Origin of the sequence: Brevundimonas sp. (assembly GCF_035627055.1) — a bacterium.
Lineage (GTDB): Bacteria > Pseudomonadota > Alphaproteobacteria > Caulobacterales > Caulobacteraceae > Brevundimonas.
Genome location: NZ_DASPMM010000004.1, coordinates 1 through 57,144 on the forward strand (window position 1 = coordinate 1; position 57,144 = coordinate 57,144).

49 protein-coding genes (1 of these 49 only partly in view) are annotated in these 57,144 nt (G+C 69.7%); 19 read left to right on the forward strand and 30 right to left on the reverse strand.

Annotation, left to right across the window (positions count from 1 at the left end; genetic code table 11):
- Positions 1 to 1,828: RNA polymerase sigma factor RpoD (gene rpoD / locus VEA98_RS01180; protein WP_324810301.1), on the reverse strand; the 1,828-nt coding region annotated here is incomplete at its 3' end.
- 68 nt (positions 1,829 to 1,896) lie between these two features.
- A complete protein-coding gene (dnaG, locus tag VEA98_RS01185) occupies positions 1,897 to 3,762 on the reverse strand; it encodes a DNA primase (RefSeq protein WP_324810303.1) in 1,866 nt (621 codons plus the stop codon).
- 212 nt (positions 3,763 to 3,974) lie between these two features.
- On the opposite strand from dnaG, the gene VEA98_RS01190 reads away from it, so the two are divergent.
- Positions 3,975 to 4,253: a hypothetical protein gene (locus VEA98_RS01190; RefSeq protein WP_324810305.1), complete on the forward strand. Its 279-nt coding sequence runs from the start codon at positions 3,975 to 3,977 to the stop codon at positions 4,251 to 4,253.
- Positions 4,254 to 4,316: 63 nt separating this feature from the next.
- On the opposite strand, the gene VEA98_RS01195 is transcribed toward VEA98_RS01190, so the two are convergent.
- Complete coding sequence (locus tag VEA98_RS01195) at positions 4,317 to 5,546, reverse strand: DUF1624 domain-containing protein (protein ID WP_324810306.1); 1,230 nt, start codon at positions 5,544 to 5,546, stop codon at positions 4,317 to 4,319.
- A gap of 130 nt (positions 5,547 to 5,676) precedes the next feature.
- Here VEA98_RS01195 and VEA98_RS01200 point away from each other — a divergent pair, with 130 nt between their 5' ends.
- Positions 5,677 to 6,522 (forward strand): SIMPL domain-containing protein, encoded by an 846-nt coding sequence (locus VEA98_RS01200; RefSeq protein WP_324810308.1) that lies wholly within the window; start codon positions 5,677 to 5,679, stop codon positions 6,520 to 6,522.
- 364 nt (positions 6,523 to 6,886) lie between these two features.
- On the opposite strand, the gene carA is transcribed toward VEA98_RS01200, so the two are convergent.
- The 4 genes from carA to VEA98_RS01220 are packed head-to-tail and all read right to left on the reverse strand — an operon-like array spanning position 6,887 to position 11,294.
- Positions 6,887 to 8,047, reverse strand: coding sequence for a glutamine-hydrolyzing carbamoyl-phosphate synthase small subunit (carA, locus tag VEA98_RS01205; RefSeq protein WP_324810310.1), 1,161 nt, complete (start codon positions 8,045 to 8,047; stop codon positions 6,887 to 6,889).
- A gap of 46 nt (positions 8,048 to 8,093) precedes the next feature.
- Positions 8,094 to 9,434, reverse strand: a complete 1,341-nt coding sequence (locus tag VEA98_RS01210) for an amino acid permease (RefSeq protein ID WP_324810313.1) — start codon at positions 9,432 to 9,434, stop codon at positions 8,094 to 8,096.
- A 58-nt stretch (positions 9,435 to 9,492) separates the two neighbouring features.
- Positions 9,493 to 10,428 carry an aromatic ring-hydroxylating dioxygenase subunit alpha gene (locus tag VEA98_RS01215; protein ID WP_324810315.1) on the reverse strand — a complete coding sequence of 312 codons (936 nt, stop codon included), beginning with the start codon at positions 10,426 to 10,428 and terminating at the stop codon, positions 9,493 to 9,495.
- A 41-nt stretch (positions 10,429 to 10,469) separates the two neighbouring features.
- Positions 10,470 to 11,294, reverse strand: coding sequence for a hypothetical protein (locus VEA98_RS01220; protein WP_324810318.1), 825 nt, complete (start codon positions 11,292 to 11,294; stop codon positions 10,470 to 10,472).
- 172 nt (positions 11,295 to 11,466) lie between these two features.
- On the opposite strand from VEA98_RS01220, the gene VEA98_RS01225 reads away from it, so the two are divergent.
- From VEA98_RS01225 to VEA98_RS01250, 6 genes are all read left to right on the forward strand, one after another.
- A complete protein-coding gene (locus VEA98_RS01225; protein ID WP_324810320.1) occupies positions 11,467 to 12,180 on the forward strand; it encodes an HAD family hydrolase in 714 nt (237 codons plus the stop codon).
- Positions 12,181 to 12,337: 157 nt separating this feature from the next.
- Positions 12,338 to 15,712 carry a TonB-dependent receptor domain-containing protein gene (locus VEA98_RS01230; RefSeq protein ID WP_324810322.1) on the forward strand — a complete coding sequence of 1,125 codons (3,375 nt, stop codon included), beginning with the start codon at positions 12,338 to 12,340 and terminating at the stop codon, positions 15,710 to 15,712.
- Between the two features lie 163 nt (positions 15,713 to 15,875).
- Complete coding sequence (locus VEA98_RS01235; RefSeq protein ID WP_324810325.1) at positions 15,876 to 16,190, forward strand: hypothetical protein; 315 nt, start codon at positions 15,876 to 15,878, stop codon at positions 16,188 to 16,190.
- Positions 16,191 to 16,206: 16 nt separating this feature from the next.
- A complete protein-coding gene (carB, locus tag VEA98_RS01240) occupies positions 16,207 to 19,512 on the forward strand; it encodes a carbamoyl-phosphate synthase large subunit (RefSeq protein WP_324810327.1) in 3,306 nt (1,101 codons plus the stop codon).
- 166 nt (positions 19,513 to 19,678) lie between these two features.
- Complete coding sequence (locus VEA98_RS01245; RefSeq protein WP_324810329.1) at positions 19,679 to 20,083, forward strand: hypothetical protein; 405 nt, start codon at positions 19,679 to 19,681, stop codon at positions 20,081 to 20,083.
- A 76-nt stretch (positions 20,084 to 20,159) separates the two neighbouring features.
- Positions 20,160 to 22,067 (forward strand): hypothetical protein, encoded by a 1,908-nt coding sequence (locus VEA98_RS01250; RefSeq protein WP_324810331.1) that lies wholly within the window; start codon positions 20,160 to 20,162, stop codon positions 22,065 to 22,067.
- On the opposite strand, the gene VEA98_RS01255 is transcribed toward VEA98_RS01250, so the two are convergent.
- Genes VEA98_RS01255 through selD form a run of 3 tightly spaced genes read right to left on the reverse strand, consistent with a single transcriptional unit; the run spans position 22,064 to position 25,485 of the window.
- Positions 22,064 to 23,359: a dicarboxylate/amino acid:cation symporter gene (locus VEA98_RS01255; protein WP_324810334.1), complete on the reverse strand. Its 1,296-nt coding sequence runs from the start codon at positions 23,357 to 23,359 to the stop codon at positions 22,064 to 22,066. The two genes, VEA98_RS01250 and VEA98_RS01255, sit on opposite strands and share 4 nt — an antisense overlap.
- Before the next feature lie 9 nt (positions 23,360 to 23,368).
- Entirely contained in the window at positions 23,369 to 24,433 is a 1,065-nt protein-coding gene (gene mnmH, locus VEA98_RS01260; protein WP_324810338.1) for a tRNA 2-selenouridine(34) synthase MnmH, read from the reverse strand.
- Positions 24,430 to 25,485 carry a selenide, water dikinase SelD gene (gene selD / locus VEA98_RS01265; protein WP_324810341.1) on the reverse strand — a complete coding sequence of 352 codons (1,056 nt, stop codon included), beginning with the start codon at positions 25,483 to 25,485 and terminating at the stop codon, positions 24,430 to 24,432. Before selD ends, mnmH begins: the two co-directional genes overlap by 4 nt.
- A gap of 65 nt (positions 25,486 to 25,550) precedes the next feature.
- On the opposite strand from selD, the gene VEA98_RS01270 reads away from it, so the two are divergent.
- The 5 genes from VEA98_RS01270 to VEA98_RS01290 all read left to right on the forward strand — a co-directional run bounded on the left by VEA98_RS01270 (position 25,551) and on the right by VEA98_RS01290 (position 30,039).
- The gene (locus VEA98_RS01270; RefSeq protein WP_324810343.1) at positions 25,551 to 27,398 is read left to right on the forward strand and encodes a family 43 glycosylhydrolase; all 1,848 of its coding nucleotides are present in this window, start codon (positions 25,551 to 25,553) and stop codon (positions 27,396 to 27,398) included.
- Between the two features lie 61 nt (positions 27,399 to 27,459).
- A complete protein-coding gene (locus VEA98_RS01275; protein WP_324810345.1) occupies positions 27,460 to 28,125 on the forward strand; it encodes a glutathione S-transferase in 666 nt (221 codons plus the stop codon).
- A 99-nt stretch (positions 28,126 to 28,224) separates the two neighbouring features.
- Positions 28,225 to 28,440, forward strand: a complete 216-nt coding sequence (locus VEA98_RS01280) for a hypothetical protein (protein WP_324810347.1) — start codon at positions 28,225 to 28,227, stop codon at positions 28,438 to 28,440.
- 136 nt (positions 28,441 to 28,576) lie between these two features.
- Positions 28,577 to 29,050, forward strand: coding sequence for a transcription elongation factor GreA (gene greA / locus VEA98_RS01285; protein ID WP_324777435.1), 474 nt, complete (start codon positions 28,577 to 28,579; stop codon positions 29,048 to 29,050).
- Positions 29,041 to 30,039 (forward strand): mitochondrial fission ELM1 family protein, encoded by a 999-nt coding sequence (locus VEA98_RS01290; RefSeq protein ID WP_324810350.1) that lies wholly within the window; start codon positions 29,041 to 29,043, stop codon positions 30,037 to 30,039. Before greA ends, VEA98_RS01290 begins: the two co-directional genes overlap by 10 nt.
- A 67-nt stretch (positions 30,040 to 30,106) precedes the next feature.
- Here VEA98_RS01290 and VEA98_RS01295 read toward each other — a convergent pair whose 3' ends face one another.
- Positions 30,107 to 30,496: an endonuclease domain-containing protein gene (locus tag VEA98_RS01295; protein WP_324810352.1), complete on the reverse strand. Its 390-nt coding sequence runs from the start codon at positions 30,494 to 30,496 to the stop codon at positions 30,107 to 30,109.
- Positions 30,497 to 30,612: 116 nt separating this feature from the next.
- Positions 30,613 to 30,837, reverse strand: coding sequence for a hypothetical protein (locus tag VEA98_RS01300; RefSeq protein ID WP_324810354.1), 225 nt, complete (start codon positions 30,835 to 30,837; stop codon positions 30,613 to 30,615).
- 68 nt (positions 30,838 to 30,905) lie between these two features.
- Between VEA98_RS01300 and trxB the strand changes: the two genes are divergently transcribed.
- Positions 30,906 to 31,913, forward strand: a complete 1,008-nt coding sequence (gene trxB / locus VEA98_RS01305) for a thioredoxin-disulfide reductase (RefSeq protein WP_324810357.1) — start codon at positions 30,906 to 30,908, stop codon at positions 31,911 to 31,913.
- Between the two features lie 40 nt (positions 31,914 to 31,953).
- Here the strand turns inward: trxB and VEA98_RS01310 are convergent, their stop codons facing one another.
- The 4 genes from VEA98_RS01310 to VEA98_RS01325 all read right to left on the reverse strand — a co-directional run bounded on the left by VEA98_RS01310 (position 31,954) and on the right by VEA98_RS01325 (position 35,347).
- Positions 31,954 to 32,361 carry a response regulator gene (locus tag VEA98_RS01310; protein ID WP_324810360.1) on the reverse strand — a complete coding sequence of 136 codons (408 nt, stop codon included), beginning with the start codon at positions 32,359 to 32,361 and terminating at the stop codon, positions 31,954 to 31,956.
- A 78-nt stretch (positions 32,362 to 32,439) separates the two neighbouring features.
- Positions 32,440 to 33,516, reverse strand: coding sequence for a sensor histidine kinase (locus VEA98_RS01315; protein WP_324810363.1), 1,077 nt, complete (start codon positions 33,514 to 33,516; stop codon positions 32,440 to 32,442).
- Between the two features lie 80 nt (positions 33,517 to 33,596).
- Complete coding sequence (locus VEA98_RS01320; RefSeq protein WP_324810366.1) at positions 33,597 to 34,751, reverse strand: cell wall hydrolase; 1,155 nt, start codon at positions 34,749 to 34,751, stop codon at positions 33,597 to 33,599.
- A 116-nt stretch (positions 34,752 to 34,867) separates the two neighbouring features.
- Positions 34,868 to 35,347, reverse strand: a complete 480-nt coding sequence (locus VEA98_RS01325) for a Dps family protein (RefSeq protein ID WP_324810369.1) — start codon at positions 35,345 to 35,347, stop codon at positions 34,868 to 34,870.
- Positions 35,348 to 35,550: 203 nt separating this feature from the next.
- On the opposite strand from VEA98_RS01325, the gene VEA98_RS01330 reads away from it, so the two are divergent.
- Positions 35,551 to 39,549 carry a PAS domain S-box protein gene (locus VEA98_RS01330; protein WP_324810372.1) on the forward strand — a complete coding sequence of 1,333 codons (3,999 nt, stop codon included), beginning with the start codon at positions 35,551 to 35,553 and terminating at the stop codon, positions 39,547 to 39,549.
- Positions 39,550 to 39,602: 53 nt separating this feature from the next.
- On the opposite strand, the gene VEA98_RS01335 is transcribed toward VEA98_RS01330, so the two are convergent.
- Together VEA98_RS01335 and VEA98_RS01340 are read right to left on the reverse strand one after the other, a co-directional pair.
- On the reverse strand, positions 39,603 to 39,965 hold the full coding sequence (locus tag VEA98_RS01335; protein ID WP_324810374.1) for a DUF6481 family protein: 363 nt from the start codon (positions 39,963 to 39,965) through the stop codon (positions 39,603 to 39,605).
- A gap of 162 nt (positions 39,966 to 40,127) precedes the next feature.
- Positions 40,128 to 40,313 carry a hypothetical protein gene (locus VEA98_RS01340; protein WP_324810377.1) on the reverse strand — a complete coding sequence of 62 codons (186 nt, stop codon included), beginning with the start codon at positions 40,311 to 40,313 and terminating at the stop codon, positions 40,128 to 40,130.
- A gap of 532 nt (positions 40,314 to 40,845) precedes the next feature.
- On the opposite strand from VEA98_RS01340, the gene VEA98_RS01345 reads away from it, so the two are divergent.
- Positions 40,846 to 41,886: a cell wall hydrolase gene (locus VEA98_RS01345; protein WP_324810380.1), complete on the forward strand. Its 1,041-nt coding sequence runs from the start codon at positions 40,846 to 40,848 to the stop codon at positions 41,884 to 41,886.
- A 2-nt stretch (positions 41,887 to 41,888) separates the two neighbouring features.
- Here VEA98_RS01345 and VEA98_RS01350 read toward each other — a convergent pair whose 3' ends face one another.
- From VEA98_RS01350 to VEA98_RS01400, 11 genes are all read right to left on the reverse strand, one after another.
- Complete coding sequence (locus tag VEA98_RS01350) at positions 41,889 to 42,116, reverse strand: hypothetical protein (RefSeq protein ID WP_324810383.1); 228 nt, start codon at positions 42,114 to 42,116, stop codon at positions 41,889 to 41,891.
- A gap of 147 nt (positions 42,117 to 42,263) precedes the next feature.
- Positions 42,264 to 42,473, reverse strand: coding sequence for a hypothetical protein (locus tag VEA98_RS01355; RefSeq protein WP_324810384.1), 210 nt, complete (start codon positions 42,471 to 42,473; stop codon positions 42,264 to 42,266).
- Between the two features lie 68 nt (positions 42,474 to 42,541).
- Positions 42,542 to 43,399 (reverse strand): carboxylating nicotinate-nucleotide diphosphorylase, encoded by an 858-nt coding sequence (gene nadC / locus VEA98_RS01360; protein WP_324810386.1) that lies wholly within the window; start codon positions 43,397 to 43,399, stop codon positions 42,542 to 42,544.
- 11 nt (positions 43,400 to 43,410) lie between these two features.
- A complete protein-coding gene (locus VEA98_RS01365) occupies positions 43,411 to 44,913 on the reverse strand; it encodes an L-aspartate oxidase (RefSeq protein WP_324810387.1) in 1,503 nt (500 codons plus the stop codon).
- Positions 44,910 to 45,761, reverse strand: coding sequence for a metalloprotease (locus VEA98_RS01370; RefSeq protein WP_324810389.1), 852 nt, complete (start codon positions 45,759 to 45,761; stop codon positions 44,910 to 44,912). Before VEA98_RS01370 ends, VEA98_RS01365 begins: the two co-directional genes overlap by 4 nt.
- 115 nt (positions 45,762 to 45,876) lie before the next feature.
- Positions 45,877 to 46,077, reverse strand: a complete 201-nt coding sequence (locus VEA98_RS01375; RefSeq protein WP_324810392.1) for a hypothetical protein — start codon at positions 46,075 to 46,077, stop codon at positions 45,877 to 45,879.
- The gene (gene nadA, locus VEA98_RS01380; protein ID WP_414642125.1) at positions 46,078 to 47,157 is read right to left on the reverse strand and encodes a quinolinate synthase NadA; all 1,080 of its coding nucleotides are present in this window, start codon (positions 47,155 to 47,157) and stop codon (positions 46,078 to 46,080) included. It lies immediately after the preceding gene.
- Positions 47,158 to 47,328: 171 nt separating this feature from the next.
- Positions 47,329 to 47,853 (reverse strand): methylated-DNA--[protein]-cysteine S-methyltransferase, encoded by a 525-nt coding sequence (locus VEA98_RS01385; RefSeq protein WP_324810395.1) that lies wholly within the window; start codon positions 47,851 to 47,853, stop codon positions 47,329 to 47,331.
- Complete coding sequence (locus tag VEA98_RS01390) at positions 47,834 to 48,937, reverse strand: bifunctional transcriptional activator/DNA repair enzyme AdaA (RefSeq protein ID WP_324810396.1); 1,104 nt, start codon at positions 48,935 to 48,937, stop codon at positions 47,834 to 47,836. Before VEA98_RS01390 ends, VEA98_RS01385 begins: the two co-directional genes overlap by 20 nt.
- A 58-nt stretch (positions 48,938 to 48,995) precedes the next feature.
- On the reverse strand, positions 48,996 to 50,111 hold the full coding sequence (locus VEA98_RS01395; protein ID WP_324810399.1) for an HAAS signaling domain-containing protein: 1,116 nt from the start codon (positions 50,109 to 50,111) through the stop codon (positions 48,996 to 48,998).
- A gap of 23 nt (positions 50,112 to 50,134) precedes the next feature.
- Positions 50,135 to 50,464, reverse strand: a complete 330-nt coding sequence (locus VEA98_RS01400; RefSeq protein ID WP_324810443.1) for a PadR family transcriptional regulator — start codon at positions 50,462 to 50,464, stop codon at positions 50,135 to 50,137.
- A 216-nt stretch (positions 50,465 to 50,680) separates the two neighbouring features.
- On the opposite strand from VEA98_RS01400, the gene VEA98_RS01405 reads away from it, so the two are divergent.
- Positions 50,681 to 52,483 (forward strand): type I secretion system permease/ATPase, encoded by a 1,803-nt coding sequence (locus VEA98_RS01405; RefSeq protein ID WP_324810401.1) that lies wholly within the window; start codon positions 50,681 to 50,683, stop codon positions 52,481 to 52,483.
- Positions 52,480 to 53,850: an HlyD family type I secretion periplasmic adaptor subunit gene (locus VEA98_RS01410; protein ID WP_324810405.1), complete on the forward strand. Its 1,371-nt coding sequence runs from the start codon at positions 52,480 to 52,482 to the stop codon at positions 53,848 to 53,850. The genes VEA98_RS01405 and VEA98_RS01410 overlap by 4 nt, the downstream gene beginning before the upstream one ends.
- Before the next feature lie 80 nt (positions 53,851 to 53,930).
- Here the strand turns inward: VEA98_RS01410 and VEA98_RS01415 are convergent, their stop codons facing one another.
- On the reverse strand, positions 53,931 to 56,090 hold the full coding sequence (locus tag VEA98_RS01415) for a malate synthase G (RefSeq protein WP_324810445.1): 2,160 nt from the start codon (positions 56,088 to 56,090) through the stop codon (positions 53,931 to 53,933).
- Positions 56,091 to 56,819: 729 nt separating this feature from the next.
- On the opposite strand from VEA98_RS01415, the gene VEA98_RS01420 reads away from it, so the two are divergent.
- On the forward strand, positions 56,820 to 57,144 hold the 5' portion of the coding sequence (locus VEA98_RS01420) for a DEAD/DEAH box helicase (protein WP_414642124.1). 1,178 nt of this gene lie beyond the right edge of the window; only the first 325 of its 1,503 coding nucleotides appear in the window; the start codon lies at positions 56,820 to 56,822; its stop codon lies beyond the right edge, outside the window.

The following is a 57,144-nucleotide window of genomic DNA, read 5'->3' on the forward strand; positions in this document are numbered from 1 at the left end:
TGTTCATGCCAATGCCGAAGCGCATGCGCAGCACCCGCTCCTCGCGCGGCGTCAGGGACGCCAGCACCCGGGTGGTGGTTTCGCGCAGATTCGACTGGATGGCCGCGTCGATGGGCAGGACGGCGTTCTTGTCCTCGATGAAGTCGCCTAGGTGCGAATCCTCCTCGTCGCCAATGGGCGTTTCGAGGGAGATCGGCTCCTTGGCGATCTTCAGCACCTTGCGCACCTTTTCCAGCGGCATGGCCAGCTTTTCGGCCAGTTCCTCCGGCGTCGGCTCGCGGCCGATCTCGTGCAGCATCTGGCGGGAGGTGCGGACGATCTTGTTGATCGTTTCGATCATGTGCACCGGGATGCGGATGGTCCGCGCCTGGTCGGCGATCGAGCGGGTGATGGCCTGGCGGATCCACCAGGTGGCGTAGGTCGAGAACTTGTAGCCGCGGCGATACTCGAACTTGTCGACCGCCTTCATCAAGCCGATGTTGCCTTCCTGGATCAGGTCCAGGAACTGCAGGCCGCGGTTGGTGTATTTCTTGGCGATCGAGATCACGAGGCGCAGGTTGGCCTCGACCATCTCCTTCTTGGCCTGACGCGCCTCGCGCTCGCCCTTCTGCACCGTCTGGACGATGCGGCGGTAGTCGTCGATCGGCAGGCCGGCCTCGGTGGCCACGGCCGCCACGTCGCCGCGGATCTGGGCGATCTGGGCCGCCTCGTTCTCGCTGAACTTGGTCCAGCGCACGCCCATGGCCTTGATCCGGTCGGCCCAGGTCGGGTCCAGCTCGGCGCCGAAATAGGCCTTGAGGAATTCGGGGCGCGAGATGCCGTAGCTGTCGGCGAGGCGCAGCAGCCGGCCTTCCAGCCCCATCAGCCGCTTGTTGATCGCATAGAGCTGCTCGACCAGCGCCTCGATGCGGTTGTTGTTCAACTTCATCGTCTTCAGGCGGCCGGAGATGTCCGCCGTCAGCGTGTCATAGGCCTTCTGGTCCTTGGCGTTGAGGGTCTCGCCCTTCAGCCGCGCCTCGACCAGCTTGTCCTGCAGCTTGCGGAACGCCCCGAAGTCGCCGGCGATGGCGTCCAGCACCTCCATGACGCCGTCGCGCAGCTCGGCTTCCAGCGCCGAGATCGACATGCCGCCGCCGTCGTCGAAGTCTTCGTCCTCCTCGTCGTCCTCGGACTTCTCGCCCGCGCCTTCCTCGGAGACCGCGGCCTCCTTGGCCTCGGGCGAGCCCGGGATCGGCTGCGGCGGCTGGTTGTGCGGCAGGGACGACGGGTTCAGCACGCCGTAGGTGGCGTCCAGGTCGATGACCTCGCGCAGCAGGATGCGATTGTTGGCCAGCTCGTCGCGCCACACCATGATGGCCTCGAAGGTCAGCGCGCTCTCGCACAGGCCCGAGATCATCGCGTCCCGGCCGGCCTCGATGCGCTTGGCGATGGCGATTTCGCCCTCGCGGCTGAGCAGCTCGACCGACCCCATCTCGCGCAGATACATCCGCACCGGGTCGTCGGTGCGGTCATAGGCGGCCTTGGCCGGCGTCTCGGCGACCGAGGTCTCGGCGGCGGCGGCGACTTCCCCGCCCTCGCCTTCCTTCGGCTCGGCGTCCTCTTCGGCCTCGACGACGTTGACGCCCATCTCGGACAGCATCGCCAGCGTGTCCTCGATGGCGTCCGGCGTCACCTCTTCGGACGGCAGGACCTTGTTCAGGTCCTCCATCGTCACATAGCCGCGCGCCTTCGCCTGCTTGATGAATTTCTTGACGCCGGCGTCGGTGAGGTCGAGCAGCGGGCCGTCGCTCTGGGCTTCGGCTTCCTGCGTCTCGGTCTGCGCACTCATTCAGTTCTCTCTCCGGGCGGAAGGCTGATCAGGCCGTCCGCCAATACAACGTGTGGCGAAGTCGTTTGTTACGAGCCCGCGCTGTCTTCCCATATTTCGCCGGTTTTGATCGCGCGACGCAGGACGTCACGCTCGGCCTTGAGCCGGCGAAACGCCTCGTCCTGCCCCGGCACGCCACGCGCCGAAGTCAGGGCATCCTCCAGCGCCGCCACGCGGGTGAGCGCGTCGAACGCCTGCGACCATCGGATCCGCGCTTCGCCGAGGGGCTTGTCTGCGGCCAGGAAAGGCGCGCCGGACTTTGCCGCCGCCTTCTCGACCTCGTGCATCAAGACGCCATGACCCGATTGCGCCAGATGGCGACGCAGGGCGGCTGAGTCAAGGTCTTGGCCCGAGAACCTGAGCCTCACCATCTCCTGCGCCAGGCCGTCGAGGGCCGGATCGCCGAAGCCGTGCCGGGCGATCGCCTCGAGGTGATCGTCCATTCTTTCCGGATCGTCGACGGCGCCATGGGCCAGCGCCGCCGCCACCGGCTCGATGGAGCGCGACAGCGACTGCATCGCCTGCGCCCCCTCGGCGGTCTGCCCCAGCTTCGGCGGCGGGCCTGGCCGCCAGCGGCCGCCAGGACCCGTCGCAGGCGCCCCGGGCGGGGCCCGCCGCGCCGGGAACATCGCGTCAAAGCGGTCGAACAGCTCGCGCCGGTACTGCTCCGCCAGATCCTTGTCCTGCACCGCCGACGCCGCCTGCCTCAGCCGTCCCTTCAGCCCCGCCCGCCGCTCCGGCGTATCCAGCGGTTCGGCCTCGGCCTCCTTCTGGAACAGCACCTCGGCGAAGGTCCGCGTCGCCGACAGGGCCTGGCGCAGCGCCGGCGCCCCGCGGTCGCGCAGGATGTCGTCCGGGTCCTGCCCCGCCTCCAGCAGGGCGAAGCGGAACGACCGACCGGACTTCAACTGCGGCAACGCCCGGTCAATCGCCCGGTACGCCGCCCGCCGCCCCGCGGCGTCGCCGTCGAAACACAGCACCGGCTCGGACGACACCCGCCACAGCCGCTCCATCTGCTCCTCGGTCAGAGCCGTGCCCATCGGCGCCACCGCCGGGATCCCCGCCCGTTGGCAGGCGATCACATCCATATAGCCCTCGACCACCACGATGGCCTGGCTGTCCCGGCTCTCGGCCCCGAGGATGCGCCGCGCCTCGGGCAGGCCGTACAGGGTCGCGCCCTTGTGGAAGAGCGGGCTCTCCGGCCCGTTCAGGTATTTGGCCCGGTCGTCGGGGTTCATCGCCCGCCCGCCGAAGCTGACGATCCGGCCCCGCGCGTCGAGGATCGGGAACATCAGGCGGTCGCGGAACCGGTCGTACGGAGTCCCGCCGCCTTCCGGCGCGATCAGCATGCCCGCCTCGACCAGGTCGCCCGGCTTGGCGCCGCGCTGCACCAGCGCCGCCTTCAGCCCCTCGCGGTCGTTCGGCGCATAGCCCAGCCCGAACCGCTCCCACTGGTCCTCCGGCAGGCCCCGCTTCTCCAGATATTCCCGCGCCGCCTTGCCCGGCGAACGCCGAAGATTGGCCGCGAACCATTTCTGGGCCAGGTCCATCCAGTCCGTCAGGCCCTGCTTCTTCGCCTCGCGCTCGGCCGCCTGCGGGTCCTCGGCCGGCAGGGCCATGCCCGCCTCCCCCGCCAGCCGCTGCACCGCCTCGACGAAGCTCAGCCGCTCCGTCTCCTGCAGAAAGGAGATGACGTCGCCGTGCTTGCCGGACGAGAAGTCGTGGAAGAAGCCCTTGTCGTCATTGACGAAGAACGACGGCGACTTCTCCTTGGTGAAGGGCGACAGGCCGACATATTCCCGGCCCTGACGCTTGAGTTTCACCGTCCGCCCGATGATATCGGACGGGCGAAGGCGGGCCTTCAGTTCTTCAAGGAAGCGGTCGTCGAAGCGCACGGTCGTCTTATAGCGCGCGACTCGCGCCGGCGCCGCCATTTACCTTTCATTAACCACAAAGGCGAAACGGCGGCCATAACTGCCTGATTCAACGCATATTTTTGTGAGCAATTCGGAACGATCCACAGGCCTGTGGATTAACCATGCCGCCCGTCGCAGAAGACGACGGACCCCGGCGGCCTCCCGGCGAAGATCGCGGAGCCGCCCCGAGAGTGAAAGCCGCCATGTTCATCGCCATCGCCCGCCCGGCGGTGGAGCCCCAAGGCCCCGACGCCGTCGCCGTCCCCGGCTCCCCCGCCATCGCCGAACTGCCCCCCCGCGCCCTGCACGCCCGTCTGCTCGAGAACGCGGCCCTGCGCCGCCGGCGCGGTCTCGAGCGCCGCCGCAGCAACCGTATGGAGGACGCGGACTACTGGCTGCACGCCGCCCCCGTCGCCGTCCGCAAGGCCAGCGCCCTGCGCGAGGAAAAGAGCTTCGCGGCGCTGCCCTGACAGCCAGGACCTGGACGTGCGCTCAAGCAGCGAGCGACCGCGTCGCGAGCGATAGCGCCTCGCTTAAAGGTACCCCAGCCACCAGTCGCAGCGGCGGCGCTTGACGCCCTCGAACCAGCGCGACAGCGGATACAGCAGCACGACGGTCAGCAGCCAGAAACCGTAGACCCCGGCCAGGCCGAACCCCCATCCGGCGGCCAGCAGCCGGCCCGGATCGCCCAGCATGTTGAAGAAGGCGGATGCGGGGACTCCCATCGCGACGCCCACGAGCAGAGCCAGGGCGTGGGCCAGCCAGACGTGCAGCACATAGGTGAACAGCGGCGTCCGCCCGAAGGTCAGCAGAACGCCCCGGGCCGGCCGCCACAGCCGCTCCAGCACCGGCAGCAGCGCCAGGGAGACGCCCAGCGTCACCAGCACATAGTCCAGCGATGGCGGGTACTTGGCCACGTTGATGAAGGACAGGCCGGTCCACAGGCTCTCCGACTGCGCCTCCCATGGCCGCGGATCGCCGTACCCGTTGACGGCGCGAAGCACGGCGAACGCCGCCACCAGGCCTCCCGCCAGCAGCAGCACGGCTCGGGTGCGCGCGGGGCCGCCCAGGGTGAACAGGCCGCCGAGGCCGTAGCCCGTCAGCATGATCCCCAGCCAGGGCGCGAACGGATAGGCCACGAACGCCCCGAACGGAGCCGGCCCGAACTCCATCGACAGACTCCACAGCGGCGCGGCGGTCCCGAGATCGGGCGGATCGACCGGCGCCAGCGCCTGATGGCCGACGACGATCAGCACCCCCAGCGCCAGGACCGCCGCCCTCGGCAGCCAGATCAGCGCCGCCAGCACCAGCATCGACGCCCCGATCGCCCAGATCACCTGCAGGAAGAACCCCAGGCCGAAGTTGAAGCCCCACTGGACCAGCGTCAGCTCCAGCACGATCAGCCAGGCGCCCCGGGTCAGCAGGAACCGCATCAGGTCCGGCCGGGTCTTGCCGTTGGCCTGCTGCAGCCAGACCGACACGCCGGCCAGCAGCACGAACGTCGGGGCGCAGAGGTGGGTCGCCCAGCGGGTCATGAACAGCGCCGGATCGCCGGCCTCTCCAAGCGCAAGCGGATCGGCCGTAAAGGCGGTGCGGTGGAAGAAGTCGCGCACGTGGTCCAGCACCATAAGCACGATGACCAGCCCGCGCAGGGCGTCGATTCCCTCGATGCGGGCGGCGCCCGATCGGGTCACGCCAGAGGCTGCGGCGGCCGGGGACGCCAGCGGTGCATCGTGTGCGGCCTCGACAGGCTGTGCAGTCATGGCGTCCCTCCGCCGTCGAGCTTAGGGCCGGTTGGCGGCCGCGCGCCAGAGGCCGCGTCTGGGCCGGGCGGCCTAGCCACGGCTGAGCTCCTGTGGTTGTCTTCGCCCGCATCTCTGGGGGGAAAGCACCATGAACCGTCTCACCGCAGCCGTGGCCGCCGCCGCGCTCGCCATCGTCACCTCCGCCGTTCCGGCCGCGGCCCAGGACATCGTCGGACCCGTCGCCGCCGCCGTGGACCAGTTCGGCCAGAGCATGGCTGAATCGATGACCGGCGGACCAGGCCTGTTCGTCACCGCCCAGGGCGAGGCGCCGCTGCCCGCCGCCGCCTCGACGCCGATGACGGTCACCATCAAGGGCACGGGCACGACCGCGGTCGAGGCGGTCGCCGACCGCAACACCCAGCTGGACCGGGTCCGCTCCGTCGCCAACCGTTTCGACGTGGCCATCGAGGTCGGGGCCACCAACTACGCCATCGAGGAAACCCCCTCGTGGCTGTCCGGGGATGCGGCGATGGCCCCGGCCGCCATGGACTGGAGCGATGAAGCGGCCGCTGCTGTGGAGCTCGTCGCTCCGGTCGCCGAGCCGACGACCGCCCCGGCTGACGCCCGCACTGTCACCGCCTCCGTCCAGGTCAAGCTGGACCGCCCGAACGAGTCCCGCCTGCCCGACTTCGTCGACGCCCTGGTCGAGGCCGGCGTCACCGATCTCGACGACAGCCTGAACGGACTGAACCTCGGCGCCATGGCGCCCTTCATCTCCATGCTGGGTCTGGACCCGACCCGTGACCCCGGCGAGGCCGTGTGGAGCCAGGCCACCGCCGACGGCGTCCGCAAGGCCCGCGCCCAGGCCGAGGCCATCGCCGAAGCCGCCGGCCGCCGCCTCGGCCCGGTCCGCTACGTCAGCGTCCTGATGCGCTCCCACAACGCCGAAAACGCCCTCGTCAGCGTGGCCGTGCGCTTCGGCTTCGAAGACTAGGCCGGCGCTCATGGTAGTCGGCCGGGCGGCTCAGCCGACGTGACGCTGTGCTTGCAATCCGGGGAATTATGCGCGGGTTCAGCGGAAATTACCGCCTTGGATCAGAGGCATGGCCTTTTCTCGGGTCAATCTTCCCGCCCTGGGGGCGGACGGGTCCATAATGCCCGTGTCTGCCTGTCCGGCAGGCGGGTCTTTGAAAACTGAAACCGCCCGCCTCGGCCGGGATGCGTCGCAAACAAAACGGACGCTACGGACGCTACGAACTCTACGGACGCTACGGACGCTACGGACGCTACGGACGCTTCGGACGCTTCGGACGCTTCGGACTGTATTTTTCTCTCCGAAGAGTCCGGTTCGAGGTGCCTCAGCCCTTCATCGAATCCGCAAAGCGCTGGAACAGATAGAGGCTGTCCGTCGGCCCCGGGGACGCCTCCGGGTGGTGCTGCACACTGAACACCGGCCGGTCCTTCAGGGCGATGCCGCAGTTGGTGCCGTCGAACAGGCTGACGTGGGTCTCGACCACCGCGTCGGGCAGGCTGTCGCGGTCCACGGTGAAGCCGTGGTTCATCGACACGATCTCGACCTTGCCGGTGGTCAGATCCTTGACCGGGTGATTGGCCCCGTGGTGGCCCTGATCCATCTTGACGGTCTTCGCGCCCAGCGCCAGCGCCAGCATCTGGTGCCCCAGGCAGATGCCGAACAGGGGCTTGCCGCTGTCGACCAGCTTGCGGATTTCCGGCACGGCGTATTCGCCCGTGGCCGCCGGATCGCCCGGTCCGTTCGACAGCACCACCCCGTCAGGATTGCGCGCCAGAATGGCCTCGGCGGTCGTATCGGCCGGCACCACGGTGATCTTCGCGCCCGTCGAGGCCAGCGCCCGCAGGATGTTGCGCTTCACGCCGTAGTCGACGACGACCACCGACTTGTCCGTCGCATCGACCCTCGGATGGCCTTCCGGCCAGTCCCACAGCCCCTCGTCCCAGTCGAACGACTGCAGCGTCGAGGCGTCCTTGGCCAGATCGAGCCCGACCAGCCCGCTCCACGCCCGGGCCTCCGCCACCAGGGCCTCGAGGTCGAATCGCCCTTCCGGGTCATGGGCGATGACCGCATGCGGCGCCCCCGCGTCGCGGATGCGCGCCGTCAGCTGGCGGGTGTCGACCCCGGCCAGCCCGACCACCCCGCGCCGCTTCATCCAGCCGTCGAAGTCGCTCTCCGAGCGGTAGTTGGCCGGGTCCGTCGGCATGTCGCGGAAGATCGCGCCCCGCGCCGAGGTGTCCGAACCGCCGCCGATCTGCTCCACGTCCTCGACATTCACCCCGGTGTTGCCGACATGCGGGAAGGTGAAGGCCAGGATCTGGCTCATGTAGGACGGGTCGGTCAGGATCTCCTGATACCCCGTCATGGCCGTGTTGAAGACGACCTCGCCGAGGGCCGTGCCGGTCGCGCCGCAGCCGAGGCCCTGCAGGATGGTTCCGTCGGCGAGCGCGAGCACGCCGGTGACGCCGGGAAGAAGCTTCGTGGTCATGGCAGGCTCCGTAGCACCGAATCCGGGCGAGCAAACGGCGCGGTGGTTAGGCGTCGCCCGCCACGGGGTCAACGCGCGGTCCGGACTTTCTCAGAAACACCAGCCAGGCGGCGGTGGTGAGGACGAAGAAGGCCGCCGCCGGCCAGACGTACTCCAGCCCCGCGAAGCCGACGGCGGCGCAGGCGAACAGAAAGCCGGCCACGGCGATGCTCCGCGCCTGCGTCCGCCTCGCCAGCCGGAACAGCGAGGCCGAGCAGATGGCGTAGACGACCAGCGACAGCACCGAGGTCGCGCCCGCCAGCACGCCGAACTGGTCGCCCAGCGTCGGCTGGCCCGACACCACCACCGTCACCACGCTCATGATCGCGGCGCCCAGCAACGGATTGGCGATCGGCGTATGCTCGCCGGCCCCGAAGCCGGACGGCAGATAGCCCTGACGCGCCGCGGACCGCGCCGTCTCGCCGCCCAGCATGACCCAGCCGCCGACCGTGCCTACCGTCTTGATCACCGCGCAGACCGCCACAACCCCGGCGATCGAGGCTCCGAACACCCGCCCGGCCAGATCGGCGTAGGGGCTCGTCGAACTGGCCAGCACGCCGGCCGGAATGACCCCGAACACCGCCACGGTCGCGGCGACGTAGACGACGGTGGCCAGCAGCACCCCGGCCACCGAGGCCCGCCCCACGTCGCGGGCCGGATGCTTGACCCTGACCGACAGGGCCGCCGCGCTCTCCACCCCGAGGAAGGCCCAGAAGATCACCGCCAGCGAAGCCGGCACGCTCTGGACCAGCGTCTTCCCGGACGGGCTCCACGACGCCTCGAAGACCTCCGGGTCGAAGGCGATGATCCCGGCCGCCACCGCCACCACGATCGGCGCCACGCCGATGGCCAGGGCCACAGCCGCGAGCCCCGAGGCCGTCCTCGCGCCGATGATGTAGGCGATCGTCGCCAGCCAGATGATGCCCAGGTTGCAGAAGGTCGCGGCGATCGGGTCCCTCAGCACCGGCCAGAAGAAGCCGAGGTAGCCCGTGGCGGCCACGGCGATGGCGACATTGCCGACGAGGCAGGCGGTCCAGAAGGCCAGTGAGGTCTGGAAGCCGAAGAACCGCCCCAGCCCCCGCTCCGCAAAGCCCGGCAGGCCGTCGGCGTCGGGCTGCAGCCGCCCCAGCGCCCCGAACACCAGCGCCAGCGTCACCGCTCCCGCTCCCGCGACCAGCCAGCCGATCAGGCTGGAGCTGCCCACCGTCGCCAGACTCACGGGGAGCAGATAGACGCCCGAACCGATCATGTTGCCGGCCACGACCAGGGCCGCCAGCCCCCAGCCCAGCTTGTGGCGGTCCGACAGGGGCTCCTCGGCCAGCGGAATGGAATGGGGCGCGGCGCTCATGCGTGAACCTCGGCGAGACGGGACTGGAACCAGGCCACCGCGGCCTCGTGGCGGGGGCTCAGCACCCCCGTATCATACGCCCCGCCGACAGGTTGGCCTGCACGGCCTCGCAGATGCGGGCGTCCTCGGCGGTCAGCCGGTCCGACGCCTCCAGCGCCTCTCCCGCCGCCCCGGCCCCGCCGTCGTTCAGGAACAGATAGTCCAGCCGTGTCCGCCCCGGCCCAATGGGCGTCATGCGCTCCACCATGGCGCCGTCGCGGTAGACGTTGATTCCGAGGTTGGGCCACAGCCAGCCCCACACCCCCGCCTGCGGACCGTCGTTCACCCCTGCCGCCTCCTGCACCACCAGATCGCCCTCGAACCGCACCCGGTATTCGGCCGACCCCAGCTCCCCGGCCAGCACCGGATGCACCGACCCGATATGGTAGCCCTCCAGGTAGTTCTCGGCATAGACCTTCCAGTCGCAGGCCAGATGGTGGCTGCGTCGAAGCGCCGGCGCGGCGATACTCAGCCCTCGCTCGGTCAGCAGCGCCTCCAGCGGCGCGACGTGGTCGTCGAGCGCCGCCGCTTCCGGGTCGAGGGTGGCGAAGACCAGCCCGCGCCAGGTGTCCAACCTGACGCCCAGCAACCCGAACGCGCGTGGATCGAACCCCTCCGCCGTCCCGAACCCGGTCGCCGTCCGCAGCCGCCCATCCAGCGCATAGCGCCAGCCATGGTAGGCGCAGACCAGCTCGCCTTCGCAGCGGCCGCTCGCCCCTTCGACCAACGGCCCGGCCCGATGACGGCACACATTGTGGAAGGCCCGCAGCGCCCCGTCCTTCCCGCGCAGCACCAGCAGCCGATGCCCGGCCACGTCGGCGGCGATCCAGTCGCCCGGCCCCGCGGCCTCCGCCTCGTGGCCAAGGAACAGCCAGGATCGGCCGAACACCGCCGCCCGCTCCCGCGCCCAGGCGTCGGGACAACCGTAGAACCGGGCGGGAAGCGTGGCCTGCATGATCGATCAAGGCCCGCCCCGGACGGCGCCGTCAACCGTCCTCAGACGACGACTGCGTCCATGCCCGCGAACACGGCGTGGGTGGCGCCGGCCGCGTGGGCGGCCAGCCCCCGGTCGGGCCGGAGGTTCAGCAGCATGACCTGCGGACAGGCCCGCCGCGCCGCACCGATCAGCTGGACCGCTCCCTGCCAGTCGCGAGCGCTCTCGTGCTCGACGCCGGCGAAGTCGATGGCCAGGCACTGGGCCTTCACCTGCGACAGCCGCAGCGCGGCGCCGACGTCCGGCGCAATATGCAGGATCGCGCCGAGCGACCCGGTCTCGAAATGCTGGATGGCTTCCTGGATGGCCTCCGGCGGCGCCTGTTCCAGCCCGCCCATGACTTCGACCAGCAGGGTCCCGGGCGCCGATTCGTGCTGCATCTCGGCGCACAGCAGGTCGAACCGGCCGCCGCTCGACGCCACCGTCCGCCAGAACGCCGGCAGGACTCCGCTGTCGTCCGCGCCCAGCCGCAACAGGTCGAGGCCGTTCCTCAGGGTCTGGGTGTCGATGCTGATCAGGTCCGCGGGCTCGAGCGTGCGCCGCCCCAGACCGACGAGAGCGCTCTCGCCGCCGCGATGGCGGACACTGCGGCGGATCCGCCGCGCGACCGGCGCCGAGCGGCCAAGGTCGAACACAGGTTGCGCCGCCAGCGTGACGATCAGCTCCCGCCGGGCGCGGGTCAGCAGGGTGAAGGTCAGGCTCTCGTAGGGTGCGGCGTACGACCGCCTCTCGCCGATCCGGGCGATCGCTTCCGACCATCCGTCGTCCCGCGGATCAGGGTCCGGCCCGGCCGTCAAAGTGGTCGGGTAGCCTGGCTCGTTCCTCATGACCGTGTCTCCAGCCGGTCTGAAAAAGGCCCCCCGCATGCAAGAAGGCGCTCCAAGGTGAAAACACATCGCTGACGAACGTGGTCAAACGCCGTTGACCATGGCGTTTCCCGATGCGGGACACGGCGCGCGGCGCCGTTGACCGGATCGCAGCCGCGCGTCAGGAGACGCCATGACCATCACCACGGTCGGCCTCGATGCCGACGACACGCTCTGGCACAACGAGACGATCTTCCGCCTCACCCAGTCGCGCTTCCTGGACCTGCTGTCGGAGCATGACACCGACGCGGTGCAGACGCGTCTGGCCGAGGTCGAGCGCCGCAATCTCCGGCTCTACGGCTACGGGGTGAAGGGATTCACCCTGTCGATGATCGAAACCGCCATGGAGATGTGCGACGGCGAACCGCCGGCCGGCGCCATCCGGGAAATCCTCGCCGCCGGCCGCGAGATGCTGGCGCATCCGGTCGAGACCCTGCCCGGAGTCGACGAAGCTCTGGCGCAACTGTCGGAACGCTACCGTCTGGTGCTGATCACCAAGGGCGACCTGCTCGACCAGGAGCGCAAGCTGGCCGCCTCCGGTCTCGGGGATCTGTTCGCAGCGATCGAGATCGTCTCCGAGAAGGACCGGCAGACTTACGAGCGTGTCTTTGCGCGCCACGGCACCGGGCCCGCCGAGGCCGTAATGGCCGGCAATTCGATGAAGTCGGACGTGCTCCCGGCGTTGGACTCCGGCGCCTTCGCCGTTCACATTCCCTACCCCGTCGCCTGGGCGCACGAACTGGCCGAGGCGCCCGAGGGGCACCCGCGCTACGCGGCGCTGGCCTCGATCAGCTTCCTGCCAGCGTGGATAGAAGAACGGCGACGGGCGTTTGAAGAACGCAGATAGCACGATCTGCCGATTACCGCGTTATCCAAGTAACGTGGAAATATTTCGCTAATGTCCGGAAGCAGTCTTGACCGGACTTATCTGTGGTGGGTTTGTGTCAGCCGTCTGGCTTGGGGGAGGCAGGCTTCCGGTTCCTCTCACCATCGAGACATTTTTAATGACTGCAAAGCGTAACCAACTGCTCGCCAGCACCGTTCTGGCGGGCGCAATCGCGTTCTCCGCGCCTGCCTTTGCGCAGACGCCGCCTACAGCCACCGACGCCGACTCCGTCCAGAACGCGCCTCTCAACCAGGTCACTGACCCGGCGGAGCCCGAAGCCGCCCAGCTGGGCGAAATCGTCATCACCGGCTCGCGCATCCGCCGCGACCCGACCAACGCGCCGACGCCGCTGATCCAGGTTCAGCGGGAGGCGCTGCTGAACACCGGGCAGTCGACCGTGATCGACTACCTCGCCACCATACCGGCCCTGTCCAACTCGGTCGTTCCGTCGGACACGACGGGGACGGGCCTCGGCGACTCCGGACTGTCGCTGCCGAACCTGCGCAGCCTCGGCTCCAACCGGACCCTGACGCTGGTCGACGGCCGCCGTCACGTCGGCTCGAACGGCGGATCGCTGTCGGTCGACATTGACACCATCCCTCGCCTGCTGATCGAGAACATCGAGATCGTCACCGGCGGCGCCGCCTCGGTGTACGGCGCCGATGCCGTGTCGGGTGTGCTGAACTTCGTCCTGCGCAAGGACTTCGAAGGTCTGGAGGTCGACGCCAACTACGGGATGATCAACCAGAACGGCGAGGCCAACAAACGCATCTCCGCCCTGTGGGGCGCCAATCTTCTGGACGACCGGCTGAACGTCTACGTTCACGGCGAATACGAAGAGATCGACGAAGTCACGTCGCTGGATATCGACTGGCTGCGGAATGCTCCGGTCCGCATCGGCACCGACGCGGACCCGACCACGGCCCGCTTCGATGGCGTCCAGGACGCGACCCTGTTCACCGGGGTCCGCCGCATCGACCTGCCGCGCTGGGGCCAGACGACGCTCGCGACGGTCCAGCAGCCCAGCGCCCTGAATGATCCGGACGTCCCTTATGAGGAGTGCCTGTTCGACCCGACCAACGCGGCGTCCTTCAGCTATGCGGCCAACTGCTTCGGTGTGACGCCGGGCCGGACCTTCTGGTACGAGGGCGGCTCCGCGCGGCTGGCCAACTTCGGCACCCGTATCGGCAACACCGGCGCCAACCGTCCCTACAACATCGGCGGCGACGGCGAGAACCCGGCCGAATTCAGCACCGGCTCGCGCGTGCCGAGCTCCGAGTCGGCCCGGTTCCAGACCGGCCTGACCTTCGAGCTGACGCCGGACATCTCGGTCTACGGTGAAGCCAAATACATCACCGAAGACTCGTATGACGTGTCGCAACCGACCTTCTTCGACATCGACCTGGTCAACTCCTACGGCGCCGGATCCGCCAATCCGATCTACAATGTTGCGAACTTCGACCTGCGCTGGAGCGACAACGCCTTCCTGCCGCAGAATGTGAAGGACGCGATCGCCACCAACATGGTGACGCAGTACACGGCGCCCACCGCGACGACCCCCGGCCAACCGCTTGCGCCGATCCTGGTGCAGAACGCCCGCCACAGCATGTTCGGGCCCGACCGCAGCCAGGAAAACACCCGCGAGCTGATGCGCTTCGTGGGCGGCGTCCGCGGTTCGCACGATCAGGTCGGCTTCGTCCGCGATGTGACCTGGGACATTGGCTACACCTACGGCCAGGTCGAGGTCGAGAACCGTGAGCGGGCCGTCGACAGCCAACGCTTCGCCATGGCGGCCGACGCGGTCGTGGACACCGCCGGCGTCGTCAACGGCACGCCGGGCGAGATCGTCTGCCGGGTGCAACTGCTGGCCGCCCAAGGCGCGCCCGCGGGCGCGCTCGACCAGGGACCGGCCGGTCCGGGCGATCTGCGGGACTCGGAGTACGGCCGCCGTTCGATCGAGGAGTGCGCTCCGCTCAACGTCTTCGGCAAGGGCAACCAGAGCGCCGAGGCGCTCGCCTTCGTCGACGCCGTGGTCGGCATCACCGAGCGCAACGAGCAGGAACAGGCGATCGCCTCGGTCTCCGGCAATCTGTGGGATTTCTGGGGCGCCGGTCCGATCGGCCTGGCCCTTGGCGCGGAGTACCGTCGCGAGTCGACCGAGGCCACCGGCCGCGACCGCGACACCGCCGGCCGTCCGCTGCTGTTCCTGAACAGCGGCCCGGACTTCCCGGAAGCGGAGTACACCAGCGAGGAACTCTTCGCCGAGTTGTCGCTGCCCCTGCTCCGCGACAGCCGGTTCGGGGAATACGCCGAGCTGAGCGGCTCATACCGCTTCGCCGACTACAGCACGGTGGGCAAGGTCGATGTCTACGGCGTGAACCTGGTCTATCGCCCGATCCACGACATCTCGTTCAAGTCGAGCTTCAACACCTCGGTCCGGGTGCCGAATCTGGGTGAGAATTTCTCGCCCTACAGCCAGACCTTCCTGAACGACATCGTCGACCCCTGCGCCACCCTGGTGATCGCGCAGCAGGACGAGGAGACCCGGGCCAACCGGATCGCCAACTGCTCGGCCCTGGCCCAGCAGCAGGGTCTGACCTTCGACTTCGCCGGCGCCACGGCGACCAACGCCGACGACTTCCGCCCCGACTACCAGTCGGGCGTGGCGGGCGTCAGCGGCGGCAACCCGTTCCTGAACCCGGAAGAGTCGGAGAGCTTCACCTTCTCGACGGTGCTGCGTCCGCGCTTCCTCCCGGACTTCTCGCTGGTGCTCGATTATTACGAGATCGAGATCGACCAGGTGATCTCGGCGGTTTCGGCGGGGACCGTGGCGGCCAACTGCGTGAGCGGGGCGAGCCTGAACACGGCGGCCTGCGCGACCATCTTCCGCAACAACCCGGACATTCCGTTCGGGATCGGGGCCCCTGTCGGGGATCCGATCGGCGGCTTCATCGAGGGGTCGGTCAACTACGCCTCGCTGTCGACCCGCGGCCTCGACGTGACGGCGCGGTACGCCTTCGACTTCGAGGAGATGACCGGCCGCAACTGGGGCACGCTGGACTACTCGCTGGGCGGCCTGTGGCTGATCGAGCAACAACAGTTCCTGAACGCCGACGACCCCTCGGACTTCGACGAACTGTCGAGCACGCTGTTCTATCCGCGCGTTCGCCTGACCTCGTCGCTGACCTGGACGCCGAACGACGTGTGGAGCGTCAACTGGACGATGGACTGGCAGACCGCCCAGGACATCGTGCAGGTCCGGGACTTCGTCACCAACCCGGATCAGCGGGCGTTCAACGAACTCGACACCGGCGACTTCACCCGGCACGACTTCACGGTGCGCTACAACGTGCGGGACGACCTGTCCCTGCGCGCCGGGGTGGTCAACGCCTTCGACGCGGAGCAGGCGCCCTATCTGGGCACTACGCTCTACTCGAACTTCGACCCCTACGGGCGCCGCTTCTTTGTCGGCCTCAACTGGCGCCCGTTCTAACCCGACGGACGATCACGATGGAGGGGCGGCTCGCAAGGGCCGCCCCTTTTTCGTTGCCACTGCCGCCCCCCCTCTCTAAACGGGCCGCTTAGCCGACAACCCGAACCGACCCGCGCCGGCGCCGCCCGCGCCGGGTTCTGCGCGCGCGAGGAGACCTGCCGCCTTGACCGATGACCATGTCCCTCACGACGAGCGCGACGCCATGGTCCGGGCCTCCCTGGCGGCGCACGGCGACAGCGGCCTCACGCCGCGCCACACCCTGTTCTACTTCTATGGCGACGGGGCCCATGACGACCTCAACGAGGTGGCGCGCCGGGCCGGGTTCCTGACGCGGGGGCAGGACGACTGCACCATCCTCGAAACCACGATGGCGGTGGACGAGGCTTCGTTCTCGCCCGTTTCCGCCATGATGCAATCTTGGGCCGCGGCCTTCCAGCTGGACTACGACGGCTGGGAGTGCGCGGTCCTGACGAACTGAAAGTCTTGTAAGATCAATGCCAAAGCGCACGGACATCCAATCTGTACTGATCATTGGGGCGGGGCCCATTGTGATCGGACAGGCGTGCGAGTTCGACTATTCCGGCGTCCAGGCGTGCAAGGCGCTGAAGGCCGAGGGATATAGGGTCATCCTGGTCAATTCCAATCCGGCCACGATCATGACCGACCCGGAGGTGGCCGACGCCACCTATATCGAGCCGATCACGCCGGAGATGGTCGAGAAGATCATCGCCAAGGAGCGGCCCGACGCCCTGCTGCCGACCATGGGCGGTCAGACGGCGCTGAACACGGCGCTGGCGCTGGATGCGTCCGGGGCGCTGAAGAAGTGGGGCGTCGAGATGATCGGGGCCCGCGCCGACGTCATCGACAAGGCCGAGGACCGCCAGAAATTCCGCGACGCCATGGACAAGCTGGGCCTCGAAAGCCCGCGGTCCAAGGCCATCCACTCTATCGACGAAGCCGACGACGCGCTGGAGTTCGTCGGCCTGCCGGCCATCATCCGGCCCAGCTTCACCCTCGCCGGCACCGGCGGCGGCATCGCCTACAATGTCGAGGAATTCAGGGAGATCGTCGAACGCGGCCTCGACCTGTCCCCCACCACCGAGGTGCTGATCGAGGAGAGCGTGCTCGGCTGGAAGGAGTACGAGATGGAGGTCGTCCGCGACAAGGCGGACAACTGCATCATCATCTGCTCCATCGAGAACATCGACCCGATGGGGGTGCACACCGGCGACTCGATCACGGTCGCCCCGGCCCTGACGCTGACCGACAAGGAATATCAGCGCATGCGGACCGGCTCGATCAACGTGCTGCGCGAAATCGGCGTCGAGACCGGCGGCTCCAACGTCCAGTGGGCCATCAACCCCGCCGACGGCCGCATGGTGGTGATCGAGATGAACCCGCGCGTGTCGCGGTCGTCGGCGCTGGCGTCCAAGGCCACCGGCTTCCCGATCGCCAAGGTCGCCGCGCGCCTGGCTGTCGGCTACACCCTCGACGAACTGCAGAACGACATCACCCAGGTGACGCCCGCCTCGTTCGAGCCGTCGATCGACTATGTCGTCACCAAGATCCCGCGCTTCGCCTTCGAGAAATATCCGGGCGCCGAGGCGACGCTGTCCACGTCCATGAAGTCCGTCGGCGAGGTCATGGCCATCGGCCGGACCTTCCAGGAGTCGATGCAGAAGGCCCTGCGCGGGCTGGAAACCGGCCTGACCGGCTTCAACGAGATCGAGATCGACGGCGCGGCCGAGATCGACGACGACGCCTCGATCCGGGCCGCCGTCGTGCGGGCGCTCGGCCAGCCGACGCCGGACCGCATCCGGGTGATCGCCCAGGCCTTCCGGCATGGCCTGTCGGTCGAGGAGGTGCAGGCGGCGTGCTCGTACGAGCCGTGGTTCCTGCGCCAGATCGCCGATATCGTGCGCACCGAAGGTCACGTCGTCGTTCAAGGCCTCCCGACCACCGCCGCGGACTTCCGCAAGCTGAAGTCCAAGGGCTTCTCGGACGCGCGCCTCGCCCAACTGACCGGGACCACCGAAGCCGCCGTGCGCAAGGCCCGTCGCGCCCTCGATGTCCGCCCCGTGTTCAAGCGCATCGACACCTGCGCGGCCGAGTTCGCCAGCGCCACGGCCTATATGTATTCGACGTACGAGACCGGCGCGCTCGGTCAGGTCCCGGCCTGCGAATCCGATCCGACCGACCGCAGGAAGGCGATCATCCTCGGCGGGGGGCCGAACCGGATCGGGCAAGGGATCGAGTTCGATTACTGCTGCTGCCACGCGGCCTTCGCCTTCGACGGCATCGGCGTCGAGTCGATCATGGTCAACTGCAACCCCGAAACTGTCTCGACCGACTACGACACCTCTGACCGGCTGTATTTCGAGCCGCTGACGGCCGAGGACGTGCTGGAGCTGATCGACGTCGAGCGCTCAAAGGGCGACCTGATCGGCGTGGTCGTGCAGTTCGGCGGCCAGACGCCGCTGAAGCTGGCTCATGCGCTGCAGGAGGACGGCGTGCCGATCCTCGGCACCAGCGTCGACTCGATCGACCTGGCCGAGGATCGCGAGCGGTTCCAGGTCATGCTGCACGATATCGGCCTGATGCAGCCGCCCAACGGCCTGGCCCGATCAGCGCAGGAGGCGGCGGACAAGGCGGACGAGGTCGGCTACCCGGTGGTGCTGCGCCCGTCATACGTGCTGGGCGGCCGCGGCATGGTCATCGTCCACGACCGCGAGCAGTTGGACCGGTACGTCGGCGAAGCCATGCGCGTCTCGGGCGATGACCCGGTGCTGATCGACCACTATCTGAACCGCGCCACCGAGGTCGACGTCGACGCCCTGTGCGACGACGAGACGGTGTTCGTGGCCGGCGTGCTGGAACACATCGAGGAGGCAGGGGTGCACTCGGGCGACAGCGCCTGTTCCATGCCGCCGCACTCGCTGCGTCCCGAGACGATCGTCGAGCTCAAGCGCCAGACCGAGGCCATGGCCCGGGCGCTGAAGGTGCACGGCCTGATGAACGTCCAGTTCGCTATCGAGGAACCGCACTCGGACGCGCCTCGCATCTTCGTGCTGGAGGTCAATCCGCGCGCGTCGCGAACCGCCCCCTTCGTGGCCAAGACCATCGGTCAGCCGATCGCCGCCATCGCCGCCAAGGTCATGGCCGGCGTGGCGCTGAAGTCGTTCGGGCTGACCGACAAGCCGTACGACCATATCGCGGTCAAGGAAGCCGTCTTCCCGTTCGCCCGTTTCGCCGGCGTCGACACCGTGCTGGGCCCCGAGATGCGTTCGACCGGCGAGGTCATGGGCCTGGACTGGAAGCGCGACGGCGAGGCCGACATGGCCCCGGCCTTCGCCCGCGCCTTCGCCAAGAGCCAGATCGGCGGCGGCACCCTGTTGCCGGTCGCCGGCTGCGCCTTCGTCAGCGTCAAGGAAGGCGACAAGCCGTTCATCGTCGACGCGGTGAAGACACTGATCGCGGAAGGCTTTACGATCATCGCCACCGCCGGCACCCATGCCTATCTGACGGAGCAGGGCCTCGAGGTCGGGCTGGTCAAGAAGGTGCTGGAGGGGAGGCCGCACATCGTCGATGCGATGAAGAACGGCGAGGTCCAGCTGGTCATCAACACGACCGAAGGCAAGCAGTCGCTGCAGGACAGCTTCAGTCTCCGCCGCACGGCGCTGATGATGAAGATCCCCTACTACACCACGACAGCGGGGGCTCTGGCGGCGTCGCAGGCCATCGGCGCGATCAAGGCCGGCGACCTAGGCGTGCGGCCGATCCAGGACTATGCGCACGGCTGACCAGTTGGCGGCTATTTCGACCATGCCGCGACCGCAAACGCCGGTGTAGTTCGGTCAGGTCGGCCATGAAGATTGCTGAAGGGACCGCAGTAAGCTCTTCGCCGGGCGGGAGAGGGGAAGCGACCGTGCGTCCGCTTCTGACGTAGCCATGTGTCAGCATCCGCGAATGGAACACTATCGTCTGCGCAAGTATCGCGGGCCGGAGACCTGGGCGCAGGTCAGGAAGGCCTATGTCGCGGGAGAATCCGCACCATCCGTGGCGCGCAGGTTCGATGTCGGCCTGTCCAATCTGCGCCGTCGGGCGATGGCCGAGGGCTGGACCCGGAGCCGGATCGCGGAACGACTGGATCTGAAGCCATTGCGGGGCGGCGCCGACGATCGGCCGCCGGCGCTGCGGGCGCTGGCCGAGCTGGAGGCCTTGCCCGAGACCCCACGGATCAGCGCCGATGTGGCCATCATGAAGGCGGTGCGGCGCGCGGCGTGGCTGGTCAGCCAGGGGCAGGCCGCGGAAGCCGGCGCGCTGTTGCGGGCCGCCGAGGCGCTCGACCGGATGAAATGGGCGGAGCGGTAGTCGCTTCCCTGGAGCCGGTCGTTTGACGTCCCGTCCTGATTGAGCGACCGTCGTTTTCAGGGAACGGGGTGGCGTGATGGCGGACCAAGCGAAGAAGCGACCTCGCCGTCTGCGCGCGCCGGCGCCGACGACCCCCGACCCCATAGAGATCGCCATGGAGGCGGCCGCCGCGGGAAACGCCGAGCCGGGCAGCCCCGCCCATCGCGTTCTGCTTCGTCACGAGCAGCTGATCGGCTGGCAGATCATGAAGGAGCGCGCCGGCTTCGCCCTGCGCTGCCTGACCGGGCTGATGGGGATCATCTTCGCGGTCGGGCTCGGCTCCCTCGTCTGGTCGGCGTCGCAGGAGCGCGGACTGGTGATCGAACCCTTCTCGGTGCCGCCCGAGTTCGCGGAAAAAGGCATCACCGGCCAGGTGGTGGCCAGCCGTCTTCTGGACCGGCTCAGCGAGATGAGCGACCAGACCCAGTCGGTGCGCGCCCCCTCGACCTACGCCAACAACTGGAACGGCGACATCAAGGTGCAGATTCCCCAGACCGGCGTCTCGGTCGGCGAGCTGCGGCGCTATCTGGTCGAATGGCTGGGGCAGCAGACCACCATCGGCGGCGAACTGTACCGGACCCCCGACGGGCTTTCGCTGATCGCCCGCACCGGCACGGCCACGGCGACGCCCCAGACCGGGGCGGATGAACGCGCCCTCGACGCCATGATTCAGGCGGCCGCCGAACAGGTCTACGCCGCGACCCAGCCGTATCGCTACGCCGTCTATCTGGGCCGCCGCGGCGACGCGGAGGGCGCAGCGCGCTCCGAGGAGGCGCTGCGCGCCCTGACCCGGTCATCCGACGAGGCGGACCGCATCTGGGCCTATGCAGGCCTGAACCTCAGCCTGCAGGCCAAAGGCGACATCGCGGGCGCGATCAAGGCGGCCGACGCCGCCCTGGCCATCGCCCCTGATTTCACGCTCGGCTACGCCAACAGGGCCGGGGCGCATCGCGGGCTGGGTCATGCAGAAGCCGCCGTGCAGGACAACCGCGCCGCCTACCGCACCGCGCGGAGCGACGGCCGCCGCTTCATGGGTCCGGACGGCTTGGCCTTCGTCACCGCGGCCTGGCAGGCCAATGTGCGGCTGGACATCGGGGACTACAGCGGCGCGGTCGAGCCTCTTCGCCGCAGCCTGGCGGTTCGCCCCGGCGATCTCCAGCAGATCGTCACGCTGGCGCTCGTGCTTGACGGCCTTCATGAGCCCTCCGCCGCGCGTGTCGAGATAGCGCAATTGACCCCGCCGCCTGCCGACGCCGGCCCCGAGGTCCTCACGGCCTGGAAAGCGCTCTCGGACGAGTTCGCGGCGGCGACCGCCTATGCCGCCGAGGACTGGACCGAAGTGGCCCGCCTGCTGGACGGCATAGACATCTCGGGCCTGCCGCCGGCGGTTCAGGCGACCCGTCGCGTCGCCCTCTATCCCTCGCTCGCCACGGCGCTGGCGCGGCTGGGCGAGACCGACCGCGCCGCCGCTCTCATCGCGACCACCCCGGCCGACTGCTATGACTGCGTCATCGCCCGGGCCGTCGTGGCGGAAGCCCGGGGGGAACGCGCGGGGGCCGATCGCTGGTACGCCGAGGCCATCCGTCTGGGTCCCTCCCTGCCCTTCGCCCACGAGGCGCGCGGCCGCGCCCGCCTCGCGCGGGGCGACCTGGCCGGGGCCGTCTCGGACTTCCGGGAAGCGAGCCGCCGGAGTCCGCGCTGGGCCGATCCGCTGAAATACTGGGGCGACGCTCTGGCGAAGCAGGGCGATGCGGCGAACGCCGTGCGCAAATACCGGGCCGCCGCCGACCGCGCGCCGCGCTGGGGCGCGCTGCACCTGGCCTGGGGCCGGGCGCTGGCGACCAGGGGCGAGGCGGGACCGGCGCGGCAAGCCTATCGGCAGGCCTCGCGCATGGACCTGTCGGCGTCCGATCGGGCCGCCGCAACGCGGCTGCTGGCGGCCTAGATTCCCGACGCCGCCTCCGGGTCCGCCGCAGCGTCCCGGCCCTCGACGATCCGCGCCGCCGCCAGGTCCGCCGTGACGTTGCCGATGGTGCGGAAGATGTCGGGCACGACCTCGACGGCCAGCAGCAGCGGCAGGACCTCGAGCGGCAGACCCATGACGATGGCGATCGGGGCAATGGAGGCGAAGAAACTGACCTGACCCGGCAGGCCGACGGTGCCGACGCTGATGGCCAGGGCGGTGACGCCGCCGGCGATCAGCACGCCGGGGCTGAGCGGAATGCCGTACAGGTGGGCGACGTAGATGCACACCGCGAGGTTCGCCACGGTCGAGGTGATGCGGAACACCGCCACCGCCAGCGGCAGGACCAGACCGGCCGTGGCCGCCGAGACGCCGAGGCGGTCTCGGGCGCGCTCGACCATGACCGGCAGGCAGGCGAGCGATGACTGGGTCGAGAAGGCGACGACCTGGGCCGGGGCGGCGGCCCGGGCGAAGCGCGGCAGGGTGACCCGCCCCCAGGCCACGGCGACGACATAGGTCAGCAGGATGAGGCCGATCAGGGCCAGCGAAACGATGGCGACGTAGTGGCCCAGCACGCCCGCGGCGCCGAGCCCGGCGCTGAGGCCGACGCCGAGCGAGAGGGCGAAGACGCCGATCGGGGCGGCGAGCAGCACCCAGTGGACGATGACGATCATGGTCTCGGCCACCGCCTCGAAGAAGACGGTCAGGGGCTGGCGCAGACGCTCGGGCAGACGCGTGGCCGCGAAGCCGAAGACGATGGCGAAGACCACGATGCCGAGGATGGCGTCGTCGGCGGCCGCCCGGACGGGATTGGCCGGGGCCAGGCTGGTCAGGAAGGCGGTCAGCCCGCCGCCGCCCAGGTTCTCGCGCACCACGGCGTCGCCGGGGGCGCCGGTCAGCAGCAGCCGGCCGCCCTCCGGGTCGATGGGCCACAGGGCGTGCAGCCCTTCCGAGGCGAGGACGCCATAGACGGTGGCGCCGACCAGCAGAACGCCGAAGACCACGACCGCCCTGAGGGCCAGCCGGCCGGTGGCGGCGGCGTCTGCGATCGAGGCGATGCCGGTGACCAGCAGGGCGAAGACCAGCGGGATGATGGTCATGCGCAGGGCGTTGAGCCACAGCTGACCGAGCCCCTCGACGACATCCACCGTGCCGGTCCCCCCGGGGATGCCCCAGGCCTGGGCGGCGGCGCCGGCCAGCAGGCCGGCGACGAGGGCGAGGAGCACCCTCAGACTGAGGGACGACATCAGGGCGGCGGTGCGGGAGCGGGTCATGGCCGGAAGCTAGGCCGGGCCAGGCCCAGCGTCGAGCGTGGAAACCATCTCGGCGGCTGCGGCGTCCAGCGCGGCCGGCGTGAGGTCCGCAAGCGTCAGCCGCCGCAGCAGCGGGCGGGCCCGCCCCGCGCCGGTGCGACGATAGGCCGGATCGTAGTGGACCTCGATCAGCTGGCGGACCAGCGGCTCCAGATCGCCGGCGGCGGCGAGGGCGCGCCATTCGGCGATGGCGGCCCTGGCGTGATGGCGCGGCAGGCGGGTCAGGGCGGCGTCCAGGGCCTCGCGGTCGGCGGCGATCCCGGCGTAGGTCTGCAGGGTGAAGGCGACGCGGGCCTCGACCGGCGCCTCGATGCCGACGACGGGTGCGGCGGACATGGCGGCCCACAGCGACGGCGGGATGACCCGGGCTCCGATCTTGCTGCTCTCGGCCTCGACCAGAACCGGACGGGCAGGGTCGAGGCGCGAAAGCGCGTCGTGCAGCCGCGTCTCGAAGGCCTTCTGCGACGGCTGGCCGCCGGGGACGGCGCCGAACAGCGAGCCGCGGTGGGCGGCGAGGGCCTCGAGGTCGAGGGTCTGGACGCCGCGGGCGGCCGCGGCGCCGAGCAGGGCCGTCTTGCCGGAGCCGGTGGGCCCGTCGAGCAGGACGAGGCGATGCGGCAGCGGCGCGTCGTAGAGGGCCGCCTTCACCTGCCGCCGCCAAGTCTGGTAGCCGCCGTCCAGCACCGTGACCGGCCAGCCGACCTGGTCCATAACCGTCACCATGGCCCCGGAGCGCTGACCGCCGCGCCAGCAGTAGACCAGGGGGCGGAAGGAGCCGTCGCGGTCGCCCAGCGGGCCTTCCAGGTGGGCGGCGATGTTTCGGGCGACGAGGGCGGCGCCGTGGCGGCGGGCGAGGAATTTGGAGCGCTGGACGTATTCGGTCCCGACCTCGGCCCGCTGGATGTCGTCGAGGACGGGCAGGTTGATCGCGCCGGGAATGTGGTCGAGGGCGAACTCGGCCGGGCTGCGCACGTCGATGACGGCGTCGAAGCCGTCCCGCGCCTGCGGCGTCAGATCGGTCGCGCGACGGATCATGCGACGACGCGGACGCGCGGCAGGCCCTCGACGACCCGGCCGACCACATCGAAGCCCGAGCCGTTGATCCGCGCGAAGGCCGCAAGATCGCCGACCTCGGCCTCGGCGACGGCGATCAGCAGGCCGCCGGAGGTCTGGGGATCGGTCAGCAGGTCGCGGCGCCAGTCCTCGAGACCGGCGGGCAGGTCGACGTCGGCGCCATAGCTGGCCCAGTTGCGGCCGGAGGCGCCGGTGCGCACGCCCTCCCTGAGCAGCTCGGCGGCGCCCGCGAGGGTCGGCGGGGTCGAGGTGACCTCGACAGTCGCGCCTGCGCCACGGGCCATCTCGAGGGCGTGCCCCAGCAGTCCGAAGCCGGTGACGTCGGTGACCGCGTGCACGCCCGGGCGGCCCGGCAGCCTGGCGCCGAAGCTGTTCAGCCGGGTCGTGCTGTCCTTCAGGACCCGGTAGCCGTCCTTGCTCAACCGGTCCTGCTTGAAGGCCGCGCTGAGCACCCCGACGCCGAGCGGCTTGGTCAGGACCAGCACGTCGCCCGGCCGGGCGCCGCGATTGGTCAGCACCTGATCCGGATGGACGAGGCCGAGCGCGACGAGGCCGTAGATCGGCTCGACGCTGTCGATCGAGTGGCCGCCGGCGACCGGGACGCCCGCCGCCCGGCACGCCTCGTCCCCGCCCTGCAGGATGCGTCCGATGGTGCGCGGCGACAGGACGTTGACCGGCATGCCGACAATGGCGAGGGCGAAGATCGGCGTGCCGCCCATGGCGTAGACGTCCGACAGGGCGTTGGTCGCCGCGATCTGGCCGAAGTGGAAGGGATCGTCGACCACCGGCATGAAGAAGTCGGTCGTGGCCACCAGCGCCTGCTGGTCGTTGAGGCGCCAGACGGCGGCGTCGTCCGAGGTCTCGGTCCCGACGATCAGATTGGCGAACGGCTGGGCCTGGGGCATCCGCGCCAGAATGTCCTGCAGCACGGCCGGCGCGATCTTGCAGCCGCAGCCGCCGCCGTGGGCGAGAGAGGTCAGGCGGGGCTCGGCGGCGGGCTCTGGCGAGGTCATGGCCAAGGTCTGGGCGAAACCGCTCGTGAACTCAACAGGCCGGAGCGCGTGCTAAGCGTGCCGCCATGCGCTTGCCGATCCTGACCGCCGTCGTCGCCGCCCTGCTGGCCCTCCCCGCCGCCGCGCAGGCGGATCGGCCCCGCACCTGGGCCAATCCGGTCGACGTGGATTACAAATACAATTTCGAGCAGACCCATCGGGGGATCAGCTATCGCACCGGGGCCGATCCGGTGATCGTGCTGCACCGCGACCGCTACTTCCTCTTCCAGACCCTGGCCGACGGCTACTGGACCAGCGAGAACCTGCTCGACTGGACCTACGTTCAGCCGAACAAATGGCCGTTCGAGTCGAACGTCGCGCCGGCGGCGGTATCGGACGGGGAGCGGCTGTATCTGATGCAGTCCGCGTTCGAGCCCCGGCCGCTGCTGGTCAGCGAGCGTCCGGAGACGGGGCAGTGGGACTGGCACACGCGGGTGCTGCCGCCGGTCCCGGGCGCGGTGAGCCGCAACGAGGAGGGCAGCTACGGCGACGCCGGCCTGCCGCAGGGCAAGCTGCCGCCGGGGCCGTGGGACCCGGGCCTGTTCATCGACGATGACGGCCGGTGGTACCTCTACTGGGGCTCGTCGAACGTCTATCCGATGTACGGGGCGCAGATCGATCCGACGCCGCCGGTGCGGTTCGTCGGGGAGCCGCTGGCGCTGCACACGCTGCATCCGGACGAGCATGGCTGGGAGCGGTTCGGGCAGGATCATTCGGGAACCCTGCCGAACGGAACGGCCATCAAGCCCTATATGGAAGGGGCCTGGATGACGAAGCACGGCGGCCGGTACTATCTGCAGTACGGCGCGCCCGGCACCGAATACAACGCCTACGCCAACGGGACCTATGTGGCCCCGAGCCCCCTGGGCCCCTTCGAATACGCGCCGTACAATCCGGTCAGCTACAAGCCCGGCGGCTTCGTGGAGGGGGCGGGGCACGGCTCGACCTTCCAGGACCGGCACGGCAATTGGTGGAACACCGGCACGCCGTGGATCGGCCACAACTGGACCTTCGAGCGCCGCATCGCGATGTTCCCCGGCGGCTTCACCCCCGACGGCCAGATGCATTTCTCCAGCCGCTTCGGCGACTATCCGCAGCGCCTGCCGACGGCGAAGGTCAACGATCCGGAGAGTCTGTTCACCGGCTGGTTCCCGCTGTCCTACAAGTCGCCGGCCGAGGCGTCCTCGACGGAGGGCGAGTTCACGGCTGATCGCGCGACCGACGAGAACCCGCGGACCTTCTGGGTGGCTGCGGCCAACCGGCCGGGCGAGACGCTGACGCTGGACCTCGGCGGGACCAAGCGGGTGCATGCGGTGCAGGTGAATTATGCCGACTACGAGTCTGGCATCTACGCCGAGCGCCCCGACATCCGGACGCGGTTCCGCATCCTCTGGTCCGTGGACGGGGCCGACTGGCGGGTCTTCGCCGATCTGTCGGACTCCGAACGGGACCGCCCCAACGCCTATGTCGAGGGCGAGCGGCCGGTGGACGCGCGCTACATCCGCTACGAACACGGCGAGGTCGCCGCGGCCCATCTGACCATCTCGGATCTGCGGGTGTTCGGGACCTCGGACGGCCTCCCGCCCGAGCGGCCGGCGGATGTCCGCGTCGAGCGCGGCCGCGACCAGAGGAACGCCACCGTCCACATCGCGCCGGTTTCGGGCGCACTAGGCTACAATGTCCGCTGGGGGATCGCCCCGGACCGGCTGTTTCTGACCTATCAGGTGTATGGCGACGACCTGCGGGAGATGGGAGATCAGCTGGAGGTCAGGGCCCTGAATGCAGGCGTCGACTACTGGTTCGCGGTGGAAGCCTTCTCGCCCAATGGCGTGTCGCCGCTGAGCCGGGTGGTGCGGGTTCCGGCGCGGGATTGAATTCTTCTGGACCGACGCGGCGTCAACCCAGCTAACTGCCCACGGCAAGCGGAGCCGGCCCATGATCACCGTCCATCACCTGAACGACTCCCGATCCCAGCGGGTGCTTTGGCTGCTGGAGGAACTCGGCGCGGCCTATGAGGTGAAGCGTTACCAGCGCGATCCGCAGACCATGCTGGCCCCTCCCGAACTGACGACGATCCATCCGCTGGGCAAGTCGCCGGTGGTCGACGATGGCGACGTGCGCGTGGCCGAGACCGGGGCCATCGTTGAATACCTGCTGGACGCACACGGCGGCTCGGCCTTGCGACCCGCGCGCGGCACGGCCGAAGGGCGGCGGTTGACCTATTGGCTGCACTACGCCGAGGGGTCGGCGATGACGCCGCTGCTGCTGAAGCTGATCTTCAGCCAGATCCCGAAGCGGGTTCCGTGGCTGGCCCGGCCCGTGGCCAACGGCATCGCCCGCGGCATGAACGCGCGGATGATCGATCCGCAGCTGGCGGCGCACACCGGACACTGGGAGGCCGAGCTGGCGCGGTCGGAGTGGTTCGCCGGCGACGCCTTCTCGGCCGCCGACATCATGATGAGCTTCCCGGTGGAGGCGGCGGGCAGCCGGGTCGGCTACGGCGGCGACAAGCCGCGGCTGCGAGCCTTTCTGCAGCGTATCCATGCCCGTCCGGCGTACCAGAGGGCGCTGGAGCGGGGCGGCCCGTACAGCTACGCCTGACCCGCGGCGGCCACTGGCGCCGAAGCCACAGTCCGTGCGGCGCGCGCCTCCACCGCCGACGCCGCCGCAACTCCGGCCCGCCAGAACCGTTACCCCGCCATGCGCCTGAGAACCATTCAAGTCATCGCGGCTCTGATCGCCGCCGTCGCCTTCGTGCTCGCCTTCATGGCGGCGGGCGTGTTCCTGATCTCGAGCCTGTTCATGGCCGTGGGCCTCGCCGCGGTCGCCTGGCTGGCCTGGAGTCTCGTGCGCAGGGTCAAATTATGGGGCGATATCCAGCAGATCCGGGCACGCCGGCGAAAACCCGTCGCCTAGGCCCGTCTTTCCGAAGCCACCTTGCCCCTTGAACCTTCGGGTAGGGCGCCCTACCCTCTTGGGCCGGTCGCGTGCGCCCAGCGACCTTTGTGCCGAGTAAGTTCGTCAGTCGGGCTAGCCAAGAAACTCACGACATATGGAAAAAGTGCCGATGACGGCCGAGGGCTATCGCGCCCTCGACGATCAGTTGAAGCAATTGAAGTCGGTCGAGAGGCCGAGCGTCATCGCGGCCATTTCGGAGGCTCGCGAACACGGCGATCTGTCCGAAAACGCTGAGTATCACGCCGCCAAGGAACGACAGGGCTGGATCGAGGGCCAGATCGCCGAGATCGAGGACAAGATCAGCCGCGCCCAGGTCATCGACGTGTCGAAACTGAGCGGCAACCAGGTGAAATTCGGCGCCACGGTCACCGTGGTCGACGAGGACACCGAGGAAGAGGGCCGCTACCAGATCGTCGGCGAGCACGAGGCCGACGTGAAGGCGGGCAAGATCTCCGTCTCCTCGCCGATCGCGCGCTCGATGATCTCCAAGGAGGTCGGCGACGTGGTCGAGGTCAACACGCCCGGCGGCGTGAAGGCCTATGAAATCCTCAAGGTCGAGTGGAAGTAGGGACCGACAGGCCCCCGCTCTCGGTCTGGGTCGTCTCCGACGGCCGGGCCGGCATCGAAAATCAGGCGCTGGGTCTGGCGGAAGCCGTCCAGCGCCTTTTTCCGTCTCGCATCGAGGTCAGGCGCATCCGCTGGCGCAAGGCGTTCGACAAGCTGCCTTCGGCGCTGAAGGCCCGGTGGATGCTGGACCCATCATCCGACCCGGTCGAACCTGGCCTCGGCGAGGACTGGCCCGATCTGTGGATCGCCACCGGACGCGCGACCCTGCCGCTGTCGGCGGCGGTGCGGCGGCGCTCGGGCGGCCGCACCTTCGTGGTCCAGACCCAGAACCCACGCTGGAAGACCCATGCCTATGATCTGGTCGTCGCGCCCGCGCACGACAGCGTTGCGGGGTCCAATCTGCTTTCCATCACGGGATCGCCCCACCGGGTGACGCCCCAGCGGCTTGCGGAGGGCGCGGCGGGGTTCGAGGCGGAGCTGTCCTCCCTGCCCCGCCCGCGGGTGGCGGCGCTGATCGGCGGGCGCTCCATGGCCTTTGATCTGCCCGAGAGCCACGCCGCCGAGCTGGCCGACCGGATCACGGCCGCGATCTCCGAGGCGGGCGGTTCGCTGATGCTGACCTTCTCGCGCCGGACGCCCGAGGCCGCCAAACAGGCCATGGCCGGCCGGCTGGCCAGCCTGCCCGGCTTGATCTGGGACGGCGCGGGCGCGAACCCCTACTTCGCCTTCCTGCACGACGCCGACCACGTGCTGGTCACAGAAGACAGCGCCAACATGGCGGCGGAGGCGGCCTCGACCGGCAGGCCGGTGCACATCCTGCCGATGGTCCCGCTGAAGCCGGCCGGCAAGTTCGCACGGCTGCACGCCGATCTGCGCGAGCGCGGCGCGGCGCGGCCGTTCGACGGAAAACTGCAGGTCTGGAGCTACGAGCCGCTCAATGAGACGGAGCGCGCCGCGCGGATTGTGCTGGAGCGGATGAGCCGGGCCTAGGCGGCCGCCCCCACCCGGTCGACGCTGCGCGCCGACCACCCTCCCCGGGGCGGGGAGCGAGAGTCGCTCAGCCTTCTCCCTCCCCGCCCCGGGGAGGGTGGCCGCGCAGCGGCCGGGTGGGGACGGCGACTTCGAGCCGAGCCACGATGCCCGCCAATACACCATCCAGATTGTCCCGGATCGAAGCGTTGTCGTATCGCAGCGTCGTGAACCCCTCGCGCGCGAACGCCGCGTCCCGCCGACGGTCCAGTTCAACACGCCAATCGTGCCCGGCGCCGTCGACCTCGACGACGAGCCGCCGGTCCAGGCAGACGAAGTCGGGATAGAAGCCCATCATGGGGTGCTGGCGACGGAAGTGATAGCCGCGCGCTCGGAGACGTCGGAGCGCTACCCAGAGGCGAGCTTCCGGAGGGCTCATCCTCTTGCGCATGGCTCGCGCCTTGGCGACGACCGGCATCTGCAGTTCTCCGCGCAGCTATAGATTGCGCGTCTGGAAGCGAAAGTGCAACCGGCCGCCCCCGCCCGGTCGGCGCTGCGCGACGACCACCCTCCCCGGGGCGGGGAGGGAGAAGGTCAGTCCCCGTCGCCTCCGTCCGGGTCGCCGCCGTCCGAGGCATGGCCGCCCCCGGAACCGCCGCCGCGTCGTTTGCTCTTCTCGTCCATGGCCACGCCCAGAGCGAGGCCGATCCCGATGCCGATGCCGATGCCGAGGGCCAGATTGTCCATGGCGATGCCGATGGCGGTGCCGACGCCGACCCCCAGCGCGATGCCGATGCCCAGATGACTGCGTCCTTTCATGGCGTCCTCCTGTGAATGGATGTCAGCCTAGCATCGCGCGAACCGGAATCAGCGCCTAAATAGACGCCATGAGCACCCCCCGCACCGTCCGCGTCGCCATCATCGGATCCGGCCCCGCCGGCTGGACCGCCGCCATCTACGCCGCGCGCGCGATGCTGAGCCCGGTCGTGATCGCCGGCCTGCAGCCGGGCGGCCAACTGACCATCACCACCGACGTCGAGAACTATCCCGGCTTCAAGGATGTGATCCAGGGCCCCTGGCTGATGGAGCAGATGCGCGCCCAGGCCGAGCACGTCGGCACCGAGGTGGTCGAGGACATCGTCGTCAAGGCCGACCTGTCGCAGCGGCCGTTCCGCCTGACGCTGGATTCGGGGACCGAGATGCTGGCCGAGACGGTGATCATCTCGACGGGGGCCCAGGCGAAATGGCTGGGGATCGAGAGCGAGGCGAAATACCAGGGCTTCGGCGTCTCGGCCTGCGCCACCTGCGACGGCTTCTTCTATCGCGGCAAGGAAGTGATCGTGGTCGGCGGCGGCAACACCGCCGTCGAGGAGGCGCTGTTCCTGACCAATTTCGCTTCGAAGGTGACCGTGGTGCACCGCCGCGACGAGTTCCGCGCCGAGCGCATCCTGCAGGACCGGCTGTTCTCGAACCCCAAGGTCGAGGTGATCTGGGACTCGGCCATCGATGAGATCTTGGGGACCACCGAGAACGGCGGCGTCAACGTCACCGGCGCGCGGCTCAAGAACGTCAAGACCGGCGAGACCCGCGAGATCGCCGCGGACGGGGTCTTCATCGCCATCGGCCACGCCCCGTCGTCGGAGCTGTTCGCCGGCCAGCTGGAGACCAAACAGGGCGGCTATCTGGTCGTGAAGCCCGGTACGGCCGCGACCGCGATCGAAGGCGTCTGGGCCGCGGGGGACGTCACCGACGACGTCTATCGCCAGGCGGTCACGGCGGCGGGCATGGGCTGTATGGCGGCGCTGGAGGCGGTCCGCTTCCTGGCCGAACAGGACCACAAGGCCGAGGGCCACCCGATCTCTCACAAGGAAGCCGAGAAGATCGCCGTCTGGTAGGAGCAACCAAGAGCTAGCCCCTAGCCCCTAGCCCCTACCTTTATGCGAACAGCTGCAGTTCCGGCGGCGCGTACAGCACCGGCTGCCCCTGCCGGCGGCGCAGGGCGTAGTCGACGGCGGTCTGCACCGCGCGCTCGTCGGTGGGCTTGGACAGGACGCCGATCGTGCCGGCGACGCCCTCGCGGACCATGCCCGGGTTGGCGGTCATGAACAGCACCGAGACGCCGAGATCCTGACCCAGCTCGCGGCCGAGCGCGACCCCGGTCGGGCCGTCGGACAGATGAATGTCGACCAGCGCCAGGTCGACGTCGGACTCGCGGACGAGTTGGCGGGCCGAGGCGGCGTCGGCGACGCTCCCGACGACCTCGTGGCCGAGATCCTCCAGAACGAAGCGAAGCTCCATGGCCACGAGGGCCTCGTCTTCGATGATGAGAATTCGGGCAGGCATATCAGTAGCGTAAGGTCTTGGCGGGATCCGCTTCGCGGGGGGACGCAGAGGGAGCGTACGGGTGCAGGGTCGGTTCCGTCATGCGACGTTTTGAGCGGCCCTGCGACGGGACAGGGCGGTGGCGGGAAGGTCGGCGACGACCTGCAGGCCGTCGGGCCGCCAGGTGCGCTCCAGCCTGCCGCCCAGCTGGCCTTCGACCGACAGGGTGGCCAGCGACGATCCGAAGCCCGTCCGTTCCGGCGGACCGGAGATGCGAGGTCCGCCAGTCTCGGTCCAGGTCAGGGTGAAGCGGTCGCCGGCGCGTCGGGTATCGAGCGTGACCCGGCCGCCCTCGACTGAAAGCGCGCCGTATTTGGCGGCGTTGGTGGCCAGTTCGTGGAACAGCAGGGCCACGGATGTCGCCGCCTGGTCGTCGAAGGTCGCGTCGTCACCGAACACCAGGATGCGCGGTTCGCCGGTCAGCTCGGTATAGGCCTTGAACAGGTCCGCGAGGAAGGCGTGCAGGGTCATCGAGCCGACGGACGGCCGCGACGTTTCGGTGTGCGGGCGGACGAATTCGTGGGCGCGGGCCAAGGCGTTGATGCGCGTGCGCACCGCGTTGGCGAACTCCCTCGCCTCGGGGTGCTGGCGGGCCGACAGGGCGATCAGGGCCGAGACCACGGCGAAGATGTTCTTGATGCGGTGGCTGAGCTCCTGGCTGAGCAGCTCCTTGGCCTGGTCGGAGCGCTTCAGGTCATCGATGTCGGTGCAGGTGCCGAACCAGCGCGTGATCTCGCCCGCCTCGTTGCGGATCGGGCGGGCCCGGCCGAGCGTCCAACGATAGACGCCGTCATGCCGGCGCAGGCGGTATTCGATCTCATAGGGCTCGCCGGTCTCGAGGCACTGGCGCCATGCGGCCCAGGCCCGCTCCTGATCGTCGGGGTGGAACATGCCGTTCCAGCCTTCGCCGTCGGTTGAGCCCTGGGGCACGCCGGTGAACTCGTACCAGCGGGCGTTGTAGTAGTCGTGGAAGCCGTCAGGCCGGGTGGACCACACCATCTGCGGCATGGAATCCGCGATGGCGCGGAATTTGGCCTCGCTCTCGGCGAGCGCCTGCACGGTCAGGGCCAGTTTGCGTTCGACGGTCTCGGCGCCGGTCGGATCGGATTGGGTCACGGAGCCTCAACAGGGCGCGTCGTCGCACTCGGGGACAGCATCAATGCGCGAGCCCCCGGAAGCGTTGCAACAGATCGGAGTCAGGAGCCGGGACGGCCCACTTCCTCCACGTCCATGACCGTCACGCCCGGCGGCGGGGCGGCAGGCGCGGGCCGGGCGGGAGCCTCGAAAGCCGCCAGGCGCTGGTTGATCTCGGCGATCTGGTCGCGGGTCGGCTGTTGCCGGCCGCCGAGCGAGACGACGCCGACCGTGCGGGTCTGGCCGTCGATGACGACGGTCCGGGTCGCCGCTTCGCCCTTGGCGGCCGCCTCGGCGAGGGCCGCCTCGGCCTCGGTCGCGGAAGCGACCTGCAGGCGGGGCCGGGCGAAGCGGGCCTCGTCGATGCGCGGCTCGCGGCCGGAGTAGCTCTGGCGGAAGGCGGCGGGTTCGCCGTAGACGCCTTTCCAGCGATAGAAGATGTGCGCGCCGATCTGGGTCAGCTTATTCAGGGTCGGCGCCCACCACGGATGGACGTAGTCCGCGTGATAGTGGGTGGCCGTGCCGACCTTGGCGGCCACATGGCCGGCCAGCGCGCGCTCGGCGACCCGGGCGGCGCGGTTCCAGGCCCAGGCCACCGGAGCCTGAGCCAGCGAGCCGTCGCAGGTGAAGCTGAACTGGCAGCCCGTGACCCGCTCCGCCCCCTCATAGACCACCCCGCAAACGGAGTTGGCGTAGTTGGGATCGCGGACGCGGTTGAGCACAACCTGGGCCACCGCTTCCTGGCCTTCGGTCGGTTCAAGGGCCGCCTCGTAATAGACGGCCTGGGTCAGGCAGCGCACCGCACGCCGGCGGTCTTCGGCAGTGGCCGGCTTGAAGTCGAAGGGTCGGGCCGCCCGCAGCAGGCCGGACACCGGCATGGCGGCGTTCAGCCGCTGGGCCTCGAGCCCGGAGGCGCCGAAGTCGAGGGACGGCTTGCCGCCCAGCGACAGGTTCTCCCAGCCGGGCGTGAGGCCGTACAGGGCGGGCCGGCGCTCGTTGGGATCGTGGCGGATGGCGACGGCGAGCTGCGACGGCGTCATGCGCGCCATGATCGCGGCCAGCCCCTTGTCGGTGAGATCGCCGTGCGTCACCCGGCGCACGGCCTCGGCGCGGCGGTCGATCTCGGGGCGGACGGTAGAGCTCGCGGCCATGGCTACGCCGATGGCCGCCAGGGCGGCGGGCGCGGCGGCGGCAAGCCGGCGCGTCCTCTTGCGCATCTTTGTCCAGTCGATGCCGGCCAAGTCCAACTCCTGCTCCGGCAAGGCGGCCGGAGGTTTTCCGTAGCCTCAGAGCGAGGCGGTTTTCAGGCCGAAAACCGCCGCTCGGTCAAGCCTCAACGTCCGCCGAGGGTCGAGCGCAGCATCCAGGCGAACTTTTCATGGGCCGCCAGGCGTTGCGTCATCAGGTCGGCCGACGCCTCGTCCCCTGCCGCGTCGGCGGCGGCGAACGCCTTGCGGGCCGTGGCGATCAGCGTCTCGTGGTCCTGCATCAGTTCCTTGAGCATGGCCGTGGCTTCCTTCTCAGGATCGCCGTCCTTGATCGACGTCAGGTTGCCGAAGCCGGAGAAGCTTTGCGGGGCGAGGACGCCGAGAGCGCGGATCCGCTCGGCGATCTCGTCCAGCGCGCCCCAGATGTCGCGATACTGCTGTTCCAGCAGGCTGTGGAAGCTGAAGAACTCCGGACCCCGCACGTTCCAGTGATAGCCGTGGGTCTTCAGATAGACCGCGAAACTGTCGGCCAGAACCTTGGTCAGTTCCTGCGCAACATCGGTGCGCTCCGTCTTCGAAAGGCCGGTGTCGATGGTCGCGGTCATGCGAGCTCCTGCATTGCTGGGATCAGCTCTGGACGTAGGCACGCCGGCGGCCCCTGCAAGCTCGACGACCGACCCATCCCAAACGCCGCGCTTGCCGGAACGCAAAGCGCGCCAATACGTTGCGAGAAGTCGCGTGCGCGCGAGCGGGGGATGAATTGGGCGGGGTCGGGGTGTTTCGGCGGTTGTTGGATGTCGACGCGGGCGTGACGCGCCTCGCGCGCGTCGGGCCACGCCCGTGGTGGGTCTCGCTGCTGATCGGCGTTGGCTGCGCTGCCCTCATGCTGCTGGTCCGCAAAGCCCTGTCCGTCTTCTACGGCGACATCACCGGATTCATGATCCTGCTGCCCGCCGTCATCTTGGCGGCCCTGGCGGCGGGACGACTCGCAGGAATCGCGGCGGTGTTCGCCTGCCTCTTCGGCGGCTGGCTGGTAGTCGGCATGCACGCCACCGGCGCCGGAATCGACAGCCGGCTGGGCATTATCGCCACCACGAACTTCATCATCGTGGGGCTGTTCACGACGGTCGTCGCGGCCTCTTTGCGCAAGGTCCTCGGGCGGCTGGACGCCTCGATCGACGCGCTGCGTCTGTCGACCGAACGGATCAGCGAGAGCGAACACCGACTGCACCTGATCAGCGAGCAGGCGCCGATCATGCTGTGGATGAGCGACGAGGCCGGACGCTGCGTTCATCTGAATGAGCCGCTCCGCCGCTTCTGGGGGGTGAAGGAGTCGGCGGGCGTCGTCGACTTCGCCACCTTCCTGCACAAGGACGACCGGGCCCGCGTTGCGTCCGTCATCCGGTCGGCCGCCGATCAGGTCGAGCCGTTCGAGGTCGAAGCCCGCTTCAAACGCGCCGACGGAGTCTGGCGGCTGCTCCGCACCGAAGGGCGACCGCGGATTGACGCCGCCGGCCGCTTCCAGGGGATGATCGGCGTCAACATCGATGTGACCGACGGGCGCGCCGCCGAGACAGCCCTGCGCGAGCGGGAAGCCCAGTTGCAGGCCATGGTCGATCAGGCCTCGGCCGGCATCGCGCGCGTCGGACTGGACGGGACGATTCTGAGCGCCAATGCGCGGTACGCCGAAATCCTCGGCGTGCCGCACGAAAACGTCGTGGGACTGAGCACCGAGGCGGTGAGCCACCCCGACGACGTCGAACTGACGCGACGCGCCCTGGATGAGGCGCTGAACGCGGGGGGCTCCCAGCTGGAGAAGCGCTACCTGCGCCCGGACGGCTCGACGGTCTGGGTGGTCATCAGCGTACGCGCCCTGACCGGACCGACGGGCGAGGTCGACGGCTTCATCGCCGTGGTGGTCGACATCTCCGGCGCGAAAGCCGCCGAGGCCGCGCTGCGGGAAAGCGAGACCCGGTTCCGTCTGATGGCCGATACGGCGCCCTCCCCGGTCTGGATGACCAACGTCGAAGGGGAGGTCGAGTTCGTCAACGCCGCCCTCGTCGGCTTCTACGGGCGGCCGGCAAACGAGATACTCGGCCATGTCTGGCGCGAAGCGATTCATCCCGACGATCTGGCCCAAGTCAATTCGGCCCAGGAGCGGCATCGGGCAAAACACCGGCCCTACGGATTCGAGGCGCGGTTCCAGCGCGCCGACGGCGCCTGGCGCTGGATGCGGGTCGCCGTGAATCCCCGGTTCGACGGGGACGGAACCTTTCGGGGCTATGTCGGGATGGCGTTCGACATCACCGACACGCGCGAGGCGATCGACCTGATCGGGCGCCAGGAGCGCCGTCAGACCTTCCTGCTGGCGCTGACCGACGCCTTGCGCGACCTGACGTCGCCCGACGACATCATGACGGAGGTCGAACGGGCCCTCGGCAGCGAACTGCAGGTGCAGCGCGTCGGATACGGAGAGGTCGACCAGGAACGCCAGACCGTGTCGATGAGCCGCGACTGGACCGCGGACGTGGTCAGCGCGCACGGCGAGTTTTCGCTCGAGGAGTTTGGGGCGGGGTTGATTTCGGATCTGGCCGCGGGACACGCCGTGCGTATCCCCGACGTTCGGGAAGACGCCCGGACCCAACCGGCGCTTGAGCTCTTCGAGCGTCTGCAGACCCGGTCGTTGATGCGGGTCCCCCTGATCCGGGCCGGTCGGCTGCGGGCCTTCCTCTACGTCCACGATTCCCGGGTCCGCGAGTGGACGGACGACGAGCTGGAGCTGCTCCAGGAAGTCGCGGGGCGAACCTGGACCGAAATCGAGCGGACCCGGGCCGAGGCGGAGGTCCGCGAGAGCGAGCAGCGCTTCCGGGCCATCGCCGATACGGCGCCGGTGCTGATCTGGGTGACCCAGCAGGACGGAACCCGCGCCTTCGTGAACCAGGCCTATGTCGCCTATCACGGAGGAACGTATGAGGAGGCGCGTCTGCTGGACTGGCGCTCCATCGTCCACCCGGACGACCAGCCGGGCGTTCTCGAGGAGTCGCTGCTCGGCGAGGCGACGGGCCAGCCCTTCTCGATGGAGGCGCGATATCGCCGCCACGACGGTGAGTACCGCTGGCTGAAGTCGTTCTCCCGGCCGCGGTTCGGCGCCAGCGATGAAGTGGTCGGCTTCGTGGGCGTGGCGTTCGACGTCACCGACATCCGCGAGGCCCAGGCGCGACTGCAGGAATCCGAAACCCGCTTCCGGACCGTCGCCGACAGCGCCCCCGCCCTGATCTGGATGAGCGACGACGAGGGCCGGATGGTCTTCGCCAACAGGCGCTACAAGACGTTCTTCGGGGTCGAGTCTGAGGACGCCATCGATGACGGCTGGCGGCGTCTGGCCGAACCCGCAGACCTTGAGGGCTTCGTGTCCGCCTTCCGCAGGGCCCTGGTCGGCCGCGACCGGTTCGAGGCGCTGGCGCGGGTCAACCATCCGATGCTCGGCGTGCGCTGGCTGCGCTGCGAGGGCGTGGCGCGCTTCGACGGGGCCGGCCAGTTCCAGGGCTATGTCGGAGCCAATATCGACGTCACCGAGGCCAAGCGGGCCGAGGACGACCTGAAGCGGATCAACGAACTGCTCGAGGAGCGCGTCGGCGAAGCGCTGGCGGAAAAGGCCAAGGCCGAAGCCGACCTGATGCATGCCCAGCGAATGGAGGCGGTCGGTCGCCTGACCGGCGGCGTGGCCCACGACTTCAACAATCTGCTGACCGTGGTCATCGGCGCCCTCGACATGATGCTGAGGGCGCCCGAGGACGCCGCGCGTCAGAAGAAGCTGGGCGAGGCTGCGCTGTCCGCCGCCCGGCGCGGCGAGCGCCTGACCCACCAGCTGCTGGCCTTCTCGCGGCGGCAGGCGCTGAGGCCCGAGCCGACCGACCTGAACGGCCTGATCCGCGAAAGCGAGCCGCTGCTCAGGCGGGCGGTGGGCGAGGCCATCGACTTCAGGCTGAAGCTGCGGCGCGGCGGGGCCCGGGTCAGCGTCGATCCGGCCCAGTTCGAGGCCGCGCTGCTGAACCTCGTGGTCAACGCCCGCGACGCGCTGGGCGATCGCGGCAAGGTCTCCATCCAGACCATGAGCTGCCCGGTCGAGGCCGGCGACATCGCTGAACTGCCCCCCGGCGACTATGTCTGCGTCACCGTCTCGGACAATGGGTCGGGCATGTCGCCGGAGGTGATCGAACGGGTGTTCGAGCCGTTCTTCACCACCAAGCCGGTCGGCAAGGGCACCGGGCTGGGCCTGAGCCAGGTCTATGGCTTCGCGCGGCAGAGCGGCGGCAGCGTGCGGGTGACGTCGAAAGTCGGGCGCGGCACCGAGGTGCGCCTGTATCTGCCGCCGCTGGCGACCGCGGAGACGGCCGAGCCTGTCACGCCCCCCGCGGAGATCGGCGCGATGACAGCGGGGCGCCGGTTGCTGCTGGTCGAGGATGATCCCGGCGTCGCCGCGGTGGCGCAGGAACTGCTGGAGGGCCTGGGACTCGAAGTCCGCGCCGCCGACAGCGGGCCGCAGGCGCTGGAGCTGCTCGGCGAGGAGCGGTTCGACATCATGCTGACCGACGTGGTGATGCCCGGCGGCATGACCGGCATCGAACTGGCTCGCCAAAGCGCCCGGGCATGGCCCGACATGCGGATCGTGCTGACCTCGGGCTATGCGGGCGAGGACGTCGACGCGGCCTTGGCGGACGCGCCCTGGCCATTCGTCAGGAAGCCCTATTCCGGGCAGCAATTGGCGGTCGTGCTGGGCGCGCTGTCCGCCGCCGACCCCGAATGAAAAGTCCGTCCGGCGAAACCGGACGGTCCTGACGATCGACGGAAGGGGGGGGATTAGCGCTGGCGCGCCTTGCGGGCGGCGTAGCGGGCGTCGCGGGCGGCCTTCTGCTCTTCCTTGGTCAGTTGTTTGCGCTCCTTGCGGGCGGCGCGCTTCTCGGCCTCGATGGCTTCCTGGGCCTCTCGTTCCGCGGCCAGACGTGCCGCTTCGGCCTCGGCCTTCTGACGGCGGATCTCGGCCTTCTCCAGTTCGCGCTGCTGGCGCAGGGCCTCCTTCTCGGCGGCGCGCTTCGCCTGAAGCTTGTCGAACTCGGGGTCGGGCGCGGCGGGCTTCGGCTTGAAGCGGGCGAGCAGGGCCTTCTTGGCTTCCTGCTGGGCGGTGAGGCGGTCGGTGAAGCCGGTTTGTTTCAGATCTCTCATGCGAGCGGTCGTCGATGTCCTTGATTGTTTGTCGGGTGGCGCGAACGATGCGGGCGAGCGGCGCTCAGCCAACGCCGGGTGGGCTAAGCCCATATGGGGGCGGAAATCAAGGTTGCGAGGCGGAGAACCGGCCTCCGCCCCCGATTCGACGACGATGCTGTGTCAGTTCGGCTTCTCGGCCTGGCCGACCGCCGCGCCCGCGGCCCCGCCCACGGCCGCGCCCAGCGGGCCGGCGACAACGGCCCCGGCGACGGCGCCGGTGGCGGCCTTCTGTTCGATGGTATGGCCGCAGGCGGCGAGCCCGGCGACGCTCAAGGCCGAGGCGAGTATCAGGGCGGTTCTCTTCATGGCGGGCTCCTGTTCTGTCCAGCCAGAACGCGACCATGGCCAAGGTGTTCCGGCGCGAGGCCCGCAAGCAAGCGAGGTCGGGCCGGCCGCTGCGAAGACAATAGTGCGGCGCGGCTTAAATCATCCACAGTTTCCCACATTCCCGTCACGGGTGCGCGGTAGTGGTTGATTACAGTATTCGGTCACGGCACTCGGAAGACTTTCAGAACGTTTTCCGTGGTTAACCATCGGATACCCATGACGGTGTCCGCTATGTTGCGCCGCACGCCAATCTTGCGAATCAACCACATTGCCGCCATAAACGGCTGGCTTAAGGCGCGTCCCGACGACTGGCCCATTCGCCGACCGTCGATCTACCGCAGCCGGGCCGCGACCGACGCGTCGCCCCCGCCGCGAGACTACCCGGGGGCGGCGCTGCGCCCTGCTGAACAGGATTGAGCCTTTGCCCACCGCCTCGCATTCGCGTGCGACCTCCCCTGCCGAACGCAAGGCCCGCATCCGGCCCGGCGCGGCGGCGGCGACGTTCGGCGCAATGGTGGGACTGGCTGTCGGCTGCGCCTATCTGGGCGGCGCCGTGGCGAAGGCGACAACGGTGCGGACCCAGGCCGAGCGGATCGAAAGCGCCACGGCCGCGGGTTTCACCGAAGAGGCGCTGGCCGCCGCCGCGGGCGGTCTGGACGAAAGCGCCCTGGCCATCGCCCGGCGGCACGACCCCTACACCGTCGCGGGTTCGGCCCAGCGCGACCGGCAGGCGGAGCTGCTGACCGCCCGGCTCGAACAGCTGCGCGGCCAGTCTCCGGCCAGCGGCCTGCGCCATGTCAGCCTCACGGGGCCCGTCGCGGCCCAGCCGTTCCGGCTCGGCGGCGCCTTGGACGCCTCGCGCGACCTCGAATGCCTGACCCAGGCGGTCTATTACGAAGCCCGCGGCGAGGGGCGCGACGGCATGAAGGCCGTGGCCCAGGTGGTCCTCAACCGGGTCCGCCACCCCGCCTTCCCCAAGAGCGTCTGCAGCGTGGTGTTCCAGGGCGCCGGGCGCCGGACCGGCTGCCAGTTCAGCTTCACCTGCGACGGTTCGATGCGCGGCCGCGTCAATCGCGCCGCCTGGAACCGGGCCCGCGACATCGCCTCCAGCGCCCTGTCTGGCAGCGTCTACGCCCGCGTCGGCAACGCCACCCATTTCCACACCACCGGCGTTTCACCGCAGTGGCGCAACTCGCTGGTGCGGGTCAGCCAGGTCGGCGATCACCTGTTCTACCGCTTCGGCGGGCGCTCCGGCTCCGGGGCCGCCTTCTCCTACGCCGCCCGGCCCTCCACCGACGCGGATGGGCCGCGCCTGATCCAGGCCAGCCTCGACCCGACCAGCACGGTCCGCGACGCCGGCGCCATCGCCTACAACCTGCTGCTGGCCCAGGAAGGCCGCGCCACGCCGGCGCCGGGCGAACGCGCGTCGGGCGAACGCGCCGCTGTTCCGGCCTCGGCCCCGACGACCACGTCGGTCCCGGCTGCCCAGGTCACGGCCCCCGCGGTCGATAGCGCCTCCGCGCCCGCCGCGGCCACCGTCCCTACGGCCTGATCTCAGGCGTCCCGGTCGCCCTTCGACGAGCGGTGCGCGTCGTCGTGGCTGTGCTTCAGATCCCGTTCGCCGCCGCCGCCGGAAACCTTGCTGTTGCGAGGGTTGGTGGGCCCGCCTTCGCGCGGGTCGTCGAACGCCGGCGGCTCCTGTTTGGCGTTCTGATGGCTGGAGCCGGGACCGCCCCAGCGCTTCTCGTCGACGGGTTCCGGTGTGTGCTGGTTGTTGCTCATCCGCGTCGTTCCTCCACCTTCCACTGATTCAGCAAGCGGCCGTGCAAGGGGCCGAAAACCAAGGGCTCGGGCGCGTGTTCACGAGCGTCGGCGGCCGGTTCGCGGCGGCCGGTTTCCATTCCCGCTGAGTCACCATCCCGCGCCATGTCAGCGGTCCTGCTGGTAGCCCTGATGGGTCGTATTCTGCTTGATGTCGCCGAACCGGCCCTGCTCGGCGGTATTGATCCCGGCGTCGCCCGGCTGGCCATCGCGCACGTCCGTGCGCATGTCCCGGCGATCGGCCTTGCCGCCCGAGACCTCCGCCTTGTCGCCGGCGAAGCTCCGTTGTTCCTTCGGAATTTTCGGGGCCTTGGTCATGGTTCGCTCCTTGAACTGCGTGTTCAGGAAACGAGACCCGGCGGCGGCTGTTCCTTACGGCCGCGCTTTCATAACGCGTCGAGACCGATATCCAGTGACGGCGCCGAATGGGTCAGGGCGCCGACCGAGATGACGTCCACGCCGGTCTTGGCGATACCCCTCACGGTCTCCAGACTGACGCCGCCGGAGGCCTCGAGCACGGGGCGTCCGAAGGACGAGCCCGCGGCCTTGGCCACCGCCTCGCGCAGCATGTCCGGCGTGAAATTGTCGAGCATGACGACGTCCGGCCGCTCGGCGAGGGCCTCATCCAGCTGGTCCAGTCCGTCGACCTCGATTTCGATCCTGACCAGGTGACCCGCCGCGGCGCGGGCGCGACGGATCGCTTCGGCCACCCCGCCGCAGACGGCCACGTGGTTGTCCTTGATCAGGATGGCGTCATCCAGTCCGAAGCGGTGATTTACGCCGCCGCCGCAGACCACCGCGTGCTTCTCCAGAGCTCGCAGGCCGGGCGTGGTCTTGCGGGTGTCGGCGATGCGCGCGCCCGTGCCGGCGACGGCGTCCACATAGGCGCGGGTCAGGGTGGCGACGCCGCACAGGCGGCCCAACAGGTTCAGCGCCGTGCGCTCGGCGGCGAGGAAGGCGCGGGCGTCCGCCTCGGCCTCGACCAGAACGGCGTCGGCCTCGAAGGCGTCGCCGTCGCCCAACCGCGCGGCGACGGTCGCTCCGGAATCCATCGCCAGCAGGGCGAGGCGGACGCAGTCGACGCCCGCCAGCACGCCCGGCTTGCGGGCGGCGAATACGGCTCGCATTCGCGAGCCCTCGGGAATGCAGGCCTGGGCGGTGAGATCGCCGGCCCGGCCGAGGTCCTCCGCAAGGGCCATGCGGACGACCGGCTCGATCAGCAGGTCGGGAAGTCGCCGGATCATTCGCTCTCCGCTCATTCGGCCAGGACCGGGGTCGCGGCCCGAAGGCGCGTGTGCTCGGCCTGCGCGGCGGCGGCCGGGAAATCAGAGCGATAGTGGCCGCCCCGGCTCTCGCGCCGCGCCAGGGCGGCCTCGACGATCAGGCGGGCGGTGACCAGCGGCGACGCATCCGGCGCGCGGGCGTCCAGCCGATCCAGCACGGTCAGGGCGCGTTTCAGGCCGGCGGCGTCGCGCACCACGCCGGCCCCGGCGCTCATGGTCCGCCGCAGGAGCGCCAGGTCGGCCGCCGACAGATCGACCGAAGCGGGCGCCGGGTGAACTCTTCCGGCGGGCGCCTGCGCCCTGGCGGCCGCACGGCCGGTGCGGCGTCCGAAGGCGGCGGCCTCGAGCAGGGAGTTGGAGGCGAGCCGGTTGGCCCCGTGGACGCCGGTGGCGGCGCATTCGCCGACGGCGAACAACCCTTCCAGCGTGGTGCGGCCGTCGGGCCCGGCGGCGATCCCGCCCATGTGGTAGTGAGCGGCCGCGGCGATGGGGATCGGCGTCTCGCGCGGGTCCAGCCCGGCCCGCATGCACGCCGCGAACACCGCCGGAAACTCGTAGGGGAAAACCGCGCCGACGGCGGTTCGGGCATCGAGGTAGGCGCCCCGGCCATCCGCCCGCGCGGCATGAACCGCCCGGGCCACCACGTCGCGCGACTGCAGGTCGGCGTCGTCCGCCGCGCCGAGCAGAAAGCGGCCCTCGCCGTCGATCAGCCGGGCCCCCTCGCCCCGCAGCGCCTCGGTGGCCAGGGGCATGGGGTCGAGGCCGACGTCGATGGCGGTGGGATGGAACTGGATGAATTCCGGGTCGAGTATTTCCGCGCCCGCCTGATACGCCAGCGCCATTCCCTCGCCGAGCAGGGCGGCGGGCGTCGTGGTCTCCGCAAAGAGGCCGCCTGCGCCGCCGGTCGCCAGCACCACCGCCGGGGCGAGAACCTCGACCAGACGATCACCGCGTTCAATCAGGGCGCCCCGGACCCGGCCGCAATCGTCCTGGAGCAGGCCACGCAGCCGCCCGTCCTCCCAGATTTCGACATGCGGCGCGGCACGGGCGGCCGCCACCAGCGCGGACAGGATGGCCCGGCCCGCGCCGTCGCCGCCAACCCGCGCCACCCGCGCCCGCGAATGCGCGGCTTCAAGGCTGACGGCGAAGTCTCCCGCCGCGTCGCGATCGAACGGGGCGCCCAGGGAATCCAGCCACTCCACAGTGGCACGGCCGTCGGCGGTCAGCAGCCGCGTCGCCTCGGCTTCGACCAGGCCCGCGCCGGCCGCGACCGTGTCGGCGGCGTGGAGCGCGGGTTCGTCGCCCTCCGACAGGGCCGCCGCCACGCCGCCCTGCGCCCAGGCGGAGGAGCAGGCCTGCAACAGGGGGGCCGGCGTGATGACCAGCACCTTGCGCGGCCCGGCCGCAAGCGCCGCCGAAAGCCCGGCGAGTCCGCCGCCGACGATCAGCGGCCCGTCATGCTCGATCCGGTTCACTGGCCGACGCCCAGATAACGGCCGCCGATGTCCAGGGCCAGCGGCAGCGACCCCTCGGCGATCGGCATCAGCGACGCCAGGCCGACCGCCGCGCAGGCCGCCGTCGTGACAAGGAAAAGCCCAACGCTGAATACGGATTCGCGGACAGTCAGCCGCCGGCCGTCCGGCCGCCACGTCCCGCGCTTGAGGTGACCGATCAGGGCGATGGCGAGGAAGGCGGCGAGAATCCATCGCCCGGTCACGAAGCCCCACCAGACGATCAGCGCTCCGACGGCGAACATCGCCAGCCGCTCAAGCATGGGGTGGATGCGGGCCAACACCGGCCCGAGCGCCTTGGAGCCGTCCAGCGGGGGCGCGGGCGCGAGGTTGATCAGGTTCAGGGCCGCGATGACCGCGGAGCCGAGCAGCCATGTCCCCTGCCCCGTGCCGATGAAAAGGGCGAAGAACGGGATGGCGGCCAGCAGCCCGAAGGCCGGGCCGGCCAGCGACACCAGCACGCCGTGCCATTCGCTCTGGGGCAGGCGCTGGCTCTTGGCCACGCCGCCGAGGAAGGGGATGATGTAGATCCGGGCAGGGCCCATGCCGAGGCGGTTCATGGCCAGGACATGCCCGTATTCGTGGACGAACAGGCCCCAGATCAGGGCGCCGGCCATGATCAGGCTGCCGGTGACGTACCAGATCAGGCCCCCGAGCAGCAGGGTGGAGACCACCGCCCACAGCGGGGACTGCCCCTTGTCGAGCGGCGGCTCGACCGCACGGGCCGGCTCGACGACCACCCGATCCCGAGCGACGTCTTCAGGCCGCGGATCCCAAGGGCCAGGCGGACGGGGGGCATTGGTCTCGGTCATGCCCGTGAGGTGGCCTTGTCCGACCTGAGCCACAAGGCCAGGACGGCGAGAAGCCGCAGCGTCTTGCGATCGACGGTGGCGACGGCGCGGACAGGCGGAACGTAGTGCATCGATCTCAGTCCAGTTTGTGCGCCCTGGCTTCCGCTGGCGCGGCCCTGACCAGGGCGGCGGCGATCTCGCTGCGCGGTGTGCCCCGCCGCAGCATCACCTCATACACGCGGCGGATGTCGCCGCCCCATTGAAACCCCAACCACCGGCGCTTCGATTTCCAGATCACGATCAGGAAACCGACCGGCGTACGCGTTACCCAAGTCACTCAGATCAACTCCACCGCCACATGATGGCGCGCCTTTACGAGATCGTATCGCGCCGGGGTCGCCGGGGGCGGCAGATCGATCATGCGTTGAACCGCGAGTCGGGCGCGCTCGGCCATGTCATCCGGCACCGTCACCTCGAACTGCATGTGGACCAGGCAGTCGCGGATGTTCTCCAGCGTAATCCGCTTCATGTGCGGGCACAGGTTGCACGGCCCGATGAACTGCACCCCGGGCACGTCGCCGGCCACGTTCGAGGCCATGGAGCATTCGGTGATCATCACCACCTGTTTCGGCTTGCGAGCCGTGACGTGGTCGATCATCGCCGCCGTCGAGCCGGCGAAGTCCGACGCCGCCAGCACATCCTCCGGGCATTCCGGGTGGGCGAGGATTTCGGCGCCCGGATAGGCCGCGCGCATGTCGGCGATGTCCTGCGCCGTGAAGCGCTCGTGCACCTCGCAGCGGCCCTTCCAGGCGATGATGCCGACCGTCGTCTGGGCCGCGACGTTGCGGGCCAGGTATTCGTCGGGGATCAGAATGACCCGGTCGACGCCCCATTCCCGGGCCGCCCATTCCACCACCTGCACGGCGTTGGCGCTGGTGCAGCAGATGTCGGTCTCGGCCTTCACGTCCGCGGTGGTGTTGACGTAGGTGACCACCGGCAGGCCCGGATAGCGCTGCTTGATCAGGCGGACATCAGCGCCCGTGATTGACGCCGCAAGCGAGCAGCCGGCGCGCAGGTCGGGGATCAGCACCGTCTTCTCGGGCGACAGGATTTTCGAGGTCTCGGCCATGAAATGCACGCCGGCCTGGACAATGACCTTCGCCTTCGACTTCGCCGCTTCCTTGGCCAGGCCGAGGCTGTCGCCGACATAGTCGCCGACCCCGTGGAAGATTTCGGGCGTCATGTAGTTGTGCGCCAGGATCACCGCGTCGCGCTCGCGCTTCAGCCGGTTGATCTCATGGATCAGCGCCGCCTGCGCCGGCCATTCCAGCGGTGTCACATGATCGCGGACCTTGGCCCAGACCGGCGCAGTGGCCAGTTCCAGTTCCTTGCTCAGCCCGAACGCCCCGTCGGCCATTTCCATCCCCTTTTGCTCGAACTGAGCAAATCATGGGTCCGAAGAACGGCGGTGGCCTCGAAGGTCCGCCGCCGACTTATGCTCACTTTCAGCATAAGCAGGACTAATCTAGGGCGCCGGACAGGGAATGCAAGGGGTGGCGCCCTCCCGTCTCGCGCAACGGGAAGGATCTCAGGCCACCGCCGCCCCCTCGTGATTCAGCAGCCAGCGCTTGCGCTCGAGACCGCCGGCGTAGCCCGTCAGCGTGCCGTTGGCGCCGATCACGCGGTGACACGGCACGATCACGGCCACCGGGTTCTGCCCGTTGGCAAGTCCGGCCGCCCGCACCGCTCTCGGCGAGCCGATCGCCGCCGCCAGCTGGCCATAGCTGCGCGTTTCCCCCGGCGGAATGGCGCGCAGGGCCGCCCAGACCGTGCGCTGGAATTCCGTGCCGCCGGTCTTCACCGTCAGCCCGTCGAGGGCCCGGACGTTACCCGAGAAATAGGCCTCGACCGCCCGGCGAACGGTCTCCGGCGCACGCCCGGGCGTCAGGCTGGAGCCGGGGCTGTGGCGGCCCAGCAGCCGCATCATCCGCGCCTCGTAGTCGGCGAAGTCGAGCGCCCGCACGGCGCCCTCTGCGTCGGTCACCAGCAGGACCTCTCCGACCGGCGTCGCCACGTGATCGAGGGTCAGGGTTTCAGGCGGCGTGTTTCGCATCGGTCGTCTCCATCAGGTCCGCGGCCGTGACCCCGGCCATCGCAAGGTGCAGCGCACCATAGGCCCGCCACGGCCGCCAGCTTTCGGCGCGCGCGGCGAGCGTCTCATCGTCCAGTCGGTCGTTGGCCGGCCCCGCGCCCTCGTCGACCCATGCGCCGGGCAATCGCAGGCCCGGCCGTCCTGCGACCAGCCGCTTCAGCGCCGGGTCCGCCGCCAGGTCGCGGCCGATAGCCTCCGGGTCGGCCGACAGGTCGAACACGCGCCGCACCCGCGCCAGCACGCCGGGAAGCGCCTTCAGGTCGTCGATCTCGACGCAGACCGCGACCCGCCCGGCCTCGGCGGGCTCGACGGTGACGGAACCCTCGGCCCCGTCGCGGGGCCGGGTCAGCAGCCGCGCCCATTTGCGGCCGTCCACCGCGTCGCCCCGCACGGCCAGCGCCGCGAACATCGCATCCCAATCGTAGGGCGGTCGGTAGGGCAGGCTGAGGCGCACCCCGCCCTCGTGAACCTTCTCGCCGCGCCGACGCAGCGCCGAGGGCGGACGCTCGTACAGCGCCTGGAAGGTCTCGTTGAACCGCCGCACGCTGCCGAAGCCCGAGGCCAACGCGACTTGGGCCATCGACAGGTCGGTCTGGTGGATCAGGGCCTTGGCCAGCAGCACGCGGCGCGTCTGGGCGACGCTGACCGGGGCCGCGCCCAGATGCTGGCGGAACAGGCGGCGCAGATGCCGCTCCCCCACCCCCAGCCGTCCGGCCAGGGCGTCGACGTCGCCCTCGTCCAGTGCCCCGGCCTCGATCAGGGCCAAGGCCCGGCTGACCGTGTTGGAGGTGCCGCGCCACGCGCCCATGTCCGGCGCCGTCTCCGGCCGGCAGCGCAAGCAGGCGCGGAAGCCCGCCTCCTCGGCCGCCGCCGCCGAAACGACGAACACCATGTTCTCCCGCTTCGGCGTCCGCGCCGGGCAGACCGGCCGGCAGTAGATGCCCGTGGTCTTGACGCAGCCAAAGAAGCGGCCGTCGAACCGGGCGTCCCGCGTCAGCACAGCGCGGTAACAGGCCTCCTGATCGAGTTCGCGGGCGTTTTCCATGGCCGCAAGATGGGCGTTCCCGCCGCCGGAGTCTCGCGGTTTTCGGACACGGCCGTGGTCAACCGGCCGGGCGCGCCTCTGGCTGGACGAGCCGCCAAAGGTTGGCGGCGATCTTGAACACCAGGCTGATGGCGACGATCGCCAGCACCCAGGTCATGACCAGCGACAGGCTGCCGGCGACGCCGGCCAGGTCCCGCGCCCCGTCGCCCATCGCGCGCAGCCGGTCGAAATCGAGCAGGGACCAGTCGCCGGCGATCCGGGCCGTCTCGCCGTCGCGCGTCAGGGTGAACCAGTGGCCCGCCTCGAAGATGGTCCAGGTCAGCCACAGGCCGGCGCCGGCGATGACGACCTGGGCCGCGGCGCGCATCCGCACCGCGTACGGCCGGGCCAGGCTGGCCAGATCGATGGCCATCTGGGCCACCGCGTAGAACAGGATGGCGCCGAAGAGCGTGGTCCAGATGGGCCCGCCCGACACCGTCGCGTCCATGCCCCTCAGTTCGATGTGCACTAGGCCGGGGAAATGCAGGACGCCGACCCACCACAGCACGAACAGTCCGGTGGCGAGGAACGAGAACAGGTATTCTCCGCCCGGCCAGGCCTTCACCTCGACCTTCGGCGCCCACAGTTTCACCCGCGGCGACGTACCCACCGAGGCGCCCCACGCCGCCGGGTCGGCCAGTTCGAAGGCGCCGAGATCCTTGACCCGCCAGTGGGTCAGCCATTTCGGCCGCACGCCGTAGTGTTCGAAGATCGCCGCCGCGAGGGTCGCCGCGCCGATCAGCGCCAGCCCCGTGCCGAAGAAGCCGTGGAAGGCCTGGGCGATCGACTGGCCGGCGTTGGCCGGGCCGCTGATCAGATTGATGAACAGCACCACCGCCTGCACCACCAGCATCAGCAGCAGACCCGCCTTCACCGCGAACAGCCAGTAGGGGAACAGCTCGGGCCCCACGAGCGAGTCCGGCCCTTTGCGATAGCGGGCCGCTACGACCAGCGGATGGCCGATCTCGTGCAGGATGGCCTCCTGCTCGTCCTCGGTGAGAGGACGGCCCAGCTCCTCCTCCCGCGCCTCGAACCGGCTCAGGATCAGGTCGCGCAGTTCGGCGACGATGTCGGCGCGCTCGTCCTGCGGCAGCTGGGCGGCGACGGCGTTCAAATAGCGGTCGATCAGGTCCATGGCGGTTTCTCCCACCCCCGGTTTCAGAGAATCTTGTCGAGCGAGGCCGAAATCCCCCGCCATTCGTCGGTCAGCGCCGACAGCATCGCCTCGCCCATGGGCGACAGCCGGTAGAAGCGCTTCCTGCGCTTCTCCTCCTCGCGCCATTCGCTGGTCAGCAGGCCCTGGCTCTCGAGCCGGCGCAGCAGCGGGTAGAGGGTGCTCTCCTCCATCTCGAGCCCGTCGGAGGCCAGCGCCTGCCGCAGGGTATAGCCGTAGCGCTCCTCCCGAAGCCGGGCGAGGACGGCCAGCACAAGCGACCCCCGCCGCAGCTCCAGACGCATGGATTCGAACAGTTCCGGATCGACGACCATCTGCTCACCCGTCGTCACATAGTGTGTGACATACAGTGTATGGTACATACTATATGGCCGAGTCAAGGGCGAGGCGTGACGCCCGTGGATCGAGGCTTGCACGCGAGCGTTCCGTCCGGATGGACCTGTCCGGTTGTGGCCCAATATCCATCGTCTATCTGTAGCCGCGCCAAGCGGTTAGAGTGGCCGCCCAAAGCGTCAGGGAACTCCCGCTCCGTGTTGAAAAACCTGCTTCCCAGCAAACCGGGCACGGAGCCTCTGGCGGAGGCGCTGAAGGCCTGCCGGACGCATTTCGTCTGGGCGGCCGTGTTCTCGGCGCTGGTGAACCTGCTCTATCTGACGCCGACGCTGTACATGATGCAGGTCTACGACCGCGTCGTGCCGACGGGCGGGCTGACGACGCTGGTGCTGATCACCGTCGTTGCGGTCTTCGCCCTGGCGGCGCTGGCGGGGCTGGACTGGCTGCGCGGCCGGCTGATGCTGCGGGCGGGGCTGAGACTCGACCGGATGTTGTCCGGCAAGGTGCTGGCGCGGGTCATGGACCTGCAGGCCAAGTCGCCCAACACCCAGGCCCTGCGCGAGTTCGATAACGTCCGCGGGGCCATCGGCGGCCAGGGCATGCTGGCGCTGTTCGATGCGCCGTGGACGCCGATCTACCTGATCTGCTGTTTCCTGCTGCACCCGGCCATCGGCCTGCTCACCCTGATCGGCGGCCTGATCTTGTTCAGCCTCGCCTGGCTGAACGAGCGCGACACCCGGCCCCGGCTCAACAAGGCTATCCAGTCGCAGAACCACGCCTATTCGGCCCAGGAGGCCGTCGCGGGACAGTCCGAGGTGGTGCGGGCGCTGGGCATGCGCCAGTCGTCGATCGCCCGGCAGATCGAGCAGCGCCGCCTCGCCACAGCCGCGCAGGCCGACGCCCAGCTGACCGGCGGCAAATATTCCGGCGGGATCAAATTCCTGCGGCTGGCGATGCAGTCCGCCTCGCTGGGCCTCGCCGGCCTGCTGGCGGTGAAGGGCGAAATCTCGCCGGGCGCGATCATCGCCTCCTCGGTGCTGCTGAGCCGGGCCGTGGCGCCGATCGAACTGCTGGTCGGGGTCTGGCCGACGCTGGTCCAGGCCGGGACCAGCTGGAAGACTCTGACCGACCTGTTCGCCAGCACGGCGGCGGTGGAGCGGGAACGCACCACCCTGCCCGACCCCAAGGGCAAGCTGCAGGTGGAGGGCGTGTCGGTGAAATTCCCCGACACGGAAAGCCCGCAGCTGCGGTCGGTCAGCCTGACCCTGCAGCCGGGGCAATCGCTGGGAGTCATCGGCGCGAGCGGATCGGGCAAGACCACCCTGGCCCGGGTCATCGCCGGGGCGCTGAAGCCGCAGGCCGGCACCGTGCGACTGGACGGGGCCGAGTACGAGGCTCGGGAAGGCGACGAGCTGGCCCGCTGGATCGGCTATCTGCCGCAGGTCCCGAGCCTGTTCGCCGGCTCGATCAAGGACAATATCTCGCGCTTCGCCACCGCGGCCGGGCTGGACCAGGAGACCGCGGACCGCGGCTCCGTCAAGGCGGCGATGGCGGCGGGCGCTCATGAGCTGATCCTGCGCCTGCCGAACGGATACGACACGCAGCTGGGCCCCTTCGGACAGGGCCTGTCGGCGGGGCAGGCGCAGCGTGTGGCGCTGGCGCGGGCGCTGTACGGCGACCCGGTGCTGCTGGTGCTGGACGAGCCCAACTCCAACCTCGACCAGGAGGGCGAGGCGGCCCTGATGCAGGCCATTCTCGGCGCGACGGCCCGCGGCGCCTCCGTCGTCATCATCGCCCACCGGGCCGGGGTGCTGGCGCGGGTCGACAGGCTGATGATGATGCGCGAGGGCGTGGTTCAGATGGAGGGCCCGCGCGAGGAGGTGCTCGAACGGATGCGCGCCGCCACGCCGAAGAGCCCCGGCCAGGCGGCAGGGGGCCAGCCTGCGGCGAACGTGACGCGCCTGCCCGATCCCTCGCAGCCGCAGCGGCGGGCCCAATGAGCGACGCCGCCGCTCCGGGCGCGGACGGCACGCCGCCCGCGCCGTCCCCACCCGCCGGCCCGGACGTGGCGTCGGACGCGCCGCGCCGTGAACTGATCGTCGGCGGAGTGATCATCCTGCTGTTCTTCGGCCTCTTCCTGGGCTGGGCCGCCTTCGCGCCGCTGGACGCCGGGGCCTACGCCCAGGGGCAGATCGCCGTGTCGGGCAACCGCCAGGCGGTGCAGCACCGCGAGGGCGGCGTGGTCAGCGCCCTGCACGTCAAGGAAGGCGACACGGTCCAGCGCGGCCAGATCCTGCTGACGCTGTCCAGCGGCGAGCTGCGGGCGACCGAGCGGGGCGTGGCCAGCCAGGTGTTCGCCCTGCTCGCGCAACGGGCCCGGTTGATCGCCGAGCGGGACGGCCTGCGCGCCATTCCCACGCCGCCGGAGTTCGCCAACCTGCCGCCCGAGGATTCGGCGCTGGCGCTGGAGTCGCTGCGCATCCAGCAACTCCAGTTCGGAGCGCGCCGGGTCGGGCGGTCGACCGAGACCGGGGTGCTGAGCCAGCGGATCGCCCAGCTGAACGAGCAGATCCAGGGCTATGAGCGGCAGATCGCGGCCAATCTCGAGCAGCAGCGGCTGATCCAGGACGAGCTCGCCGGCATGCGAAGCCTGGCCGAGAAAGGCTATGCGCCGTTGACCCGGGTGCGGGCGCTGGAGCGGACGGCGGCGCAGCTCGACGGGGAGCTCGGCTCCCTGCGGGCCCAGATCGCGCGATCGCGGGAGGCCGTGGGCGAGACCCGGCTGCAGATGTCGGGCGTGTCCTCGGAGATGAACGAGGACGTGGCCGACCAGCTGCGCCAGATCGACGTGCAACTGAACGAACTGCGCCCTCGCATGGCCGAGCTGCGCTCGCAGATCGCGCGCAGCGAGGTCCGGGCGCCGGCGTCCGGACAGGTCGTCGGCCTGACCATCTTCACCCAGGGCGGGGTGATCCAGCCGGGGCAGACGCTGATGGAGGTGGTGCCCAATGACGCGTCGCAGATCATCGTCGCGCAGATCAGCCCCAACGACGTGGACAACCTGCGGGCCGGCCAGACCACCGAGGTGCGGTTCCCGGGACTGCGCGAGCGCAACCCGCCGACCATCCACGGGCGCGTCACCCGCATTTCGGCGGACAGCTTCACGATCGAGCAGACGGGGGCCAGCTATTTCCGGGCCGAGATCGTGGTGCCGGCGGCCGAGATGTCCAAGCTGGGCCGGGCGGCCAATACGCTGCGGCCCGGCGCGCCGGTGGAGGTCATCATCCTGCTGAGGAAGCGGACGGCGCTGAGCTACCTGCTGGAGCCGCTGACGAACAATCTGTGGCGGTCGGGCAGCGAGCAGTAGCGGTCGAGGCAGCAGGCAACAGGCAGCAGGCAGCAAGCAGCAGGGCGAGCGGCTCCTGACGCCCTGCCGCCGGGCCTCTTCTAACCGCCCCGCTGATCGCCTTCCTCCTGCTGCCTGCTGCCTGTTGCCTGCTGCCTCTTTCTCACCTTCACCGCCTGCCTGAACCGGTGGAGCAGCGGCTCGGTGTAGCCGTTGGGCTGGTTGACGCCGTCGAAGACCAGGGCGCGGGCGGCCTGGAAGGCGAGACTGGCCGACGGGTCGGGCGCCATGGGGCGGTAGAGGGGATCGGCGGCGTTCTGGGCGTCGACCCTGGCGGCCATGCGCAGCAAGGCGGCGTCGACCTGTTCGGGCGTGCAGACGCCGTGCAGCAGCCAGTTGGCCATGTGCTGGGAGGAGATGCGCAAGGTGGCGCGGTCCTCCATCAGGCCGATGTCGTGGATGTCGGGCACCTTGGAGCAGCCGACGCCCTGGTCGATCCAGCGGACGACGTAGCCGAGCAGGCCCTGGGCGTTGTTGTCGAGTTCCTCGGCTATTTCCTGCTCCGACCAGCTCACGTCCGCGGCGAGCGGCGGGGTCAGGAGGGGTTCGAGGCCGGGCACGGGGCCGGCGGCGATGGCGTCCCTCAGGGCGAAGACGTCGGTCTGGTGGTAGTGGAGGGCGTGGAGGACGGCGGCGGTGGGCGACGGCACCCAGGCGGTGTTGGCGCCGGTCCTGGGGTGGGCCGCCTTCTGTTCGAGCATGTCGGCCATGCGGTCGGGGGCCGCCCACATGCCCTTGCCGATCTGCGCCTTGCCGGAGAGGCCGCAGGCGAGGCCGATGGCGACGTTGCGGGCTTCGTAGGCGGCGATCCACTCCGACGATTTGATGTCGCCCTTGCGGACCACGGGCCCGGCCTGCATCGCCGTGTGGATCTCGTCGCCGGTGCGGTCGAGGAAGCCGGTGTTGATGAAGACGATGCGGTCCTTAACGGCGTGGATGCAGGCCGCGAGGTTGGCCGAGGTGCGGCGTTCCTCGTCCATGACGCCGACCTTGAGGGTGTGGCGCGGCAGGGCGAGCAGGTCCTCGACGGCGTCGAACAGGGCGTTGGTGAAGGCGCACTCGTCGGGGCCGTGCATCTTGGGTTTGACGATGTAGACGGAGCCGGCGCGGCTGTTCGTGAACCGCCCCTGCCCTTTCAGGTCGTGCACCGCGATCAGCGAGGTGACGATGGCGTCGAGAACGCCTTCGGGCGCTTCCGAGCCGTCCGGCAGGCGGACGGCCGGGGTGGTCATCAGGTGGCCGACGTTGCGGACGAACAGCAGGGCGCGGCCGGGCAGGGTCACGGTCGAGCCGTCGGGGGCGGTGATCGTGCGGTCGGGGGCGAGGGTGCGGGTCAGGCGTTGGCCGGCCTTGTCGAAGGTCTCGGCCAGGTCGCCCTTCATCAGGCCGAGCCAGTTGCGGTAGGCGGCGACCTTGTCAGCGGCGTCGACGGCGGCGACGGAGTCCTCGAGGTCGACGATGGTCGACAGGGCGGCCTCGAGCACCACGTCGGCGATGCCCGCCGGGTCGGTGCGGCCGATCGGCTGGTCGGGGTCGAAGACCACCTCGATGTGCAGGCCGTGGTGGCGGAACAACCGGCCGCGATCGCTTCGGCCGACGTACTGGGCGGGGTCGCGGAGGGCGATGCCGCCCGAAGGATCGCCCAGATCGGCCCAGGAGCCCTCGGCCAGCGGCACGGCCTCGTCAAGGAAGGCCCGGGCGCGGGCCACGACGCGGGCGCCGCGCTCGGGGTCATAGCCGCCGCCGGCCGGAAGGTCGCCGAGGGCGTCGGCGCCGTAGAGGGCGTCGTAGAGACTGCCCCAGCGGGCGTTGGCGGCGTTGAGCACGAAGCGGGCGTTGAGACTGGGCACCACCAGCTGCGGGCCGGCGAGGACCGCCACCTCGGGATCGACGCCGGTCGTGCCGATGCAGAAGGGGGCGGGCTCAGGGGCGAGATAGCCGTTCTCGCGCAGGAAGGCGGCGGCCGCGGCGACGTCATAGGGCCGGCCGCGGCGGTCGGCGTGCCAGGCGTCGATGCGCGCCTGGAGATCGTCGCGGACCGCGAGCAGGCGCCGGTTCTCCGGGGTGAAGCGGGCGAAGATGTGGGCGGCGCCGGTCCAGAACGCGTCGGCGTCGAGGGCGAGGCCGGGAAGCACCTCCGCCTCGATGAAGTCGGCGAGACCCTGGGAGACCTGCAGTCCGGCGCGCGGCGTGGTCGGCATGAGGGTCTCCATCTGGACGGGGCTGTAACATTCCGTGATGACCCTGCGGAAGTCGAGGGCGTTTTTGCTGCGCCGCATCGAGGTCGCCTCTGGAGCCCGGGCCTTAAAAAAATGCGTCCGCAGAGTGCGAAGCGTCCGTAGAGTGCGAAGCGTCCGTAGAGTGCACTGAGTGCAATGAGTGCAATGAGTGCACTCAGTCCGCTGAGGCCGCCTTTCGCCTGGGGCGGCGGAGCGGGCGGTTCGGTTGTCAAAGACCTGAAGCGGACGAAGGACCATTATACGCCTGCCCGGCGGTGTGCGCAGGAGACGCGCTCCAGAAACGGCTATGGCGCTGGAAACGCGCGATGTTTTCCGCTGAACCCGACTATGGGTCCGCGGATTGTCAGCAGAGCGTCAGGGGCTTCCGGGAGGCCGCCCCCTCGCAAGGCGAACGGGGAAGAGACGGCCTGAAGAGCCGCCGCGCCTTGACTTGGCCGCATTGGGCCCCCACTTTCGCTGCGTCGCACAATCGCGATGTCCGGCCTCTCCAGCGCGTGTGGGGCTTCCGAACGAAGCCCTGTCTGTAGCAGGGGCCGGCTCCTCAAGATTCATTCGCTGCCCGGACACGCGGGGCGGCGCCCGATCCACCCCGACGGCCTCACCCTGAGGCTCAATCGGGACTGGCGGTGCGCGGCCTTTCGGCGTGAGCCACGGCTGTTGCGCGTCGCCGCATGCGAAAGAAACCGCTCCGTGAGCAACAAGACCTTCGACTCGATGAACCTCAACCCGGCCCTGCTGCAGGCGCTGGCGTCCGAGGGCTACACCACCCCCACCCCGATCCAGACCCAGGCCATCCCCGACGTGATGGCCGGCAAGGACCTGCTGGGCATCGCCCAGACCGGCACCGGCAAGACGGCGGCCTTCGCCCTGCCGATCCTGCACCGGCTGGCCGCCAACCGCACCCCGCCCGTGCCCCGCACCACGCGGGTGCTGATCCTGTCGCCGACGCGCGAACTGGCCAGCCAGATCGGCGAGAGCTTCAAGACCTACGGCAAACACCTGGGCTTCCGCGTCG

Bases quoted from the DNA above. Each gene is read 5' to 3' on its own strand.
- VEA98_RS01215 (WP_324810315.1), bottom strand. From the start codon at position 10,428: ATGCAGGCCACGCTTCCCGCCCGGTTCTACGGTTGTCCCGACGCCTGG.
- VEA98_RS01220 (WP_324810318.1), bottom strand. From the start codon at position 11,294: ATGAGGAACGAGCCAGGCTACCCGACCACTTTGACGGCCGGGCCGGAC.
- VEA98_RS01255 (WP_324810334.1), bottom strand. From the start codon at position 23,359: ATGACCCGCTCCCGCACCGCCGCCCTGATGTCGTCCCTCAGTCTGAGG.
- VEA98_RS01345 (WP_324810380.1), top strand. From the start codon at position 40,846: ATGGTGGGACTGGCTGTCGGCTGCGCCTATCTGGGCGGCGCCGTGGCG.
- mnmH (WP_324810338.1), bottom strand. From the start codon at position 24,433: ATGATCCGTCGCGCGACCGATCTGACGCCGCAGGCGCGGGACGGCTTC.
- VEA98_RS01390 (WP_324810396.1), bottom strand. From the start codon at position 48,937: ATGGAAAACGCCCGCGAACTCGATCAGGAGGCCTGTTACCGCGCTGTG.
- VEA98_RS01385 (WP_324810395.1), bottom strand. From the start codon at position 47,853: ATGCGAAACACGCCGCCTGAAACCCTGACCCTCGATCACGTGGCGACG.
- carB (WP_324810327.1), top strand. From the start codon at position 16,207: ATGCCAAAGCGCACGGACATCCAATCTGTACTGATCATTGGGGCGGGG.
- selD (WP_324810341.1), bottom strand. From the start codon at position 25,485: ATGACCTCGCCAGAGCCCGCCGCCGAGCCCCGCCTGACCTCTCTCGCC.
- VEA98_RS01335 (WP_324810374.1), bottom strand. From the start codon at position 39,965: ATGAGAGATCTGAAACAAACCGGCTTCACCGACCGCCTCACCGCCCAG.
- nadA (WP_414642125.1), bottom strand. From the start codon at position 47,157: ATGGCCGACGGGGCGTTCGGGCTGAGCAAGGAACTGGAACTGGCCACT.
- VEA98_RS01410 (WP_324810405.1), top strand. From the start codon at position 52,480: ATGAGCGACGCCGCCGCTCCGGGCGCGGACGGCACGCCGCCCGCGCCG.
- VEA98_RS01280 (WP_324810347.1), top strand. From the start codon at position 28,225: ATGCGCCTGAGAACCATTCAAGTCATCGCGGCTCTGATCGCCGCCGTC.
- VEA98_RS01340 (WP_324810377.1), bottom strand. From the start codon at position 40,313: ATGAAGAGAACCGCCCTGATACTCGCCTCGGCCTTGAGCGTCGCCGGG.
- VEA98_RS01325 (WP_324810369.1), bottom strand. From the start codon at position 35,347: ATGACCGCGACCATCGACACCGGCCTTTCGAAGACGGAGCGCACCGAT.
- VEA98_RS01275 (WP_324810345.1), top strand. From the start codon at position 27,460: ATGATCACCGTCCATCACCTGAACGACTCCCGATCCCAGCGGGTGCTT.
- VEA98_RS01415 (WP_324810445.1), bottom strand. From the start codon at position 56,090: ATGCCGACCACGCCGCGCGCCGGACTGCAGGTCTCCCAGGGTCTCGCC.
- VEA98_RS01400 (WP_324810443.1), bottom strand. From the start codon at position 50,464: ATGGTCGTCGATCCGGAACTGTTCGAATCCATGCGTCTGGAGCTGCGG.
- greA (WP_324777435.1), top strand. From the start codon at position 28,577: ATGGAAAAAGTGCCGATGACGGCCGAGGGCTATCGCGCCCTCGACGAT.
- VEA98_RS01200 (WP_324810308.1), top strand. From the start codon at position 5,677: ATGAACCGTCTCACCGCAGCCGTGGCCGCCGCCGCGCTCGCCATCGTC.
- nadC (WP_324810386.1), bottom strand. From the start codon at position 43,399: ATGATCCGGCGACTTCCCGACCTGCTGATCGAGCCGGTCGTCCGCATG.
- VEA98_RS01350 (WP_324810383.1), bottom strand. From the start codon at position 42,116: ATGAGCAACAACCAGCACACACCGGAACCCGTCGACGAGAAGCGCTGG.
- VEA98_RS01270 (WP_324810343.1), top strand. From the start codon at position 25,551: ATGCGCTTGCCGATCCTGACCGCCGTCGTCGCCGCCCTGCTGGCCCTC.
- VEA98_RS01310 (WP_324810360.1), bottom strand. From the start codon at position 32,361: ATGCCTGCCCGAATTCTCATCATCGAAGACGAGGCCCTCGTGGCCATG.
- VEA98_RS01295 (WP_324810352.1), bottom strand. From the start codon at position 30,496: ATGCCGGTCGTCGCCAAGGCGCGAGCCATGCGCAAGAGGATGAGCCCT.
- VEA98_RS01395 (WP_324810399.1), bottom strand. From the start codon at position 50,111: ATGGACCTGATCGACCGCTATTTGAACGCCGTCGCCGCCCAGCTGCCG.
- VEA98_RS01320 (WP_324810366.1), bottom strand. From the start codon at position 34,751: ATGCGCAAGAGGACGCGCCGGCTTGCCGCCGCCGCGCCCGCCGCCCTG.
- VEA98_RS01245 (WP_324810329.1), top strand. From the start codon at position 19,679: ATGGAACACTATCGTCTGCGCAAGTATCGCGGGCCGGAGACCTGGGCG.
- VEA98_RS01250 (WP_324810331.1), top strand. From the start codon at position 20,160: ATGGCGGACCAAGCGAAGAAGCGACCTCGCCGTCTGCGCGCGCCGGCG.
- VEA98_RS01370 (WP_324810389.1), bottom strand. From the start codon at position 45,761: ATGACCGAGACCAATGCCCCCCGTCCGCCTGGCCCTTGGGATCCGCGG.
- VEA98_RS01300 (WP_324810354.1), bottom strand. From the start codon at position 30,837: ATGAAAGGACGCAGTCATCTGGGCATCGGCATCGCGCTGGGGGTCGGC.
- VEA98_RS01225 (WP_324810320.1), top strand. From the start codon at position 11,467: ATGACCATCACCACGGTCGGCCTCGATGCCGACGACACGCTCTGGCAC.
- VEA98_RS01355 (WP_324810384.1), bottom strand. From the start codon at position 42,473: ATGACCAAGGCCCCGAAAATTCCGAAGGAACAACGGAGCTTCGCCGGC.
- trxB (WP_324810357.1), top strand. From the start codon at position 30,906: ATGAGCACCCCCCGCACCGTCCGCGTCGCCATCATCGGATCCGGCCCC.
- VEA98_RS01195 (WP_324810306.1), bottom strand. From the start codon at position 5,546: ATGACTGCACAGCCTGTCGAGGCCGCACACGATGCACCGCTGGCGTCC.
- VEA98_RS01230 (WP_324810322.1), top strand. From the start codon at position 12,338: ATGACTGCAAAGCGTAACCAACTGCTCGCCAGCACCGTTCTGGCGGGC.
- carA (WP_324810310.1), bottom strand. From the start codon at position 8,047: ATGACCACGAAGCTTCTTCCCGGCGTCACCGGCGTGCTCGCGCTCGCC.
- VEA98_RS01210 (WP_324810313.1), bottom strand. From the start codon at position 9,434: ATGAGCGCCGCGCCCCATTCCATTCCGCTGGCCGAGGAGCCCCTGTCG.